The following is a 57671-nucleotide window of genomic DNA, read 5'->3' as shown; positions in this document are numbered from 1 at the left end:
TTCGAATGTTTATATTTCACAGGCCAATGATCGTCCCTGTGTAACTGTAAGTCTGCCCATTTTAGATGCATATGGTAGTGTAAAAGGTGTCCTGGGAGCTGATTTATTCTTAGGATAAATTTAGATAAACTTTTTCAAACAAGTTTATATCCGATAAAAAGCAGATACTGTAATATAACTTGTGATCACTATTAATCAGAAAGGGGATAATTATGACATATTTAACGCCGAAAAAAGTGCTAACTGAAACAGGTCAAATTCTTGGAATCGCCAGTGATCATGGTGGCCTGGAATTAAAACAAGAGATTATAAATCACTTACAAGATTCAGGTATAAAAATCGAAGACTTAGGTTGCTACCAGGATGAGTCGGTGGATTATCCTGATTATGCAGAAAAACTTACACAAAAACTTGTGAATAATGAAATTTCATACGGGATATTAGTATGTGGGACGGGGATAGGTATTTCGATAAGTGCCAATAAAGTTCCCGGGATTAGAGCAGCCCTTTGTCATGACTGTTTCTCGGCCCGTATGGCAAGAGAGCATAACGATGCAAATATTATTGCCCTTGGTGAAAGAATAATAGGAAAGGGTCTTGCTTTAGAAGTTGTTGACACCTTCTTAAACAGTCCCTTTGGAGGCGGTCGCCATGAAAGGCGAGTAAATAAAATTACAAAGTTAGAACAAAAATACTCTTAAAAGGAGGATCATTAATGGAAAACGTTAAAAAGACAGATCCAACTATTTTTTCTTGGATTGAAGAAGAATGGAAAAGACAGGAGGAAGGTATTGAATTAATAGCTTCTGAAAACTTTGCCTCTCGGGCAGTGATGGAAGCTCAAGGTAGTGTCCTAACGAATAAATATGCAGAAGGATATCCCGGAAGGAGATATTATGGCGGATGTCAATTTGTTGATAAAGTAGAAGAACTGGCTATCAGTAGAGTTAAAGAGCTATTTAATGCCGATCATGCCAATGTCCAGCCCCATTCAGGAGCCTCAGCAAATATGGGGGTTTATCTGGCAGCATTGAAGCCCGGTGATACTGTCTTGGGTATGAGCTTAGATCATGGTGGACATTTAACCCACGGAAGTCCGGTCAATATATCTGGTAAATATTTCAATTTTCATCATTATGGTATTTTAGAGGATACAGGTAAAATTGATTTTGACAAAGTCCGGGAGTTGGCAAAAGAACATAAACCTAAAATGATAGTAGCTGGCGCTAGTGCTTATCCACGCATTATTGATTTTGCTACTTTTCGCGAAATCGCTGATGAGGTAGGGGCTTATCTAATGGTAGATATGGCTCACATTGCAGGGCTTGTGGCAGCGGGGCTACACCCAAACCCAGTCCCTTATGCTGACTTTGTGACCACAACTACTCACAAAACTTTAAGGGGTCCACGTGGTGGAGTGGTTCTATGTAAAGAAGAGTACAAAAAAGAAATTGACAAAGCCATGTTTCCAGGTCTACAGGGAGGACCTCTAATGCATGTTATTGCTTCCAAGGCCGTCAGCTTTCAGGAAGCTTTAAGTTCTGAATTTAAAAATTATCAAAAACAAGTAATAAAAAATGCTAGCGTTTTGGCTGATGAACTTAATAATTTAGGATACGATTTGGTAGCAGGAGGCTCTGATAATCATCTAATGCTAGTTGATCTTCAGAAAAAAGGTGTAACTGGTAAAAAAGCTGAACGAGTTCTGGATGATGTTCATATCACTGTCAATAAAAATGCCGTACCTAATGATCCAGAAGGTCCTTTTGTAACAAGTGGATTGAGACTGGGGACACCTGCTGTTACTACCAGAGGTTTTGCAGAAGATGAAATCAAAGAAGTTGCTCAGTTGCTCGATAAAGTAATTACCGGATTAGAAGATCAGGAAAATCTAGAAAAATGTAAAAAACAGGTAACCGACTTATGTCATAGATTCCCCTTGTATCGTCAATAATCTAGTTTTATCCCCTTTAAATTTGTGTTATTATAGATGTGATTTAAGATTGGATAAAATTAATTGGACTAAATAGGGGGTTATAGTATGAGCAAATTACATGTAGTGGATCATCCATTGATTCAGCACAAGTTAGCTTTTATTAGAGACAAGGAGACGGGTTCTAAGACTTTTCGGGAACTTGTTAATGAGGTTTCAATGTTGATGGCCTATGAAGTGACAAGGGAATTACAAACAGAAGAGTATGAAGTGGAAACACCAATTAGTACGGCAAAGACACGCATTTTGTCCGGAAAAAAGCTGGGATTAGTACCTATTTTGCGAGCAGGTCTTGGAATGGTAGAGAGTGTTCGAAATTTAATTCCTGCGGCTCGGGTTGGTCATATAGGGGTGTATAGGGATCCAGAAACCCTTCAACCAGTAGAGTATTACTGTAAACTACCCCAGGATATTCACGAGCGCGAATTGATAGTTTTAGATCCCATGCTTGCTACAGGAGGATCGGCTAAAGCTAGCATTCAATTCATTAAGGATCGGGGCGGTACTAATATTAGATTTATGTGCATTAATGCAGCCCCCGAAGGGGTTGAGGAACTTCAAAAAGCTCATCCAGATGTGGATATCTGGACTTGTGCAGTAGACGAAAAACTCAATGAGAAGGCTTATATAGTACCTGGTCTTGGAGATGCTGGAGACCGACTATTTGGAACTAAGTAACGGAAGTGATAACTATGAGACAAAGACCCGATTGGGATAGCTATTTTATGGAAATTGCCGGAACTGTCAAAAAAAGATCTACATGCCTGAGACGTCAGGTTGGAGCTGTCATGGTTAGTGAAAGAAGAATATTGGCTACGGGCTATAATGGTGCCCCTCAAGATCTACCTCATTGCAGTGAAACAGGTTGCCTTAGAGAGGAATTAAACGTTCCCTCGGGGGAACGCCATGAAATCTGTAGAGGCCTTCATGCAGAGCAAAATGCCATTATTCAATCGGCACTTCATGGTGTAACCACTCGGGGGAGCACCCTTTATACTACTGACTTTCCTTGCTCTTTATGTGCCAAAATGCTGGTAAATGCCGGCGTGAGTGAAATAGTAGCTGAACGGAGCTATCCAGATGAACTTTCAAAAGAAGTACTTGCCGAAGCAGGTATTAAAGTCAGGAGGTATGGTAATGAAACACCGGGTTGTTAGCGTCTTTGGAACAAGGCCAGAAGCTATCAAAATGGCCCCCCTGGTTTCCGCCATTGAATCTTCTCCTAATCTGACATCTTCAGTGGTGGTAACAGCCCAGCACAGAGAAATGCTGGACCAGGTGCTAGATCTTTTTAAAATTGAGCCCGATTACGATTTGGACATAATGAAAACTAGACAAAGCCTCTCAGAAATCACTTCTAATGTAATTTTAAAATTAGAACAAATTCTCCAAGATATGAACCCTCATCTGCTACTAGTACACGGAGATACTACTACTACTTTTGCCTCGGCCTTATCTGCATATTACCAAAAGATTTCTATAGGACATGTGGAAGCGGGATTGAGAACATGGGACAAATATGCTCCATTTCCAGAAGAAATGAACAGAAATTTGGTAGGTCCCTTGGCTGATCTTCATTTTGCACCCACAAGTAAGGCGAAGAACAATTTATTAACTGAAGGGATTTCCGAAAATAAGATTTTTGTGACTGGAAATACTGTCGTAGATGCTTTGAAGACATCAGTTCAACCCCAATACCAATTTCAAGATCCTAAACTTGCCAGCTTAGATTTACCTTCTCTCTCTAATCGCACAACAGCTAATAAAAAACTTATAACTTTAGAAGTTCATCGCCGAGAAAACTGGGGTGCACCTATGAAAAATATATTTAAAGGAATTAAGAAATTAGTAGATGAATTTCAAGATGTTATGGTAGTATTTCCCGTTCATCGAAATCCTGCGGTGAGAGAAACAGCATACGAAATTCTTGGAAATCATGATCGGATAATATTAACTGATCCTTTACCAACAAGAGACTTCCATAATCTAATCGCTAGAAGTTATCTGGTGTTAACTGATTCAGGTGGAATTCAAGAAGAAGCACCTTCCTTTGGAGTTCCTGTCTTAGTAGTGAGAGAAAAAACAGAACGAGAAGAGGGATTGAAACAGGGGACTGTTATGCTCATAGGACGTGAACAAGAGCGAATATATCAAGAATCCAAGAAATTGCTAACAGATAAAGAACTTTATGAAACCATGCGCAAACAAGACAATCCTTATGGAGACGGTTTTGCCTCTTCAAGAATTGTTTCTGCTATTGAACATTATTATGGCCATAAAGATGCCCCAGAACCAGATTACAAAGTCAGCCCGGTATAATTGTTATCCGGGCTGACTTTTTTAATCTAGTTTTTCTTTAATTTTTTGTCCTGTAGGTGTAATAGCCAGGCCACCTTCAGCTGTTTCTCGTAAAGTTGGAGGCAGACTTTTACCAATATCATACATAGCTTCAATTACTTCATCAGCTGGTATTACGCTCTTTATATCAGCTAAAGCCATATCAGCAGAAGCTAAAGCTTGAGATACAGCCATGGTATTTCTCTTTTGGCAGGGCACCTCCACTAATCCCCCCACAGGGTCGCAAACTAGACCTAAAACACCTTTTAAGCTAATAGCTACAGCATTTAAAACCATTTCTGGGCTACCTCCCATTAGTTCAACTGCTGCACCAGCTGCCATGGCACCACCAACACCACATTCGGCTTGACATCCTCCTTCGGCTCCAGCTACTGTTGCTTTCTCAGCAACAACCATTCCAATGCCAGAGGCCGTAAAGAAGCCGTCAATTAATTGTTTCCGGCTAAGATTTTTGTGTTCAGATACTGTCAATAAAACTCCTGGTAAAATTCCGCAGGCACCTGCAGTAGGAGAGGCCACAATTTTTCCCATAGATGCATTAACCTCTGAAACTGCTAGGGCCCTAGATAAAGCGAGGCCGCCTAAGCTACCCATTAGAGGAGTGTTCTGCTCTATATATTGAGTCATTTTATTACCTTCTCCACCTATTAATCCTCCTAAGGAGCGCTTCGGATCTTCAATCCCCTTTGTTACAGAATCTTCCATAATCCTAATACGGTCATCCATTAATTTCTCAAGTTTTTTAACATCCTGTTGTGCAGTTTGGGCTTCATAATGTTTAACTATCCAAGATATATTTTTATTATGCTGATTGGCCAAGTCTTTCAAGGTTCTTAAAGAATTAAATTCGAAGTCCTTTCCGTTTTTGTAACTTTCTCTGATATTGTTATGGCTCATATTTATCCCTCCTAATCATTGAGTTCTAGTTAAATCTATAGCGGCTGAATAATTCTTGCTTGTTCTATATCATCGTCCTGGGTTAAGTTATCTTTAATAGACTCGGAAATAGGATCATCAGTTTCAAGTATTAAAGATGCTGTATCTCCCTTTCTAGTCCGTGAAACTTGCATATAGGCAATATTAATTTCTTGATCGGAAAGATATCTTGTAATTCGGAAAACTAATCCTGGACGATCCAAATGTTTGGTTATTAAGGCATGGTATTGTCCTGACAACTTAACATTAAAGTCATCAACTTGTGAAATCTGTATCAGACCCCCACCTAGTGAAGAACCAACAATTGTAACCTGGTTACCATCTGGAGCTGTTAAGTTAATTTGACATGAATTAGGATGTTCTCCTTTTAAATCTTTCTCCTGAAATAAAAAAGAGACTTGTTTTGATTTAGCAATTTCCTTGGCTTCATTTAATTGTTCGTTATCCGGGGCAATTCCCAATATTCCACCAAGAATGGCCACTTCAGTACCATGACCGTATCTAGTTTTTTGAAAGGATTCATGAAGGAATACTGTTGCTTGTACTGGCTCATCTTGCAGTATTTTTCTTGCCATTAAACCCAAACGACATGCTCCCGCTGTATGTGAACTAGATGGACCTATCATAACAGGCCCCAACACATCAAAAACGCTCGTATTCATATATAATCACCTCTTATAGATTTAATTTGCTAATGCTTGATAAAATTACCGCATATGTGGTATCTTAACTTAAAGGTAGGTTTTTGTAAAAGCTTTTATTAAAACTAGTACATATATACATTTTATAAATGGATTCCCACGTAATAAAAAGAAGGTATTTTTAATATAATATAGAATGTGTGTTAAAGTATACGGATTTTAAAACAATACAGAAAATTTCATATCTTAGAAAATTATCTTCGGAATTTATCTTCTTTTGCTTTTTCTCTTCTGAATAACTAATTGAATTAACACAGAGAATATGATACAATATTCACAAGCGCCGTTGATGTACTGTGTGCCAGGAAATTAATGGTGTTTTGTGAATAGTCTGGCAGGTGATTTTCATTTGGAATAATATTAAATACTTGGCTGTTTTAGGCCAAGTTGGTTTAGTGATTATCACTCCTGTTCTTGGTGCTTTTTTTATTGGTTCGATTTTACAAGACAGGTTTGATATATCAGGTGGATATATAATTGCACTGGCCTTGTTTGGTCTTTTGGGTGGTCTATACAGTGCTTATAAATTACTTTCGAAATGGTGGCAAATATGAATCAAGTTATTGAGCTTAAATTAAAAGTTATCAAACAAACTGCTTTAATCTCCTTCGTTATCATAGCATTCACCTTTGGTTTTGGATATTCAGAATTCGCTTTTGGATTATTTTATGGTACTATTATAGCTATTATAAACTGGTTACTTTTGGCTAAAACTGTGCAAAATTCTGTTGGTTTTTCACCCCAAAAGGCCAAATTTTATGCTGTTGCACACTATATGCTGAGGTTTTTTATAATTTTTTTAGCAATGTACATTGCAGCTATGAGGGAAGATATACACATACTCGGTGCGATACTGGCATTATTTATTCCAAAACTAGCTATTCTTTGGGAATACCTAGTACTAGGTTTTCTAAAAAATAAAAGTAAAGAAAATAAGAACTAATTAAGCGCATATGCGCAGGAAGGGGGATTGCTAGTGGATACCGATTTTGCTCCACGCGAAATTGTGGAATTTGAGTTTGGAGCTCTGACAGAAACCATTATAGTCAGCTGGGTAATTATGGCCTTTTTAGTTATAATATCCATTATAACTACTAGAAACTTGGAAAAAATACCATCAGGCCTACAAAATTTCATGGAATTAGTTTATGAAGGGATTGAGTGGCTGGTAGATAGTACCATGGGCGAAAAAAACAGAGCTTTCTTGCCGTACATGGGAACTTTAACCCTTTACCTGATTATTGCTAACTTAACTGGGCTATTAAACATTCGTCCTCCCACATCCGATGTTAATACCACATTTGGCTTGGCAGCGATCACATTTGTTTTAGTCCATTACAGTGGAGTCAGGAGTAAGGGAGCTGCCGGTTATATGAAAAGCTTTGCGGAACCATTGCCTTTCTTATTGCCATTAAATTTAGTCAGTGAAATAGCTCAACCATTTTCCCTGGCATTCCGTTTATTCGGGAATATGGTAGGAGCCTTTATCATAATGGCACTTATTTATTCTTTTGCTCCTATCCTGATACCAGTTTTACCACACATGTATTTCGATATCTTTGCCGGAATTATTCAAACCTTCATTTTTGTTATGCTAACAATGACTTATATATCTTTAGCAGAAGATTAAACAGGCAACTGGTTCTTAAAAATATCCACTGTCTTAACCCCTAAGAAGGGAGGTAATGAAATGTGGAAGGCACTTTAGATTTCATCAATGTTTTTTTAGAATGGTTGTTAGAATTTGATACTCATGTCCTGGTGCTAGCAGCTAGTGCTATAGGCGCTGGTTTTGCAATGATAGCCGGGATTGGCCCCGGGATAGGCCAAGGTTTTGCTGCTGGAAAGGGGGCAGAATCTGTAGGTACTAATCCTAAAAGGGGTCGACAAGTAACAGTGGTAATGCTTTTAGGAGCAGCTGTTGCTGAAACTTCTGGTATTTTCGCATTAGTTGTGGCCCTTATTCTGTTATTTGCCAATCCTTTATTAGGAGCAGGAGGTATAGCCCTTGTCTTAATAGCTTCTTGTCTTGGAGCTGGACTTTCAATGATAGCAGGAATAGGTCCAGGTATTGGTCAAGGTTATGCTGCAGGAAAAGGGGCTGAAACAGTTGGAGTTAGACCAGAACATCACGGCAATATTGTTAAGGTGATGCTTTTAGGTCAGGCTGTTGGACAAACTACGGGTATTTACGCCCTAGTAATTTCATTGTTATTACTTTTTGCAAATCCCTTACTTGCCATAGTGTAAGTCAGGTCTGATTTTCAGGTTTTATTTTGTTTGTCTGATCAAAAGAAATTATTTGATAAGGAGGAATTTAACATGATTGATGGTCAATCTTTAGTACTAGCAGCTAGTGCAATCGGTGCTGGCCTGGCAATGATTGCTGGTATCGGTGCAGGAATAGGACAGGGTTTTGCCGCTGGTAAAGGTGCTGAATCAGTTGGAAGACAACCTGATGCCCAGGGTGATATTATCAGGACCATGTTACTAGGTGCTGCTGTTGCAGAGACAACTGGTATTTATGCCTTGGTTATTGCATTGTTACTTCTATTTGCTAATCCATTGATCGGTATGCTGTAGAAAGGGGGTCGAAAGACCTTGGTAGATCCGAATTTAGTTACATTTGTGTTAACCATAGTAAATATTCTGGTCCTGTTTTATCTCTTGAAACGGTTTCTCTTTAAGCCAATTGGGGAGTTTATGGAAAACAGGAAAAATGAAATTAAGCAGAATTTAGAAGATGCGGAAAAAGAAAGGCAAGAGGCAGAAAAGCTAAAGGAACAGTATTATGAAAAACTTCGTGGTGCCAAATCCGAAGCTCAAGAAATTATTCAACAAGCTCGCCAGCGGGAAGAGGAAATTATTAAAGAAGCGAAACAAGAAGCGAAACAAGAAGCAGATGATATGATTGCCCGCGCTCGAGAAGAAATCAATCAAGAGCAAAAGAAAGCAATTGAATCACTTAGAAGCGAAGTATCCGACCTAACCATTCAAATAACTGAAAGAGTTCTTAATGACACCATTGACAAGGATCAACAGAAAAAACTTGTGCAAAAATATCTAAAAGAGGTAGGTAGGGTATCATGATAATACCAAAAAGATATGCCGAGGCTTTATTTCAATTAGCAAAAGAACGGGAAAAAATTAATGAGATAACTCAATCTTTTAATCAATTGATTGAAAGGCTTCGGTCTAATGAGGAAGTTTTTAAACTTCTATCTTATCCTGTCGTTGATATTGCAGAAAAAAAACAAGTTGCCGATGAGCTAACTGCAGATTTAGAGCAAGAAATACGAGATTATCTAAAAGTTTTAATTGACAATAAACGAACTGATGAATTAGCGGAAATTCACGATACTTTCTTAGACCTTGTTAGAACTGAAGAAAATAGAACTTTATGTGAAGTGAAAACCCCAATACCTTTAGATGAAGATGAACTTAAAAAAATTCAAGATTTACTTGCCCAAATGTCTGAAGGAGAAGTAGAAATTGAAACTACTACTGATGAATCTATCATTGGTGGCATAGTTGTGAGAATCGGGGACCGAGTCTTTGATTATAGCTTAAAGGGTCAGTTAAATAGTCTCCGAGAACAACTTAAAAAGACAACTATCACAAGTTGAGGTGAAGGTTATGAGTATTCGTCCTGATGAAATTAGTACGGTGTTAAAAGATAAAATTGCAAATTATGAGTCTCAAGTAGACGTTTATGAAGTGGGCACCGTGCTTTACATCGGGGATGGTATCGCCAGGGTCCACGGACTAGAAAATGTTATGGCTAACGAGTTGGTCGAGTTTCCAGGCGAAATTTACGGGATGGCTCTGAACTTGGAAGAGGACAATGTAGGTTGTGTTTTATTAGGTGAATACAGCCACATTAAAGAAGGTGACCAAGTTAAACGAACTGGCCGTATTATTGAGGTACCTGTTGGTGACGACCTGGTAGGCAGAGTTGTTAACCCCGTTGGTGAACCGAGAGATGGAAAGGGGCCAATTGAAGCAACAGACTTCAGGCCTGTAGAAACTCGTGCTCCGGGAGTTATTGACAGGAAGCCCGTTGAAGAACCCCTACAAACAGGGTTGAAAGCTATTGACTCTATGATTCCTATTGGTCGTGGTCAGAGAGAGCTGATCATAGGTGATAGGGGAACGGGTAAGAGTGCTATTGGAATTGATACCATCCTAAATCAGAAAGATTCCGATGTATATTGCATTTATGTGGCCATAGGACAGAAAAAGTCTACTGTTGCCCAGGTTGTTGATGTCCTCGAACGACATGGAGCTATGGATTATACCACGGTGGTAGCTGCTACAGCTGATGAACCAGCACCACTACTATATCTTGCACCCTATGCTGGTTGCAGTATGGGTGAAAAGTTTATGCACGAAGGGAAGCATGTATTAGTTGTGTATGATGATCTTTCTAAACATGCTGCCAGTTATAGGGAACTGTCCTTGCTACTAAGACGACCACCAGGCAGGGAAGCTTATCCTGGGGATATATTTTACCTCCACTCTCGTCTGTTAGAGCGTGCTGCTAAACTGAATGATGAGAATGGTGGCGGCTCCTTGACAGCACTTCCAATTATAGAAACCCAAGCTGGTGACGTGTCAGCTTACATCCCAACAAACGTTATTTCAATTACAGACGGTCAGATTTATCTGATCAGTGATCTATTCCACGCAGGGCAGCGACCTGCAGTTGATGTCGGTATCTCTGTTTCAAGAGTTGGTGGTTCAGCACAGCTGAAAGGAATGAAACAAGTTTCAGGGACATTACGTTTGGACTTAGCTCAGTACAGGGAGCTAGAAGCTTTTGCCCAGTTTGGAACTGATTTGGATAAATCCACACAACAAAAACTTGCGCGCGGAAAGAGAACCTTTGAAATACTAAAACAAGATCAGTATCAGCCGATGCCCGTAGCGGATCAGATAGTTATCATATTCTGTGCTACCCACGGTTTATTAGACGATCTAGAAGTTGAGCAAATCAAAGAGTTTGAGAAGTTCTTATTGAGCTATGTAAAAGATAATGAACCAGGAATTTACCAGCAGGTGGAAACTGGTGAGAAAATATCCGATGAACTTGAAGACCAGTTAAAAGAAGTTATAAATAAAGCTAAAGAACAATTTAAAGAAGAAAAAGAACTAACCGGTTAACAGACTACGCTTAACTTGTTTACTGGTTTGAGACTGTTTTTTACAGATATTAATTTTCTTCGGAGAATTAGGTGGTGATGGAATGGCACAGAGTACCCGTGAAATTAAAAGGCGCATTTCAAGTGTAAATAGCACCAAACAAATAACAAGGGCTATGGAAATGGTGGCTGCTGCCAAACTCAGAAGAGCACAGCAAAGGGTGGAAGATAATAGGCCTTATGAGGAAAAAATGCGCCAAGCCATTTTTAGAATTCTTAACCAAGCTAAAACCATCAGTCATCCCCTTATGGAGTCAAAAGGGCAAGATTTGCCTGCTGGTCATATTATAATGGCAGCTGATAGGGGACTATGTGGTGGTTATAATGTGAATGTTGCTAAAGCGGCTGCTGAGCATATTGGTGAAAATAAAGAGTCTACTAAAATAATAGCTGTGGGTAAATATGTAAGGGATTATTTTAAAAAACGAGATTACAATGTAATCTCGGAATATTTGGATATAGAAGATTATCCTTCCTTTGACAGACCTCAAATGATTGCAGAAGCTGTGGAACAAATGTTTTCTGATGGTGTCATTGGAGAGGTCTATTTGACATTTGCTGAGTTTCAGAACGCTATGATTCAGCGTCCTGTAACAAGAAAAATATTACCCATGTCAAAGGAAGCCTTTTTACCGCCTGAAGAAGAATCCGAGAATGCAGATGACACTGAACAGAATAATCAAGACCCAGCTGAGACTGCTGGGTTGGAAGATCAAATTTATAAGTTTGAACCATCTGCGGGAGCGGTTCTTGGCGGTTTGTTGTCCAGCTATATGAAAAGTACTCTTTTTAGAGCTTTATTAGAATCTAAAGCTTCAGAACAGGGAGCTCGTATGACAGCTATGAAAAATGCCACGGACAATGCCGAAGATATGATTGAGGAACTAACCTTGTCATATAATAAAGCCCGACAAGGCGCCATAACCCAAGAAATCTTAGAAGTTGTCAGTGGAGCTGAAGCAGCCAAGTAGAATGGGAAAAGGGAGGTAATAGCAGAATGAATGTCGGGAAGGTACAGCAGATTATCGGTCCTGCAGTTGACATTAGATTTGAAAAGGGAAAACTTCCCGAACTGTATAATGCCATTGATATAAAAGCCGGTCTAAATGATCGGGGAGAACCTGTTTCTCATGAAGAAGGTTCAAGAAAAATAGAGGTTACTCTTGAAGTGGCTCAACACCTTGGTGACGAAGTAGTCCGGTGTATTGCCATGGGGTCAACCGATGGTATTGTACGGGGGATGGAAGCTTATGACACCGGGCAGCCTATTACTGTACCAGTTGGACGCTCAACACTGGGAAGAGTGTTCAATATTACCGGTGATACCATTGACGGGCAAGGAGAAGTAGAAGGTGAAGATTACTATCCTATTCATCGAGATTCACCTAAATTTGAAGATCAAGAAACATCGACAGAAATTTTGGAAACAGGAATTAAAGTTTTAGACCTTCTTGTACCCTATGCCCGAGGTGGAAAAATTGGCCTGTTCGGAGGAGCAGGAGTTGGAAAAACAGTTCTTATTCAAGAGTTAATTCGTAATATTGCTTACGAACACGGTGGTTTTTCAGTATTTTCAGGTGTTGGTGAACGCACCAGAGAAGGTAATGACTTAGTGCTAGAAATGAGTGAATCTGGGGTAATTGACAAAACAGCTTTAGTATTTGGTCAGATGAATGAACCACCAGGTGCTAGAATGCGAGTTGGACTAACAGGTCTAACCATGGCTGAATATTTCCGTGATAACGAAGGTCAAGACGTTCTGTTGTTTATCGACAATATTTTCAGATTTACTCAGGCAGGTCAGGAAGTGTCTGCTCTAATGGGCCGTATGCCATCCGCTGTTGGTTATCAGCCCACATTACAGACTGAGATGGGAGAACTACAAGAACGGATCACTTCCACTAAGAAAGGTTCTGTAACTTCAATTCAAGCTATCTATGTGCCTGCGGATGACCCAACAGATCCAGCACCAGCAACTACATTTGCTCACTTGGACGCCAGCACTTATTTGGAGCGTTCTATAGCTGAGATGGGAATTTATCCGGCAGTGGATCCCCTAGTTTCAAGTTCTAGGATTTTGGATCCGCAAATAGTTGGGCAAGAACACTATGATGTAGCCAGAGGCGTTCAGCAAGTACTGCAGCGTTATAAAGAACTTCAAGATATTATTGCAATTCTTGGTATGGATGAATTATCCGATGAAGACAAACTTACTGTATCTAGGGCGAGAAAGATTCAGAGGTTCTTAAGTCAGCCTTTCTTCGTTGCGGAACAGTTTACGAATATGCCGGGTAAATATGTACCAGTTAAAGAAACGGTTCGTGGATTTAGAGAAATTCTAGACGGAAAACATGACGATTTACCAGAGACTGCTTTTTACATGGTGGGAACCATTGACGAAGCCGTGGAAAAAGCAGAAGAATAACTGTCTCCCGGGAAAGGGTGTTGTTAGATGGCTAGAAAGGAATTTCAATTGGAGATAGTCACCCCAGAACGAATTGTGTATTCTGATAAAGTGGTGTCTATCACTGCCCAGGCGGAAGATGGTCGTTTAGGCATTTTACACGATCATCGCCCCCTAGTTACGAAATTGCAAATTGCCCCTTTTAGCTTTATCACGCAAGAAGGTCAAGAGGAAAATGTTGCTATCAGTGGTTCTGGCTATTTGGAAGTAACTCCGCAAAAAGTGACTGTATTATGCCAGACAGCTGAATTATCCCATGAAATCGAATTGGAGAGAGCCCAAGAAGCTAAAGAACGTGCTGAAGAGAGATTACAAGCAAGTGATGAAGCTATTGACTACAGTCGAGCTGAAGCTAGCCTGAAACGTGCCATTGCCCGAATAGATGCTGCTAGAGCACAAAGAAATGATGACTAGATGACCAATTATTGATAAAGTTAATAGGGTGGCTATTAAGTATAACTAGAGCAAAAAAGGGTATATTAACTATTGAGTATAGATCAAAAGGCTCCCGATGCTACTCGGGGGCCTTTTGTTGTTTCTTGATAACAAAATATTATTTTACTAGAATTACATAGAATAGTGATTAGTTCACAATTTTATCTCGAACATTTTCTAAGTTGAAACCCTGATAAACTCAGCTTAATGGAAAGCGAGGTGTCAAGATGGTTAATGAAAACAACAATAATAATGGTGAGGGCTTATCATCTAAATCTAAACTAGAACAAAAGTTGTTTACGGGAATACATGGTACTCCTGAACTAAAGAAAACAGAAAAGAAGAAACATCTAGGTGAGTTTAGGGAACGAGTGATTAAAGCATTAACTTTTGATCAGGTACACGAAGAAGGGACCTATCCAGAAATAAAAGAAGCTATACGTCACCCAAAAGCACGGCATTTAATAATCAGTCGCAAGGTTGATTTAAATTATGCACGAGATTATATTAACCTAGCTCGCCATGAGGGGTTATCTTTTACCACTGTTGACGACCCTGATTTTGAAGGTCCAGTAGCTTTGATTGTAGTCAGTGATGAAGCTGTAAATGAAGATGATATTTATGTACAATCTCGTAGTGATAAGCTGAAAGAACTAGGTGTATCCGAAAAAATTATTAACACTTCTAGGGGTAGCTTATTATGTCTCGATTGTTATCAAGAGCTAGCTGAAAAAGCTCCAGACGAAGTAGAATATTATAATAAACTATCATTTTTGGATAAACTGTTAGGGAAAAAATGTAAATCATGTGAAAATAACTAGATAAATAAAAATTTAATAAAAAATTTTTTCCTCCTGAATAAAGTTACTTAATAATGTCAACACTCTTTAATTAGGAGAACACCCAGCTACTTTTTTATTCAGGAGGAGGGTCCTAAATGTACTTAATGGCAAAATGCCGAGAACTTTACCATGGCTTAATAACACAAAGAAAAGTTTTATTGACTTCAGTTATTATATTGTCACTTATACTAATCCTAACTATTGTAATAATTGAAAGCCCTCAGGCCAGGTCAATAACTTTTGCACAAAATGAAGTTTTTGGGAAAGAATTAAAAGATCAAAAATTAAATCACACAAAACACGCAGAAGATTTGAAATATTTACTTGAAATCGTTAACGATTTGGATGGAAAAATCCAAGTTGGAACAGTTGAAGCTGTGGTGGATCAGCCTAATACTAGAACTTCTTTATCTGAGATGGAACAGATCGTGAACCAACTTGCGGACAAGCTTAAATTGGAAAAAATAGACGAAAATTATTCTATTAAAAGTAGTGATATAAATGGCACACATGGTAACAAGTCCCAAAAGATGGTCATGGCTAAAGCTGGGACAGAAAAGTTAGATATTCAAATAGTAATGCAAACAGTATTAAAAAAGGGGACACAGGATAAAAGTTTTATATTGCTGCGAGTTGATGAAAAAATTCAAAACAATGAAGAACCTAAGTATCTACAAAAGTATTATGAAAAATTTGATAGGGCTTTATTATCCCTTGAAGAGAACGGAGAATTTACCACTTGCCTTTCTGGGTTTTTAAATGATAAACTATCCGAAGATAAACAGAAAAAAATAATGAGTAAACTTTTTGAAAAAGAAGGCATATCTATAAAAGAACAGCATGAAACTTACAATGAAATGATTTTTACAGGCTATAGTAGTAAGATGGACAATTTAATTATGGCAGGAGATGAAAGACTAAACCTCAGTATTGCATTAGCTAATGAACGTGGAATGGACATGACTTCTTTTAGAATAGCAACGCCTTTAGTTTATTCTGACTATTAATATATATTGCTTAAACTAAAACTGAAACCAGAAATATCTAGAAATTACGCAATAAAGAAGGAATTTGGAGTTTCAGGATAGAAAGGAAACTACAGTAATTAATCCCTGTAAGGTCCTATAAATGATTTATGATATTATCAATAAGAAAGATGCACTCTAAGATAATGAAGTTGATTTTTAGTTTTTATTATTTGCGGAAAAGTGTAAACTTATAAAGTCATTGATAGTTTTCAGAATGGGAGGAATCATATCTTGGATAAAATAAATGTGGTAGGTGGTAATAAGCTGACAGGGAAAGTTAGGATTAATGGAGCAAAAAATGCTTCTCTTCCAATAATGGCTGCATCTTTGCTGGCTACCGAGCCAGTCAAAATTAATGAAGTCCCTCCATTAAAAGATGTTGGTACTATGTGTGAGGTATTATCACACTTGGGATGTGAGGTTCGTGATTCCCTACCGGGTGAAGTCACTGTTAATCCAACAAATGTTAAAAACATAGAAGCTCCCTATCATCTAATGCGCAAGATGAGGGCTTCATTTTTAGTCATGGGTCCACTGTTAGCAAAACAAGGTCGAGCTAGAATATCTTTGCCGGGTGGCTGTGCCATTGGCAGTCGCCCAATCGATTTACATCTGAAAGGTTTCTCATCTTTAGGTGCCGATATAAATTTTGGTCACGGCTACGTAGAAGCAGAAGCCAAAGGACTTCAGGGGAATAGAATCTATTTGGATTTTCCCAGTGTAGGTGCTACAGAAAATATCATGATGGCGGCAACTATGGCTAAAGGTACCACTGTCATAGAAAGTGCTGCTGAAGAGCCAGAGATTGTAGACTTGGCTAATTTTCTAAATCAGATGGGTGCAAAGATCATCGGTGCGGGAACTGATACCATTAAAATAGAGGGTGTTGATGAACTTAAAGGGACAGATCACACTGTAATTCCAGACCGTATTGAAGCAGGCACCTTTATGGCTGCTGCTGCCATTACTGGAGGAGAAGTTCTGGTTGAAAATGTTATATCTGATCATATCAGACCAGTAATTCGAAAAATGGAAGAAATGGGAGTAGAAATCACTGAAGAAGCTTCTGGTTTATTTGTCAAAAGTTATGATGAGTTAGCTCCTATTAAATTAAAAACTATGCCTTTCCCAGGTTTTCCAACAGATATGCAGCCACAGATGATGGCACTAATGACTAAAATTATCGGCGAAAGTTCAGTTACGGAAACTGTTTTTGAAAATAGATTCAAACATGTTGATGAATTGCTTAGGATGAATGCTGATATTTCTATAGATGGAAGAACTGCTCAAGTTAAAGGCGGTAAAATGCTTACAGGAGCTCCTGTTAAGGCTTCAGACTTAAGAGCTGGAGCGAGTCTAATTTTGGCAGGATTAATATCAGATGGAAAAACAGAGATATCGGATATCCATCATATTGAAAGAGGTTATTACAATATGGTTGAAAGGTTGCAAGATTTAGGTGCTAATATCTGGAGGAACGAAGAATTTTTAAAAGAGGCAGTTAACAACAGTTAGATTAACTTTTATTCAAATTCATTATAAGAACACCTGGACATTAAGTTGTCCAGGTGTTCTTTTTTTTTGCATATAGCCATATCTATAAATAGAGTCGTATTATAGATCAACTTATTAGGAGTGCTGGTATGGTCAAAAAAAAGAAAAATGAATTACAAAAAATTCTAATTGTTGGAGCTGCTATAGGAGCTATACTTTTAATGATAATTATGGCAATAAGTTCTACCTATTATTATTTAGCAGATGATCCAGAACCCGAAGAGCCACCAGAACTTGAACCTCTGACTCTAGATCGGGATGACATTGTAGTAAGAGTATATTTTCATGAAGAACAAGAAGTTAAAGAATTAAAATTAGAAGAATATCTGGTAGGAGTAGTGATTTCTGAAATGCCACCTGAATTTGATCAAGAAGCACTAAAATCTCAAGCGGTTGTAGCAAGAAGTTACACATTATCCAGATTGAATAAAACAGGTGGCCCTGGTTGTGATAATCATCAGGAAGCTGATGTTTGTACGGATCCTGATTTCTGTCAAGCTCATTATACTAAAGAAACAGTAGAAAATATTTTTGGAGAGAATGCTAATAAATATTATGACAGAGTAAAAGATGCGGTTTTGGCAACAAAAGGTGAAATTATGACTTATAATGGTGATCCCGTTCCGGAAGCACCTTATCACTCAACTTGTGGAGGGCAGACAGAAACAGCTGGAGCTGTTTGGTCAGCTGATTTTCCTTTCTTGCAATCTGTTGAATGTGATTATTGCGATCACTCTTCATACTATCGAGCTGAAAGAAACCTCAATAAAAAAGATTTAGAAGCAGGCTTCAGTCAAGCAGGCTTTGAAATTCCTGTTTTAGCTGCTGGAGAGATGCCCGAGTTGCAAGTTACTAAGCAATCGGAAACTGGCAGAATTCAAAAAGCAAATCTATTAGGTAATCAGCTTTCAGGTCATGATATCAGGTCAATGTTTGATATACCTTCAACAAACATAGAATGGATACCTGAACACGATTCTGTAAGAGTCGTTACAAAGGGGTTTGGCCACGGTGTCGGCCTTTGTCAATACGGAGCTGATGGTATGGCCAGAGATGGCCAAAACTATCAGGATATAATTAAATACTATTTTGAAGGAGTTAAAATAAAAGATAATTTATATAAATAACTTATATTGAACTGCTGAAAAGTCCCGAAAAGGGACTTTTTTTATTTGTTTGCCCGGCATGCCTGCCGCGCCGATGGGTTGAAAGAAACCCTGTCACCTAACCAGCAGGAAGACAACCATAAGGCAAGGGCGTCACCGGTGACGGTGGAGTCTGAAGGAAGCTGAAGGGGGAATTTGGAACATAGTGAGAACAAACCGAGGATGGCCTTTTAGGTGGGTAACCTTGCAAATTATGGGAAAGCCCGAAAGCTGGATAACCTAAAAGGTTAGGACGGATGCGTTCAAATTCAGGCAAGCAGACTTAACCGGGGAGATACCTGTATTGTCTTGTGACGACAAGTAAAGTTAAGACAAGTGGAAACATGAGTTTTAACTAAAGCAGTGCAGGAGGCAGATGAACCCGTAGTATTGAAGAACTTTCGGCCAAAGAAAGCTGGTAACAGTCTGGAGGATAAAACCGAAAGGACACTACACCTGGTTGTAGTGGTACATAATGACCGAAAGGGAATTATGTAGTGTGAAGGGGTGAAAGTAGACCAAAGAGTGTAGCAAGAACTCGAGTAGACACTTTAGGTAGGAAGAAAACTGAAGCTGAAATGCTAAAGGGAACGGAAAGTCAGGTGGTGACGAGCTTACTTGCTTTACCGTCCGCCTAGTGGAAGTAGAGCGTACCCTGATAGGTAAGATTGCCAAAGAGCTAGAGACACCGTTAAGCACGTTCAAAGAAACCACAACTAAAAGTGTAGAAAGAGGGAAGGCACACAGCGAAAGAAGGTGCAATTGATGAAGAAATGGTACAGTTTAATAGACAAGATTTATTCCAAAAAGAATCTAGAAGACGCCTACCGCAGGGTCAGAGCTAACAAAGGTAAACCCGGCATAGACCAGGTAACCGTGGAGGCTTATGGCTCCAACCTAGAAGAAAATCTGGAAACCCTTCATCATGACCTTAAAATTGGCGCATACAAACCACAACCTGTGAGGCGAGTTAAGATACCCAAACCAGATGGAAGTACTCGCCCATTAGGGATTCCAACCGTAAAAGACAGGGTAGTCCAACAAGCAACGTTAAATATACTTCAACCGATTTTTGATCCAGACTTCCACCCGTCAAGCTACGGATACAGGCCTAATCGCTCATGTCACAAAGCAATAGCTAAATCAGAACAGTTCATTAATAAATACAATCTAAGACATGTAGTAGATATGGACCTATCTAAATGCTTTGATAAATTAAACCATGAGTTGATTATCGAAGAAGTAGCCAAGAAAGTTAGTGATGGAAGTGTTCTCAAATTAATAAAGAAGTTTTTGAAGTCCGGAGTAATGGAAGATGGAGCCCTAGAAGACACAGAAATAGGGAGCCCTCAAGGTGGAGTGATATCACCACTACTAACCAACATTTACCTAGACAGATTTGATAAAGAAATGAAGAGTCGCAATATCCGAATAGTAAGATATGCCGATGATATTTTAATATTCGCCTACACACCAAGACAAGCGAAAAGATATAAAGATATAGCTACTGAAATATTAGAAGACGAATTAAAACTAACAGTTAATAAAGAGAAAACTCACATAACAAATGACCGCAAAGGTGTTCCCTACCTAGGAGTTATCATAAGGAGTCAAAACATATCCATCCAGCCTGAAAAGATACAGAAATTCAAAGAAAAAGTCAGAACTCTTACACCAAGAAATCATGGTAGAAATCTATCCGAAATCATAAAAGAGCTAAATCCAGTATTAAGAGGATGGGCAAATTACTTCCGAATAGCCAATTGTAAGAAACAATTTGAGAACTTAATGAAATGGATTAGAAGAAGACTTAGGATGAAGAAAATGCGAGAATGGAAAAGTTGGAAACAACTACACAAAACTCTTCGCAGAAAAGGCTACAAAGGGGAATTTGAGAAAATCTCCATGAATAAATGGAGAAACTCATCAAGTCCTCTCATAAGTTTAGCACTACCCAATAAGTGGTTTGACGAGATAGGTCTAATTAATATTAGTACCTATCAAGTTGGTATTTTGCATCACTTTAGAAAGTGATCGAGGTCTACTAGGAGCCGTGTACGTGGCCCGTAAGCACGGTTCTGTGAGAGGAACGAAGCCACAGCTAATTACTGTGGCTTCTACCTACTCGATTTACATATTTTGGACTAGCCAAGGGAACAATGAGTTATAGGAGGTGAGTTACTAATGCATAAAGTCAGACAGTTTATAAGAAATCTTGTGGCATATCTAAAAAGAATTCCTAAAAAAACTGCATTGATCGGGGTATATGGAGTTATTGTTGTTATTTTAATTGCGTTTTTACTCTTTAGAGTATTTGCATCACCTGACCCAAGTATACCCGAAGCAGATTTGGAGGAAGAAGAAAAACCAGGTTCTATTGATGTTGAAGAAATATTTGATTCAGCGGCCGAAGAAGACAGCTCGTCTGTCAAAGAAGATTATGAACAAGATAATTCAGTCACCATGGATATAGGTGGAGAGGAAGAATTTGATTCAAAGGTAGGAGAAGCTAGTGAAGAAGACAAGTTTGAGAGCTATCAAGAACGAGACAAAGATAATCATGAGAAAGAGGAACAAGAAAAATCAGCAGCAGAATCCGAGGAAAAAGAACAAGCGGTTGAAGTGACTTCTGCCCAAGATGTACCCGAGGCTCTTTGGCCAGTCACAGGAGATATTCTGACAACTCATGGTGAATTATACCAAGTTAACAACCAATATCGCTTTCATAATGGAATTGATATTAAAGCACCAGAAGGTGAAGAAGTCAAAGCTGCATGGGATGGAGTGGTGGAAACAGTTAGTGAAGACACATCCTTAGGCTTAAAGATGGTAATTGCAAGTGATGGTTTTTCGGCAACTTATGCTAATTTAGAAAGTTTAGAAGTGGAAGAAGGTCAACAGGTATATCAAGGTGAGGAGATTGGAATAGTAGGTACTACAGCAGAGTTGGATGCCAGTGAAGGCAGTTATTTACACTTTTCTGTATTAATTGACGATCGATCTATAGATCCAAAGCAGGTTCTCCCAGATGATAGTCATTAGTCGAAATCTGAACACATATAAATTTAACCAGAATGACATAAGGGGGCGAGGAGATGCAAGATTACATTCAAGAGCGTGTACTTGAAATTAGCCAATATATTTTAGACACGAAAGCAACAGTACGTCAAGTGGCTAAAAATTTTGGCGTTAGTAAAAGCACCGTCCATAAAGATATAACTGAGCGACTCCCCTTAATTAAACCTGACAGAGCAAAAGATATAAAAAAAATATTGAACCAAAACAAAGCAGAGAGACATATACGAGGTGGAGAAGCTACTAGGAAGAAATATTCACAACCCCATGAAATTGATGAATCTGAAATTGATCAAGAAAAAGAGCTAATTAAAGAAAATTCTTCAATTTCCAACTAAAAATTTGTCTCTTAAACAGGAATTAGTTACGCACACGTCGAAGATATTTTATTGCCAAAGTGTATCATTATGTATTATTAACATTAATTTAGACTTCAGTGAAACCAGTATTTCTCACTGACAATATGAAATTTTGGGAGGATCTGCTATGCTCGGTTTAAATACGGATATAGGAGTGGATTTAGGTACAGCGACGGTGCTGATTTATCGTAGAAAGAAAGGTGTTGTTCTCCAGGAACCTTCTGTAGTTGCGGTCAATAATGATTTAGGCAAAGTACTTGCCGTAGGTGAAGAAGCTTATAATATGATTGGACGGACCCCTGGAAATATAGTTGCCATACGACCAATGAAAGACGGTGTTATTGCCGATTTTTCCGTAACAGAAATTATGCTTAAAAATTTTATTGAAAGAGCATGTAAAAGGAAAATGTTTTTGAAACCCAGAATAATGGTTTGTGTTCCAGCGGGAATCACTTCTGTGGAACAGAGGGCTGTCCTTGAGGCGGCAACCAGGGCCGGTGCCAAACAGACTTTTCTAATTGAAGAGCCCAGGGCGGCGGCCCTAGGTGCTAATCTAGACATTTTCGAACCCAGTGGTAGCATGGTGGTTGATATCGGAGGCGGGACTACAGATGTGGCAGTTCTTAGTTTAGGAGACTTGGTCACTAGTACCTCACTAAGAATTGGTGGAGATAAATTTGATGAAGCAATTGTCCAATATATGAAAAATAATCATAATCTAGTTATTGGTGAGAGAACTGCTGAAGATATTAAAAAACAAGTTGGGACTGCCTATCCTGAATTAAAACAGGATACCATGGAAGTTAGGGGTAGAGATCAAGTGTCTGGATTGCCCCGCAATGTAACAATTTCCTCAGAAGAAGTTTATCAAGCTCTCAAGGAGCCTGTTAGTAGTATTTTGGAATGCATAAAGCAAGTTTTAGAGCAAACCCCACCAGAACTTTCAGCTGATATTATGGACAAGGGGATTGTAATTACAGGGGGAGGTTCTCTCCTCCATGGATTGGACAAGCTGTTACAAGATGAAGTAGATACACCAGTCTATATACCAGATAACCCTATAGGATCAGTAGCTGAAGGTACGGGAAAAGCCCTTGAATACCTGGACAAGCTTGAGAGTTCCTTAATAAGTAGTAAAAGTATTTCAAAAAAAAATAGGCACTAGGGATCTAGGTAATGATCAGGACTGAATTATATGAGATGAAATGTGGGGAGGAGGTGAATATAGGTGCTACGTGGTTTATATACATCCTCATCAGGAATGCTTACCCAGCAAAGAGTTCAGGAAGTGAAATCAAATAATATGGCAAATTTAAATACTACAGGTCATAAAAGGGATATGTCGGTTAAAAGTGAATTTTCAAACATGTTGATCAGCCGGATAAATGACCCAGAAAATATAGGTCCACCACAAAGTCCACAAGTAGATAATCGACCTTATATAGGTGAGTTGGGAACAGGAGTACTATTAGATGAGACGGTGAAAGACTTTTCTCAGGGACCTCTGAAGGAGACGGGTAACACCCTGGACCTTGGCCTGGAGGGCGACGGATTCTTTACAGTTAACGGCCCTGATGGTGAAGAATATTTTACTAGAAGCGGGGCATTAACATTATCCTATGATGAAACTTCTGAAGAAGCTACCCTTGTAACCCTCCAAGGTGATCCCGTATTGGGAGAGGAGGGGATTATCCAACTCTCTGGAGAAAAGGACATCACCGTAACTGAAAATGGGGCGATATATCAAGGGCAAGACGATGAGGCTGAACTAATAGACAACCTTGCTTTAGTGAACTTTGAAAACCCTCAAGGCCTAGCTCGCTACGGTGATAATTTATTAGAACAAACTGAAGAATCTGGTGCCCCACAAGAATTAGATTTAGACGGAGAAGATTTTGGTATACTATCCGTACATCAAGGGAAGATCGAAAGTTCCAATGTAAATTCGGTTGATGAGATGACGGGTATGATAAATGCATTAAGGGCATATGAATCGAATCAGCGGGCAATTCAGGGCCACGATGATACCCTGGAGCGAGCTGTTAACGATATAGGTAGACCCGTTACATAACTGTAATTTTGACTGATAAATGTAGATAATAAAATCGGAGGTGACATTACCATGTTTCGTTCTTTATGGACGGGTGCATCAGGGATGAATGCCCAGCAAAAAAATATGGATGTGGTTTCAAATAATCTGGCTAATGCCAATACTACTGGTTATAAAAATAGTAGAGCGGAGTTTCAAGACTTAATATATGCCACATTAGAGCGTCCCGATGGACCAGACGATCTGGGTGACGATGGTAGGTCAACACCAGCAGGTATTCAAATTGGTCATGGTGCTAAAAATTCTGCAACGTTAAGAGACTTTAGTACAGGTAGTATGCAAGAAACTGAACAAGATTTTGACTTGGCAATTGAAGGTGACGGTTTTTTTATAATTGAAGGTACTGAAGGAGAAGAATATTATACTCGTGACGGTTCCTTTAAAATTGATGGTGAAGGTAATTTAGTGACTTCAGATGGGTTACATGTACAGAGTTTTGATGGAGAAATCCCCCAAGAAGCTACAAATGTCTCAATCACAGAAGAGGGTAGAGTTATCGCTACCTTGGAAGACGGGGAGACTGACGAAATTGGCGAAATAGAAATAGCCAGTTTTATAAATCCAGCTGGTTTGGAAGCTCAAGGTAGCAATTTGTACTCTGCAACAGCAGCTTCTGGCGATGCTTCCGTAGGGCTTCCGGGGGAAAACGGTAGAGGTCAGCTACAACAAGGTTTTTTAGAAGGATCTAATGTAAATATAGCTGAAGAAATGGTCAACATGATCACTGCACAGCGCGCTTATGAGACCAACTCCAAGTCTATTCAAAGCACCGATGAAATGATGAGTATTGCCAACAACCTTAAAATGTAATTGATATTATCCGGGCATTTGAAGATTAACGGGCTATAGGAGGCATATACAATGATAACTGAAGGAATCAAATTCCCCAGTAGTCAACCGGAGTTATTGGATCCTGGGAAGAAAATCGAACAGAATCCAGAAAAATTTCAACAGCAATTAGAAGATGCGCAAGAACGAATTGACTCACAAAACTCAGTTGAAGGAGAACAATCTCAAGACGCAAATGCACAAGAAAAAGAATCGCAAGAACTCTATCAAGCTGCACAAAAATTTGAAGGCATGTTTATTCAGGAAATGATGAAGTCAATGAGAGAGACCATACCAGAATCAGACCTTATCGACGGTGGTTTTGCTGAAGATGTCTTTGAAAGTAAATTAGACCAACATTACTCCGAGAAAATGGCTGAATCCGGAGGCTTTGGTTTGGCGGACAAAATATATGAACAATTCACTTCATATCAAAGGTGATTGGCAGAAAAAGTTAAGTAATAAAAAAAGAGCTACTATTACCAGCTAAGGCTGGTAGTAGTAGCTCTTTTACTATTTTAGTGTTCATATTAGATTAAATGTCCCAAGAAAATAGCTGCTACATAAAAGTAAATTAATAGTCCAGAAATGTCTTTTATGGTAGTAATAACAGGCATTGAACCGGCTGCCTGATCAAAATCAAGCTTTAGCAAGATAAAGGGTATTAAAAATCCTAAAGCTGTTGCTATAGTAACGGTAGCCCAGAGAGAGATCCCGATAACCAGGCCAATTCCTTCAATTTGTTGCCATACACTTGCAATTATTCCAGCTGCTATTCCTATCATTGCACCCATACTGCTTCCAACGGCTATCTCTTTTAACCAATGTCTTATAAATCTATTAAGACTGATGTGACCAAGAACAACAGCACGAGCAAAAATTGTAGAAGACTGAGTACCAACATTTCCACCCATATCCATTATAACAGGGATAAAGAAAGCAAGAGCATGAATAGCCTGTAATGATTCTTCGTAACTTTCAATAACAAATCCAGCCAGCATACCGCCAATAAGAGTGATTACTAGGAAAGGAAGCCTAACCCTCCAGATTTCTAGAAAGCTACCTTCAACCATTCTAAGACTTCTACCACTTTCTACCTGTTGAGTAGTTCCGGTTACTCCAGTCAAGCCAACTTGTTCAAATAAATCTTCTGTTTGTTCTTCTTCTAAAACGTCCATAGCGTCATCTATTGTGATGATTCCTACTAATCTATCTTCCTTGTCAAGTACAGGTAAACTTAGTAAGTCCCTATCCTTTAACAATCTGGCAGCTTCTTCTTGATCTGTATCAGTATTTACTTCGGCAGTGTCTGTTCTCAATAACTCTTTAACTTTTGTATCCGGTGAAGCTAGTACTAGACTGCTTAGAGAGACGTCACCTTCTAGTTTCCTTTCATTATCTGTAACATATAAAGTATATATAGTTTCTTCGTTATAGCCCTTTTGTCTAATTCGTTCAAGAGCTTCGCTTACTGTTTGGTCTTTTTTAACATTAATATATTCTGGAGTCATTAATCTTCCGGCAGTACCCTTTTCGTAACCTAGTAGTACCATGACATCTTCTCGTTCTTCTTTGCTAATTGAATTCAATAATCTTTTTGTTACTTTTGCAGGAAGTTCATCTAAAAGTCTGGCCTGGTCATCCGGATCAAGCTCTGAGAATACTTCAATAGCCTTTCTTTCTGTAAAAGATTTAACTAGGTCGTGCTGTAGAGATGGATCAAGTAATTCAAAAATCTCAATAGCACGGTCTTTATCAAGTAATCGAAATACCATTATTCGTTCTTCAGATGAAAGCTCTTTTAAAATTTGGATAATATCATGTATTTCCGTTTCGATAAGTAATCTTTTTAGATCATCCATCTGTTTGTTGTGAAGATAATTTTGTGCTTTCTCGAAAATCTCCATATTAATCCCTCCTGTAATTTTGGTGATGTTCTGAAAGAATCAAAGACTTGTTTGGGTTTGGGAACTTCTGTAGAGTCCTGTTTCATCTAATCACCTCCTTGCTAAAAATATTAAGTGATTATTAGTATTATTGTAACCAATTATACAATAAAAAAAGCGGCTCAGAGGAGCCGCAGCCGCTAAACTACTACCTATATAGTAATAATAAACATAGGTTAACTAAACTAGTTTATTAAAACAATAAACAGCTTACGCACTCCTCGTCTTAGCTTTGGCACTGGGTGACGTAGATCCGAAATTTAATATCTAATAAGGTAGAAGAGGACCAGCTGCATTAGACAGGCCTTAAGCCGACACTGTCTGTTATACCCATTGGCGTCTCTCGACGTTTTTGGGCAGCAGCTTATATCCACCCAGGAGCCTCACCTAACGAGTTTATAAATTTATAATTTTATTTAGTTAATTTAGTTTAAATATTCTCTGTAACTACGGGTAAATATTATCATTGCGACTTAACATTGTCAAATGTCAATGTTCTTTGAAAATGTCACCTAAAAACGCATAAATTTGTTCAGAGAAAATGTCACCCCCCAGGAAGGTAGACCGAGTTTTAAACTCGGTCCCTGGTATTTAGTATAGTATCTAAAAGTTCTTGATCAGTCAGGTCGTAGTTAAGATTTGTTCTTTCACTTTGTTTTCTCCAAGGGTGATTTTCATCTGGGACTATTCTATTTTTAGGTGATTGCGTTGTTTTAACTTTTTTGGTCATTTTAGTAGTTGAAGGCTTGTCCACAATTTGAGTTTCAAACACCATATCTTTATATTTTACTTTAACTCCAAATTTAGGATTAGATAGGACAGTAACTTTAGATTTAGGAACCAGTTGACTATTTTTATCTAAAATTTGATAGTAACTTCCTTCAAAAGAGAAAGTGGCACTGTTGTCCACAGTTCTTTTGAATTTAGAACAAAGTATATGATCAAGATTAATATCTTGATTTAAACAGGTAAAAGCCGATAGCTCATTTTCGGGCTTTAGGGCAAATCTTTTATTAAAATCAGGCAAGAAATCTTTTTGTAAAAATTCATTAGCTTTCTCCATGGTAGTTATATTGTGTAGCTTAAAAAGTGTGGGCAGTCTGCTTTGTAAAGTATCAAAAAGCCTTTCAACTCGTCCTTTTGCTTGTGGAGAGTTAGCAGGTATAATAGTGACTCCTAACTCTTCCATAGCTGCACCAAATTGAGTAGGCTTAACTTGTTTACCTGCGAGCTGTTCATCAATCGAAAGCTTGTCCGATTTAGGTGATCTAAAAATAGTGTGCTTATCGCTATAAAGACTTGCAGGAATACCATAGTTTGAAATTAACTGATGCATAATCTGAAAGTATCCCTCAAGACATTCATTTTCAACAAAAAATAATCCTAGCAAAGCTCCTGTGGCATCATCGATAGCAGCGTGTAAATCACAATCAAAGCCAGTGTCAAACCAGTCATAAGGTGAGGCGTCTATTTGTACTAAAAGTCCCATTCTGTCCTTGCGTTTGCGTCTGTGGTGACTCTTACTCTTTTTATGTTTTTTAGGACTAGAAATTCCAGCTTTACTAAGAATTCTATGAACAACTGGCCTACTGATAGAGATTTTTTCTCGCTCGTTTAAAAGTTCTGTAAAATGAGTGAAATTTGCATTTGGGTATTTTTCTAACTTTAGAGAAATGATATGTTTTTCAGTACTTTCAGGAACAGAATGATCAGGCTTTTTACCTCGGCTTTTATGTATGACAAAACTGGGTCCTTCTAGTTGCACTCCTTTCTTCAGTCGTTTAATTTGTCGATCACTGAGGTTCAAAGCTCGTGCTGCATCTCTAATGGTTAAGTAGCCATCAATTGTTTGATTGATAATATTTAGTTTTTTAATTTCTTCTTGGGTCATTTGATATGTCACCTTTTTAGTCATAGTGACATTTTCAAAGAACATTGACACATAAATTAGATACTTTTTTAACAATATTGAATATCCTTACTAAACAGTTAGACAATACCAACATAAAAAAACTTAATAAAGGTGACCTTAGTTAAAGGAGGTGGACTTAGGTCAAAATTTTGGACACCAAAAAGTTAAGTATTAAGCAGATTGCTTTGCTAGATCCTCAACATGTTGAGGAGTTAAAAACTCCAAACTTCCATGGATTCTTGTTCTGTTGTACCAGCTCTCAATGAACCTAAATAGAGCAATTTCAGCCGATTTGAAGTCTAAGTACTTAACATGGTTAACTTCTTCCTTTTTCAAAGTAGCATGAAATGATTCGATATGTGCATTGTCATAAGGGCAGCCTTTTCTGCTAAATGATTGCTTGATCCCTTTGTACCTTAAAAAACGCTTAAAGTCATCGCTAGTGTACTGGGTACCTAGATCACTATGTAGAATAAGTCCATTGCCAGGTTTCTGTGTATCATAAGCATTTTTAACAGCTTTAATAACTAAATCTGTTGTCATGGTCTTGCTAAAAGAGTATCCAACAATTTTATGGGTGTGTAAATCCATTACAGAGGCTAAGTAGCACCAGCCGTCTTTAACAGTATCAATGTATGTAATATCAGTAACCCACTTTTGATTGACAAATGTAGTTGAAAAGTCTTGTTTTAGGAGATTCTCTCGTTCGACTACTTTTTCTCTACTAGGATAAGGCCGATATTTTTTCCTGACAATTGATTTGATACCCTCTTTTCTCATTAATCGTTGGACTCTTTTTAAGCTGACTTTGTATCCTTTATTGATTAGCACAGCGTGGATCTTTGGTGCACCATATCGCTTTTTACTGTTTTTATGAATTTGAGTTATTTGATCTAATAGTTCTCTGTTTTCTTTGTCACGATTAGATTCAACTCGATTTATTGTTTCGTAATAAGTACTTCTCGGAAAGTCTAGAGCATCACAAATAGCTTTGATAGTATGCTCGTCCTTTTGTTCTTTTATAAATTCAGTAAGCTCTGTATTGTCTACTTTTTGGCGAATATGGTCATAGCCTTTTTTAAGATTTCATTCTCCTCTTTCAAGCGAGCCATTTCTTTTTGCATTTCTTCCACATCTTTTGAAGTGGCTCCCTCACTGCCAGATTGTTGGTTTGGAGAGAAATCTTTGATCCATTTATAAATAGTAACCTCTGTCACACCATATTCGCTAGACAAATCCTTCACAGAACTACCTGAATTATATAAATCTACAATTGTTCTTTTGAAGTCTTCATTATATCTCTTATTACTCATTACTGGACACATCCTTTCGTTATTAATATTGTAAGTGACTTAACCATGATGTGTCCAAGAATTTATACTAACACCAAGGATAAAAACCAATGAGTTAAGCAATTTGAGAAAATTTATATCTTATAGTTATCCACACACAACTTTAATACAGTCTAATTTGTAAAAAGCAATTCGTTATTTAGCAAAATAAACGGGGTGAGTTTGGGTGAGTTTATCGCGTCTTGCAGTAAAACGACCAATAGCTACTATTATGGTATTATTAGCCGTATTAATATTAGGATTTTTAATATACCCTCGATTACCATTAAACCTACTTCCTCAAATGAATTATCCTATGGCGGTTGTAGTGACTCAATATCCAGAAGCAGGTCCTCAGGAAATTGAAAATATGATTACGAGACCCATGGAGGAGATGGTTGGTACAACGGCTGGAATAGAAAATATTTCATCTCGATCCTATGAAGAATTGTCCATGGTTATGGTAGAATTTTCCTGGGGGACTGATATGGATTTTGCATCACTGGAAATGAGAGAAAGAATAGACACTGTTAGGGAGAATTTACCAGAAGGAGCTGAATCCCCTCAAGTCGTTAAAGTAGATCCATCCTTGATGCCAGTTATGTTTGTAAGTGTGGGACTGGAAGAAGCAGAAGGAGAACACCGAGATTTAATAGATTTAGAACACCTGGTTTCAAATCAAGTGGTTAATCGTTTAAAAAGAATTGATGGTGTGTCATCTGTAGAACTTTCTGGTGTAGGTGAAAGGGAAATAAGAGTTGATTTAAATGAAGATCAGATGGAAAAATATGATTTAAATTCTCAAGAAGTTTACGGGATACTATCAGGACAAAATATCAATGTGCCAGGTGGAAGAATTGTGGAAGAAGAACAGGAGCTTTTGGTGAGATCTGTGTCAGAATTCAGTAGTCTTGATGAACTTGAAGAAACCACTGTTGGGATAAACACACCTGATTTTCCAGGAGAAACTAGCAATGGCTTAAATGATTCATTTTCCTCTGGCGATGAGTTACCTGCTGATCAGAATCCAGAGGTTTCTACCGAATTTTCGACTGATAGAAGGCAGGGAGAAGAGTTTTCTGGTGATTATGGAGAACCAGTATATTTAGATGATATAGCAGATATTAGAGATGAGTATCAAAGGGAAAGTTTAGTTCGTCTCAATGGAGATAAAGCTTTGGGATTGATTATCCAAAAACAATCTGACGCAAATACAGTTCAAGTTACCAGAAATATTAATGAAGAATTGGCCAAAATTCAGGGTGAATACCAAGAACTTAATTTAGTACCCACCTGGAATCAAGGCAATTTTATTGAAGAAGTGCTTTCAATGGTACAACAAAATGCCGTTTTAGGAGGATTTTTGGCTGCCCTGGTACTATTTGTGTTTCTAAGAAATTATAAAAGTACCCTCATAGTAGCCATTAGCATTCCAGCATCTATTCTAGCCACTTTTCCTCTAGCTTACTTTACGGGGCTATCTCTCAATATAATGACACTATCGGGATTAGCTCTAGGGATAGGAATGTTAGTAGATAATTCAGTTGTGGTTCTAGAAAATATTTTTAGACACGTAGAACAGGGAAAACAAATTAAAGAAGCAGCTATCACGGGGACAGAAGAAGTTAGTTCTCCCATAATCGCATCAACTTTAACTACTATTGCGGTTTTTCTACCTGTATTTTTATTAGAAGACCTAGCAGGTATTATTTTTGCAGATTTGTCCTATATGGTAGTTTTTTCGCTTGCCATGTCGTTATTTACAGCTTTAACGGTTATTCCTGTACTCTCAGTGTTATTAATTGGGCATAATCAAGCCATTTCAAAGTTCATACCCATTGAAAATTTGAAAAAACGATATAAAAAAAGCCTGCACTATCTATCGAAAAAAGGAAAATATGTTTTAGGTGGAGCTATTATATTAATGGTAATATCCTTTACTTTGCTCCCAAATTTGGGTGGAGAATTTTTACCACCCATAACTAGATCCGAATTTACAGTAGACGTACGATTACCACCCGGAACTCATTTGGAAACCACAGAAGAAGTTGTTACAGAAGTAGAACAATATCTTTTAGATGAGGAAGAAGTTGACTCTGTATACGCAACCATAGGTGAGCGAGCTAGTCAAAGAGAAGGAGCAGGGTACACTCAAAGAACTCCCCATCGCGGTGAATTGATGGTGATATTGGAAACAGATGAGCAAGAAAAACTTGCCCAACAAGTTGAGAGTGAATTTTACGATCATGACCAGGCCTCAATTAGCGCTTCCGAGATGGAGGGAGATTTAGAGATGGGTGGTGATGCTATTGAAATTGACTTAATCGGTCCAGAACTTGACACACTGAGGGAACTGTCTCAAGATATAGCTAATGAAGTTTCTGAATTAGAAGTTGTTTCAAATGTTTCGAGAAACTTACCTACACCCAGACCAGAACTACAGGTTTCTCCCAAAGACGAACAAAGCATGTTAAAAGGAATTACTCCCATTCAAATGTCTCAAGACTTAGAAACTGATTTAACAGGAAGAAGAGCAACAATTTTTAGAGAAGATGGTAGAGAGATCCCCATAGTATTAGGTTACTTTAGCGAAGGACCTGAGTCTACTGAAGAAATAAAAGAAAAATACCAGGATATTGCCACAGTTGAAAAAGAGCCAGGCCCTACGGTTATCAATCGACAGGACGGTCAGCGCTATGTAACAATTTCAGCCGATTCGGAAACAAGAGATGTTCGGGGAGCGGTAAATAGTATCCAAGATAGATTAGATAATGTGGATATCCCGCAAGGTTATCGCCTAAATTATGGGGGCGCTTACGAGGATATGTGGTCCTCATATTTAGAGCTAGGTGGAGCTTTGGCTTTATCTTTGTTGCTAGTATTTATGGTCATGGCAGGTCAATTCGAATCTTTACGTTATCCTCTTGTTATTATGGTCAGCATACCTTTTTCTTTTGTAGGTGTAATTCTAGCACTATATATTTTGAATGATACTTTAAATGTGGCATCAATAATGGGGGTTATTATACTTTCAGGATTAGTTGTTAATAATGCTATTGTTTTAGTGGATTGCATTAAACGGGAAGATAGTGTCCTTGAAGGTGCTTCCCTTAGATTGAGACCCATTTTGATGACTACTATTACTACCTTGTTGGCATTAATTCCCATGGCTATTGCCGTTGGTCCTGGGTCTGAAATTCAAAACTCTTTGGCTTTTTCTCTTATAGGTGGATTGTTTAGTGCTACTCTACTAACATTAGTGATACTGCCTTTAGTAATCATCTGGATTAAATCTAGATTTAATCTAGATTAGATATATTGAATTGAGTGGAAATTTTTATGAAATTCAATTGACAATTTATGTAATTGAGTGATACTATAATTTTAAATTAAGTCAGCAAATTAGGGGAGCCGTATTGGCTGAGAGTGGACCTGAAGAGGTCCTGACCCTTTAACCTGATCTGGGTAATGCCAGCGCAGGGAATTACTCATAGATCCTGTAATGTATTAGTTAATAGGACCTTTCCCTAGATCGGGTAAAGGTCCTAATTTTTGTTAGTTGATAGTGGTTCCCAATATATAAGGAGAGTGATTAAGTGAGTGATGAACATACTAATAGATTAAGGAAGCCGCGCTTGTTTGTCACGGATTTTGATGGAACCGTTACATTTCAAGACAGTTGTAATTTAATGATTCAAACTTGTGCCCGAAATGGATGGCAAGAGCTTAATCAACAGTGGGAAAAAGGTGAGCTTACGACAAAAGATGTTGCTCGAGAGACCTTTAAGTTATTTGATTGTTCCTGGGAGGATGTTAGCAGAGCTATAAGTAATATTCAAATTGACCCTGATTTTAAAAAATTTGTTGACATAATAAATAGAGAAGGTGATCAGCTATACATTGTAAGTGATGGTTATGATTTATTAATTAAAGAAATTTTAGGTAGAGAAGGATTATCACATATTCCTTTTTACGCTAATAAATTATTGGTTAACAATAGAAATTTCAGTATGACAACACCATATTCTAATGATAACTGTCATCAGTGTGGTAGCTGCAAAACTGCAATAATTCGAAGCTTAATTAGCAATTTTAAAACTGTCCCTAAAACAATCTATGTAGGAGATGGCTATTCAGACCGATGTCCCATAGAAATTGCAGACCTTGTTTTTGCCAAAGAAAAACTATATCAAATAGCAAAATCGAAAGGAATTGAAGCTAATAAAATTAAGAGTTTTCAGGATGTAATAAATAAACTAGATATTAAAACGGAATAATCTATGGAATAAATACGAAACTATAAAACTGAATGGATACCAGCTTGGAGAAGTTGAAAAAATACAGACTAGATCAATATAATCCTTAATTAGGAGAGATAAACTTGATTGATTCAATGTATATCCAAAAAAATGTAGGTTTTTACGATCGTATAATCAGAATTGTCATTGGTATAGGTCTGATAGTTGTACCTGTACTATTTGGATTCCCTGGCTGGTTAATTGCTTTACTTGCAGCTTTAGGCGGGTCAAATATTTTAGAGGGAGTTTTGGGTTTTTGAATAATTTATCACTTAGTGGGGTGGTCTACCCTGACAAATCAATTTTTCTGATTTTAATCTTTAAGGAATAACGGCCTCATTTCAGGCATCCAATAATATTGAGGTGGGGTCGATGTTTTTCCAGTCTGGTTATTTTAAAATTCTTATTTCAGCTTGTATTTGGGGAACTGTGGGTATTTTTGCCAGATGGAGTGCAATGCCAGCTACTGACCTGGCTTTCTATAAGACATTATTTGCCTGTTTATTTTTATTGTCGATTTTGCCCAGGGAAGATCTTTTGATCACAAATAAATTTAAGGCATACATGGTTATCTTTTTAACAGGAATTTTATATGCTTTGAATGCAATTTTATTTTTATCTTCTATCTATCTAACCACTTTAAGTAATTCTCTATTTGCTTATTACACTAAACCAGTAATTGTAGCATTTTTAGCCCCTTTTTTCTTTCGAGAAACTCCGGAGTTCAGAAATATCCTGGCCATAGTCATTTCTCTGGTAGGTTTAGCCTTAATTTTAACCCCTTCTGTAGTCAGTATATCAACTCAAGACTTGGCAGGGATCGCCTTAGGTTTGTGTGCTGCTATAAGTGCTAGTCTAGTGGTGATCTTAGTAAAGCTAGTGCAATTACCGGCGCCTATAGTAGTTTATTATAAAATGGTTGTGGCCATCTTGATAATGTTGCCCTTGGTGAATTTTCAAGCTAATTTCCACCATGGGCAAATTTTTATAGCGGCAATTATAGGTGTTATTCATACTGTTTTGCCATATATTCTTTATTACTCGGGCATGCAGGTAGTAAAAGCTTCATATGGAATTACTTTAACTTACTTTGATCCTGTTGTGGCTTCTTTTTTAGGGGTGTTAATTTTTGGAGAAGAATTAACCTATCTGTCTCTAATTGGAGGGATATTAATAATAAGCAGTGGTGCAATCATAATGCGTCATTAATCAAGATTATGGGTCACACTTTAAACAAGATGTAGACTTCAACAAAATTAGCCATGAAAACCGAGGAAATTTTTGTTATAATGAGTAGAAAAAGTTTTTACGGTTTGGCGGTGACACAGGATGTATGTCTATAAAGGCAATATTCACATTCACACTAAATACTCTGATGGTACCTCTACAATTGAAGAAATAGCAGAGAAAGCAAAAAAAAGAAATTTGGATTTTATTATTATTAATGATCATAGACATTTATTAGGTAAACAGCGCAGATTAGAAGGTTATTATCATGATGTACTTGTTATTATTGGTTCTGAAATCAACCTGGAAAAAAACCATTATCTTGCTATCGGAATAGACGAGGAAATCCCTAGAAACGAAGATAATCCCCAGGAAGTTATTGATGAAGTTAATCGGCAAGGTGGGATAGGTTTTATAGCCCATCCTTACGAAAAAGGTTCTCCATTAGTCCGCAATAACAGAACATATCCTTGGACAGACTGGGATGCCCAAGGATTCACCGGGATGGAAATAATCAACTATTCCAGTCAATGGCGTGATGGAATTGATTCCAAATTACAAGGCTTATATGCAAACTTTATAAATGATCAAGCTTACTTTAAATTTCCCAATAAAGAAGCCTTTGAAAAATGGATGGAACTGACTAAAGAGCGAAGAATTGTTGGTATTGTAGGATCTGATGCCCATGCACCAATACTTTCCAAATTTTATTTTTCAATTACAGTCTTAAGCTATGACTATCTATTTAGATGTAGTAATAATTATATTTACCTTGAAGAACCTTTATCCGAAGAATATGTGACTGCAAAACAACAAGTACTAAACGCTCTATCCCGAGGAAATTTATATATATGTCATGATAGGAAAGATTCAGGAGATGGATTGGTAGCTTACTTAAAATCTTCAGATAACCACAGGTTTTTCCCTGGAAGTAAATTAAATTCAGGAACATACACTTTGGTGTGTCAATTTAAAGAGTTTGTACCTTCTAAGACTAAACTGAAATTACACATGTATCGGGACGGACATTTGATATCGGAGTATCCTTTCCCTTTTAGGGAAAAAATTCGGTTTAAGCAAGGTACATATCATCTGGTGATCTCACATCCTCGAGATGAGAATTGGATTATCTTAAATCCTTTTTATATGTGGGGTCAATAAATTAAGACTAATAGTTATCTATTGAGCTTGTTTTTAAGGAGGAATTGATTTGGCTGGTTTTAATAAAAAAACTTTTTTAAACTACTCTTTGTTTATTTTTGCAGTGCTTATCGCTTTAATGATTTTTATTCCAGAGGCGTATAGTGCTAGCCCTGGCCCTGAAAAATTAGAAGAAAATATTGACGCTAACCCTCTTATTCCCGACTTAACAAAAGAGGAGGAGTTGCGCGAAAAACTGGTTGAAGAAGCCGTTGAAATTTTAGAGACTTATTATGTGGAGGAACCTCCCCATGATATTCAAGATGCAGAAAGTTTAGAAGAGCTTTTTGAAATATTAGATGACCCTTATACCATGTACTTGTCTGAAAAAGAAAAAGAAGAATTTGCCGAATACTCTGGCGACCCTGTAAATGGTAAGGTTATTGCAGACTCTTTAGGTTATATTCAGATTAAAGAATTTAGCGAAAACTCTAGTGAAGATTTCAAACAAGTAATTATAGAACTTTTAGAAGAGGATATACAGGGTTGGGTAGTAAACCTGCGTGGTAATCCTGGAGGAACAGTTGAAGATGCAGGTAAAATTTTAGGTCATTTTGTTGGTGAACAAGATATCGTGGTGGCAGAAAATTATAGGGAACAAATTATTTGCGGATCTAAAGCAACTGAACCTCAGCTAGAAAAACCAGCAGTTTTTTTAGTTGATCGAAGGTCGGCTAGTGCAGCTGAAATGTTTGCTTATGCTATTAAAAATCAGAATAGAGGTTTAGTTATCGGGGAGAAAACTTTTGGCAAAGGTACTGTGCAAAATTTATTCCCCCTATCAGAAGGGGGAGGGTTGTTAACAACAATATATGAAGTGAAAACATTAGATGGAAAAACAATTGAAGGCAAGGGGATTGAACCGCATTTTGATTTAACGGATATTGCCATTAAGACTGAAATTTTGAAGACGACTAAGAGATCTTTGATTAAAGATGTATTGTCAGATAATTAACTTATCCATTCTTGTAAATGTGGTGATATTTTTGCAAGGAAGTAGTTCTGGTTTCTTTTCTCACAAAAATTGAAGATTTTTTTGGATACCTCTAATAGCTCTTCCTGGTCATTGTTTGAGATAGCAACTTGAATAGCTGCTAAATAATAATCTTTAGCCTGATCTAAGTCTTCTATGCTTTCCCACCCCTGGGACAATTCTAGATAATATTTAAATAATGTCTTGGTCTGGGCTTGTTTTTTAAGAATAGACTCATTTGTTACGCTGTAATTGAGTAATTTGAAAAGATTGGTTTTGTTATTACATCGGACTTCGATATTGATTAAGTTTATAATTATGTCAAGCATTTTATTAGTGTTGTTTTCTATGCTAAGTTTTTCCCAAAGCTCATAATAGATATTTTTTGCTTTTTTTAAAGCATCTGTTGCGCTATAACATTTTGCCAATAGCAGCAAGCAATCTGTCGTAATAAAATCATTCTCAATATTAGCCTTGAGCTCATTATCATCAGCTGTACAGCTATCATTACATAGTATTGAATTTATAAGTGCAATACTTGACGAATAATCGGCCTGATGGTATAAAGCCCAGGCTTTTTTATATTGCAAGAGATTTCTTTCCCTTTGATTCAAACCGTTGATGGATTCAAATGTATCGTACATAATTTCGATTAATTTTAAAGCACTATCCTCTATATCTCTATTAATAAGATTATCAATAATTCGCTGTTTGATTGCAAACAATTTATCTTTGTGATGGGGATAAAAACTATAATTTTCTTTGGACCTGATCAAATACATATACTCATTATTTAATTGTTTAGAGGAATTGTAGAAATCGGATAGCAGCTCGTAAAGTACTGCTTTTTTATCTGTTAAGCGATATTTTCGCAAAGTATTTTCCACTGATTTTAATTCTTGCTCATCAAGTGTTAAATTTCCCTCAAGCAACTCCTGTTCTTTTCTGTTAATAAAATCCTTCACTTCTTCCTTTACTTTATATCTCTCGGGCCTGTAAAAATCTTCAGTATCAACCCAGTGGATAAGTGAATAATTTAAGCTTTTATTAATATTTTCAGCAACTAGAGAAGCTACATCACTATTAAGCGGAGTTCTATTATTTTCTATTAAACTGATCAAATTTCTCGTAATGTAGTCTCCAGTGATTTCTTCCTGTCTAAGCCCGCAATTTTTTCTAATTGTTTTTAACATTTTCCCAGGGGAGGAAGTTTGAAAATTCACTCGATACCACCATCCTTTTTACCTAATATAGTTTTAATTTATAAGAATCCTTTCGTATACAATTCTTTATTAACAATAAAAATCCTTTTAGAAATTTTGATAATTTAATACACTAAGTTTTTTAAGCCGTTAATATATTAATTGATTAACACAATGCATAATCTTTTATTATAACATTTTTTTATAAATTTTGAAGGGAAATGGAAAAATAATATCGAAATTCACAATACCCTAAAAAAAGGGTGAACAAATTATAGGAAACTAACTGCAAGTTTATAGATAAGTTACGATAATTAATAAAAGGGAGGGTACTTTTTGATACACCTGACTGGTGAAAATCTAAAATTTAAAGAGATTGAAAAAGTTATCAATCACGGAGAACAAGTAGAACTGTCCACGCAAGCTAAGGAAAACATAATTGCCAGCAGGCGACTCATTGATGATTTAACTGAAAAAGAATCAATAGTATATGGAGTTACAACAGGTTTTGGTAAATTTAGTGACACTTTCATCTCTAGTGAAAATTTACAACAGCTTCAGGAAAACTTGATTTTAAGTCATTCAGCTGGAGTTGGTGAACCTTTTTCCGAGCAAGTGGTACGGGGAATGATGCTTTTTAGAGCTAATAGCCTGGCCAAGGGTCATTCTGGAATACGTTTAGAGACGGTGCAATTATTGATAGATATGTTAAATAAAGGAGTACACCCTATTATCCCTTCTAAAGGGTCTTTGGGAGCTAGTGGTGATCTAGCGCCTTTAGCTCACATGGTTTTAGTGATGATTGGAAAGGGAGAAGCATATTATCATGGCGATAGAATGGCAGGTGACAAAGCATTATCGGAGGCTGGTTTATCTCCCGTCAAACTAGGAGCAAAAGAGGGCTTGGCCTTAATAAATGGCACCCAGGCCATCGTTTCAGTGGGCACTTTAACATGGTTAAGAATGAAAAACCTTTTAAAGACTGCCGATATATGTGCAGCTATGACCATTGATTCTTTGGAAGGAATCTTGGATGCATTTCAAGACAAGATTTTTCGTCTGCGACCTCATCCGGGGCATGGCAAAACAGCTGAAAATATCCGCCGACTGCTACAGGACAGTGAAATCATAGAAAATAGGGAACACAAGCGAGTACAGGATGCTTATACACTGCGATGTATTCCTCAAATCCATGGTGCTTCTAAGGATGCCCATGAGCATATAGGGGGAATTCTTAATAGGGAAATTAATTCAACTACCGACAACCCATTGATTTTCCCTCAAGAAAATGAGGTCATATCCGGCGGAAACTTTCACGGGCAACCTTTAGCTCTACCTATGGATTATATGAGTATGGCTATAGCCGAGTTGGCCAATGTCGCCGAACGGAGGATAGAAAGACTGGTAAATCCTAATTTAAATTTTGGATTGCCTCCTTTTTTAATTAAAGATGGTGGTGTCAGTTCTGGATTTATGATTGCCCAGTACACTGCTGCATCTTTGGTAAGTGAGAATAAAAGTCTAGCTCATCCAGCTAGTGTAGACTCAATACCGAGTTCGGCTAATCAAGAAGACCATGTTAGCATGGGTACAATTGGAGCCCGAAAAGCATTATCCATACTGGAGAACACTGAAAAAGTATTGGCTATTGAGCTGTTGTGTGCCTCTCAAGCATTGGATTATAGGCAGCCACGTCAAAGTGGAAGTGGTACAAGAAAGGCTTATGAACTGGTAAGAGAACAAGTCCCCCACTTAGCCGAGGATAGAGAATTAGCTTCGGATATAGAAACTGTTGAACAGCTGATTGTTGAAGGTCGCCTAGTTTCGGAACTAGAGAAAACCATAGGAGAACTGAAGTAGCAATCATACTGATAGATTAGAAAGTTTTATCACCATGTTAATAAAAATTCGGCCTTATGTTACAAAGAGATGTTTTACTATTGTAAAGGCCGAATTTACTATAAAATTTCAGAAATCTTAAAATAGTTTAAAATTAAAGTAAATTATGATGCTTGAGAAAGGAGTGGCGATTATGTCAAGGAAGGTTAGAGCACCCAGAGGAACTGATTTGCATTGTAAAGGTTGGCAGCAGGAAGGGCCTATGAGAATGTTAATGAACAACCTTGACCCAGAAGTTGCTGAAAAGCCTGAAGAACTTATTGTTTATGGTGGTAGTGGCAAGGCAGCAAGAAACTGGGAAGCCTTTGATGCCATTGTAAAAAGTTTACAAGAACTTGAGGATGATGAAACTCTACTAGTACAATCGGGAAAACCTGTGGGAGTATTTAAAACCCATTCTCAAGCACCTCGGGTGCTAATTGCAAATTCACTGTTGGTTCCATCCTGGGCAGATTGGGATCAATTCAGGGAACTAGAGAAACAGGGTTTGACCATGTATGGACAAATGACTGCGGGTAGTTGGATTTATATTGGCACCCAGGGAATATTACAGGGTACCTATGAAACATTTGGAGCGGCTGCTGATAAACATTACAATGGAGATTTGTCCGGAAAGTTTGTACTAACTGCTGGCCTTGGAGGAATGGGGGGTGCCCAACCTTTAGCTGTGACCATGAATAATGGTGTGGTATTATGCGTAGAAGTTGACAGGGAACGTATAGAAAGAAGAATTGATTATCAATATTTAGATAAAATGGCAGAAAATTTGGACGAAGCGTTAGAGTTAGTGGATGAAGCCGTCTCCGAGAAAAAACCCCTTTCTATTGGGCTTTTAGGGAACGCAGCTTCTATTTATCCGGAATTAGTTAAAAGGGGTAGAATTCCGGATATGGTAACTGACCAAACATCGGCTCACGACATCCTAAATGGGTATGTACCAGCAGATTTAGACTTTCCTTATGCTTTAGAGCTCAGACATCAAGATCCAGAAAAATACATGAAGCTTTCAAAATCAAGTATAGCGAAACATGTGGAAGCCATGCTTGAATTTCAAAAACAAGGAGCTATAGTTTTTGACTATGGGAACAATATCCGACAGCAAGCTTACATTGAAGGTATTACTAAAGCTTTTGATTTTCCCGGTTTTGTTCCGGCTTATATACGTCCGCAATTTTGTGAAGGCAAAGGGCCCTTCCGCTGGGTAGCTCTATCAGGGGATCCGGAAGATATATATCGTACAGATCGATTAATATTAGAAGAGTTTTCAGACAATGAACATTTATGTCGCTGGATTAAAATGGCTGGTGAACAAGTGAGCTTTCAGGGACTTCCCTCCAGAATTTGTTGGTTAGGTTACGGTGAGAGAGCTCGATTTGGGAAGTTGATCAATGATCTAGTAGCTAAAGGTGAAATTAAAGCACCAATTGTTATTGGCCGAGACCACTTAGATTGTGGTTCAGTAGCTTCACCAAATAGAGAAACTGAAGGCATGAAAGATGGCAGTGATGCCATTGCTGATTGGCCTATTTTGAATGCTTTAATTAATACGGCTGCTGGGGCTCACTGGGTATCGGTACATCATGGCGGAGGTGTGGGAATAGGTTATTCCCTTCACGCTGGAATTGTAGTCATGGCAGATGGCAGTAAGGACGCCGAAGAACGACTTGAACGAGTTTTAACTTCAGATCCTGGAACAGGTATTATTAGGCATGTAGATGCCGGTTATGAACTAGCTAAAAAAACTGCCAGTGAGCAGGGAGTTAATATACCCATGTGGAGCTAACTAGTTTTATTAATAAAAAATTAACTCATAAATATAGGAGGTGGTTTTACAAACTCAAGTATTTGGCTCATAGTGATTCCATTGTTTATTGGTTATTGGTAATTTACTAATAATAGGAGGGATGAAATATGGCTTTAATTGAATGTGTACCTAATTACAGTGAGGGGAGAGACAAGGCAATAATCGAAAAAATTGAGTCACATTTTAAAGACAAGGAAGGTATCAAACTTTTAGACACAGCGCCCGATGAAGATCATAACCGAACTGTTATAACTGTAGTTGGAGAACCAGAACCTCTTGTAGAAGCTGTGATAGCTTCGGCAAAAACTGCCCATGAAGAAATTGATATGACAAAACATCAGGGTGAACACCCTCGAATGGGAGCTACAGATGTAATACCATTAACACCAGTGAAGGATATATCCATGGAAGAATGTGTAGAACTTTCCAAGGATATTGCCAAACGGCTAGGAGAAGACTTGGATATTCCCGTATTTATGTATGAAGAATCAGCTACAAGAAAGGACAGGAAAAACTTAGCTAAAGTAAGGAAAGGGGAGTATGAAGGGGTTAAAAAACGAATAAATGAAGAAGGGGAAGAACCAGATTATGGACCTGCAAAAATGCACGAAACTGCTGGAGCTACTGCAGTAGGAGCTAGAAAACCCCTTGTTGCTTATAATGTGAATTTAAGCACTTCTGATGTGGATATAGCAAAGAAAATTGCCAAAAATATTCGCCAAAGAAGTGGTGGCTTAAAAAATGTTAAAGCTCTGGGAATATATTTAGATGATAGGCAAGTTGCTCAGGTGACTATGAACTTGGTTGATGTAAATCAAACCCCTATTTATAGGGTGCAAGAATTAATTAAAATCGAAGCTGCTAGATATGGAGTATACATCACTGATTGTGAAATAGTGGGGCTAACCCCTGTAGAGGCTCTAATTGATGTTGCTCGCTATTATCTACAGCTAGATGGATTTGATTCGGAACAAGTCTTAGAAAACCGATTGATTGATTAATGTAAAAATATCAACTATTATAAAAAATTATTTCAAAAAGATTCCATGGATTGATCAGAATAGTCCCGGACTATAGCGTCCGGGGCTGTCATTCTTTTATGAGGGGGGTATATATGGTTAAAGATCTAAAAGCTGTTGATAAAATAGTTATTAACGCAGGAGAGCTAGTAACAGCAGCTGGTAATAGTGACCGCCCCAAAGTTGGGACAGAACTTAACAACCTCGGTTTAATTCAAAATGGGGCTGTAGCTATTAAAGGTGACAGAATTGAAGCTGTGGGGACTACCGAGTCAGTAATTGAACAAGTGGAAGTCACAGCTAAAACTAAAGTGATAGACGCCCGTGGGAAAACAGTAATGCCTGGTTTTGTTGACCCACACACTCACATTATATTTGGCTCTACCAGGGAAAAAGAACTGGGATTGCGTATCGAAGGAGCGGAATATTTAGAAATATTAAAAGCCGGAGGAGGCATTTTAGGTACTGTCGAATCTACGCGCCAAACATCGGAAGATGAATTATATTATGCTGGAAAACAGCGATTAGACACTTTTTTAAAAGAGGGAGTAACAACCGTAGAATCCAAAAGTGGCTATGGCCTTGATACAGCAACAGAACTTAAACAGCTAAGAGTTGCTAACAAACTTGGGAAAACTCATCCCGCAGATGTAGTTCATACATTTTTGGGAGCCCATGCCATTCCCAAAGAGCATAAAGATAACCCGGACAAGTATATAGAAATAGTTGTAGAAGAGATGTTGCCCCGGGTTATAGAAGAAAATCTGGCGGAATTTTGTGATGTGTTTTGTGAAGAAGGTGTATTCAACATAGATCAGTCCAGGAAAGTCTTACAAACTGCCAGGACAAAAGGTATATTGCCCAAAATCCATGCCGATGAGATTAATCCCCTGGGAGGGGCAGAACTGGCCGCAGAATTAGGTGCCGTCTCTGCAGATCATCTTGGTAAAGCTACAGATCGAGGTATAAAAGAAATGGCAGAAAAAGGAGTAGTGGCTGTTCTACTTCCCGGGACACTGTTTTTCTTAATGAAGGATGAGTATGCTAGAGGCAGAAGAATGGTTGAAGAAGGAGTTCCTGTAGCCTTATCCACGGATAGAAATCCTGGTTCATCACCAACTGAATCTATGAGTTTAATTGTTTCTCTTGCCTGTTTAAAAATGAAATTACTCCCCAGTGAGGCGATCAATGCAGCTACTATAAATGCTGCACATGCCATTAACAGGGGACATCTCATTGGAAGTATCGAAAAAGGTAAACAAGCTGATATTGTGATTTTTGATATGCCGAACCATGAGTACTTGCCTTATCATTATGGGATTAATCACGTGGAACGTGTGATTAAGAAAGGTACTATTGTGGTTTGACATCAGAAAATAACTTAATACTGTTAAACATCATTAATATTACATTGATCGTTTTTTGTTAACTAGGGGCTGTCCCAAAAAGTGATAATTTTTGGGATAGCCCCTTTCTTAGATTAGCCCATTTATCTACATTCAAATTTAACGCAGTCTTTATTTAACTGTAAAAGTAATAAATTCTAAAACTGAGGAAAATATAAAAATACCAGTTTAGTTAACAGGAGGGTGACAGAGATTGATTCAAAATCAAGCTGATAGTCAGGAAAAACCCCAATTTTACGTAGCTGTTGGGTTGATGTCTGGTTTATTTTCGGGAATTATTGCATCGGCTGTTCTCTGGGGTGGATGGTTGTTGCCAGCCTTAGGGCTTTTAATTACTAGGGTGAGTTTATTTTATGGATTATTAGTTATAATGGCTGTTACCATAATAGCAGGAGGTATTTATGGATTTATTGCCAGGAACAAAATTAATAGTCTTGTACAAAGTTTATACATTGGGATTGGAGTAGGATTTGGGCTTTGGTTGCTTGGTCCTGTGACTTTAATTCCCTTGACTTTTGGTATGCCCCCTATGTTTGCTGAGTTAGAGGAATTTGGGCTATCATTTGTCACTTTCTTGGGGTATGGAATCTCATTATCTTTAATTTATCAGGTTTGGATTGGCAATGTGGCAGGTATGTTGCGCTGGGTGATTCCTTGGGCTATGATAGTAATTGGCTTAGTGGCAGTTCCCGTTCTTTTAAGGGGAGCTATGACGACTAGTCCAAGGAATCTGGAGTTTCCTGGCCGTTACGATATGGAAGTAGTTGTCAAAAATTTAACTTATCCTACTAGCATCACTTTTTGTGATGAAGACTATCTATATGTAGCAGAAGCGGGTTACAGTTATGGAGAAAAGGAAACCACACCAAGAATTATAAAATTAGATCCTGAAGGGACTTTTGTTTCCGATTTGAATAATGATTTTGAAGGCCCTATTAATGGTTTGACTTATCATGAAGGACATCTTTATGTTTCTCATAGAGGTACGATAACTCGCATGACCACAAGTGGTGAAGAAATGGAGGATGTCGTCACTGGTCTGCCCTCAAAAGGTGATCATCATAATAACGAGGTGGTATTCTGTCAAGAAGGATACATGTATTTTGGGCAGGGAAGTGCCACCAATTCCGGAGTAGTAGGGGAAGATAACTTTATGTATGGATGGCTGCAAGATCATCCTGAATTTCATGATGTCCCTCCTGTGGATATTACTTTAAGAGGAGAGAATTTTTCTTCCAGAGATTTAGCAGATCCAGATCCTACTGCGGAAGTTCAGACAGGTGGTTTCTCCCCCTTTGGGACGACTACAGAAGACGGTCAAATAAAAGAAGGAAAAACGCCAGGAAATGCTGCTATTTACAGAGTAGATCCTGATAATGATTACGAACTTGAACTGTGGGCTTGGGGACTTAGAAATCCTTATGGTTTAGCCTTTGATCAAGACTACGAAGAACTATATGCCACAGTTCTAGGTTATGATGACCGCGGTAGTCGGGCTGTTAGCGATTCTCCCGATTGGATATACGAAATAGAAAAAGATGGGTTTTATGGCTGGCCTGATTTTGCTGGCGAAGATCCTATAAGTGAATCAGAATTTGAAAGTGACCGGGGGGAAAACAGGGACTTGTTGTTAGAAGATCCACCTGATCCAGAGCCACCTTTAACAGAATTCCCTCCTCACTATTCGCCTATGAAATTGGCTTATTCCGAGGAATTTTCCGATGAAGGAGATTTATTTGTGGCGGTTTTTGGCGATGGCGAACCTTTAACAGGTGAGGTTGAGGAAGCTGTACCGGCCCAGGTAATGACTGTAGACACTGAAACTGGGGAATTTGCTACTTTTATTGAGAACAAAGATGAACCAAGGTCCGGAAGATTTGGTGAAGGTTTGAATAGGCCAATAGCGGTTAAATTTGACCCTCAAGGGGAGCATCTTTACCTTTTAGACTTTGGAGTATTCGAATTTCCAGATATGACCCCTAATGCAATCCCAAAGAGTGGAGTACTATGGAGAATTTCCAAATCAGATTAAACAACTATTGACATACTCTAACAGCTAAAGCAGTGGGCTTTCTGCTGGTGTTTATTGTAAACTTTTACTTTTTATATTGATGTCTGTGTGTAGTAAAATAACATAGGTTACTGAAGTTTTAAGTTAACACCGGTATCAGGGTTTTGGGAAAACTCCCTATACCGGTTTCTTAATTATGATTTGAAGGGATGTGAGTTTTTTAATCGAATAATAATGATAAGTCCACTAATGGCTGTTAAGACTTGGACTTGCCCCTTCTTTAACCCTCAATGACCCCCATAGGAAGAAAAAATGTAGATCAATTTATATTATAGCCCAAGCTTTATCTTGGAGGTGAAAAAGTTGAGTTCTCAAGAATTTGAATTTTGTCAGGCATGTGGCAGGGAAGATAAAGAAAGTTTGGAAAATTATATGGTAAGGAAAAATTTTGCTTTTGGAAAAAACTTTCCCATTGAATATGAAGAGATGAGTCTGTGTATTCAGTGTAGGGAGAACTATGAACGTAAAAATAGTCGTATGAAAGTCTTGGCAGTTATAGTTTTAGCTGTGATTTTAATTTTTATGGGGATTAATTTCACTATTTTAATAAGCCCAGCCATTTTTTGATTTTTTTGAAAATATTTTAAAATTTTAAAGGAAAAAAGTAGTTGCGTGTCGAATATACTTTATTACTATATTCCTTTTGGATTATCTTTGAGAATTAGAGATTATTCAGGGAATATAAATAAACTCTTCCTAAGAAGAGTATCCAGGAGGATGGAAAATGTGATCAAAAATTTAGGTTTAATACCAAGACTTGTTATTGCTATTATTTTAGGTACTGTTATTGGTATGTTTTTTCCTGAATGGACGGGAGACTTACTCTATACCCTGTCGAGTATTTTTGGTCAGCTGTTGTTTTATGTAGTTCCTTTAATTATTTTGGCCTTTATTATTCCAGGTATTGCTGAGCTGGGAGAGAAGCCGGGGAAAATGTTGGGTTTGACTGCAGGAGTGGCTTATCTATCAACAATTATTGCGGGAACCATAGCTTTTTTCGCTGCCATGTTTATCATTCCTAGTATTACTCCAGAACTGGTGGAAGTGGAAGAAAGTACAGGTTTATCAACTTTTATTGAGATTGAAATTGAACCTTTAATGGGTATTATGACTGCATTAGTAACAGCTTTTATATTTGGTATTGGTATCAACTATCTAAAAAATGTCAAAGAAGAAAAAACATTGTATAGATTCATGTTGGAATTTAGGGAAGTTACAAGAATGGTAATTCAAAAGGTTATTATCCCATTACTCCCACTGTATATTGCAGGTATTTTTGCCAACATGGCTGCTGAAGGGACTGTTTTTACAACACTAGGTTTATTTGCACCTTTATTTGGTCTGGTAATTGGTGTTCAGCTACTCTATTTGCTAATGCAATATACAGTAGCCAACCGACTTTCGCCTAAAAACCCGATTTTCGGGAGTATTCGAAAAATGGTCCCAGCTTATACCACTGCTTTGGGCACGGTATCAAGTGCGGCTACTTTACCGGTTACTTTAAAAAGTGCAAAAACCCTAAGTGTACCTGAAAAAATTACTGATTTAGTTGTACCTTTAGGCGCTACCATCCACTTAGCTGGTAGTACCATTGCCCTAACCATTAGTGCAGTAACTGTTTACCTACTTCATATTGGTACACCAGATTTTCTATCTTTTCTCCCTTTCATCATGATGTTAGGAGTTGTTATGATCGGTGCACCTGGAGTTCCTGGTGGAGCGGTCATGGCGGCTTTGGGACTTTTGGGTTCGATGCTGGGCTTTGGTGAAACAGAGATAGCGTTGATGATAGCCCTTTATATGGGTCAAGACCCCTTTGGTACTGCGTGTAACGTAACTGGAGATGGTGCTAACAGTATTATTGTCAGTGCTTTTGCTAAAGAACCTGGTTCCCAGCCTACAGAACCGGATTCAGGTGTTCAGGAACCAATAATTGATGAGCAAATGACTCCAAAGGTAGAGGGTTAGGAGATGCTAAAGCTAATATGGCGGGACTTTAGAAGTCCCGCTTTTTTTATGTTTATTCGATTATGTTATAATTTGATAAGATGTTAAATAATTTGAGAAGAACCGAGGTGACAACCATGATTGGAGACTTTTCCGGGTCAGGTAATCAAAACAAAGGCAATGGTAAAGATCCCCTTGATAAATTAATTGATTTTTCAAAATACAAGCGCAGGAAACAAGGCCAAGATAAACATGAAGCCAGTAATACTGAGGAATCATTGAAAAACAAGGAAACAAACCATGCCAGTATTTTTCCTTCCCAATACCCTGAACCACCTGTTGACGATGAAATCAGAGCTAGATTCCAACATTTACAGTCACTGATTGACAAAATAAATAATCAATTGGAACAAGAGGCTAGGCCTGGAGATTTTCCTAACAATATCAGTCAAAGTGCCAGTGACTTCAAAATAAATTATCCTGAAGAGCTTAACCCACAACAGCTGGAGGCAGTTACTTACTGCAATGGGCCTTTATTAATCATAGCAGGCGCAGGGACTGGTAAAACTAGAACTTTGGTATACCGGGTTTCTTATTTACTAGAATCGGGGATTCCCCCCCAAGAAATTTTACTTTTAACATTTACACGAAAGGCTGCCCGAGAAATGCTGGAAAGAGTCAAAAAACTCTTAGGCACTGAAAGTACTGATAGAATTAAAGGAGGGACTTTCCATTCTTTTGCAAATAATGTCTTGAGAAGATACTCGGGCCTAGTTGGTTTATCCCCTGATTTTTCTGTTTTGGATCAGATTGATTCACAAGATGTGGTGGATTTACTTAGAACTGAATATGATTTTCACAGACAAGAAAAAGCTTTTCCCAAGAAAGAGCGGATTTTCGAGATTATTTCCAAAAGCAGGAATACTCAAAAATCAATAGGTCAAGTGATAAGTGAAGAGTTTTCCGGATTAGATGATTATATAGATGAAATTGATACTATCGCCCAAGCTTACCATAAATACAAAAGACACTATAATCTGATGGATTTTGATGACCTGTTATTGGTTTTACGAGATAATCTGAGAGACAATTCTACTTTCCGTAAACAGTTGTCTTCGGAATTATCCTACATACTTGTAGACGAATTCCAAGATACTAATGTTGTTCAAAACGAGATAGTTAATTTGCTTGGTTCACAATCTAGGAATATCACCGTAGTAGGAGATGATTTCCAAAGCATCTATGCTTTTAGAGGAGCTAATTGGGAAAATATCCTCTTGTTTCCTCAAAATTATCCCGATGCAAAGTTAATAAAGCTTGAGAAAAACTACAGATCGCACAATAAAATTCTCAAATTTGCCAATGAAATAGTGGATTCGGCTCAAATAGGCTATCAAAAACATCTCTCCTCTGAGTTCCATGAGGGTACGCTACCTCAATTTATTAAATATTATTCCCAGGAGGAGGAAGCAGAAGCTATAGTTTCTGAGATACTTGCTTTACGGGAACAAGGCTTTTCATATAAGGATATGGCTGTATTGTACAGAGCTGGTTTCCACGGCAATTATATTCAGGCAGAACTTTTGAGGAGGAAAATTCCATACGTTGTTTACGGTGGTATTAAGTTTATGGAGAGAAAGCATGTTAAAGATCTGGTCTCTTATTTAAGGTTAACAGTCAATCCCATAGATGCTGTTTCTTGGAATCGATTTTTAAAAATGATTCCAGGGATCGGAAGGGTAAGAGCTAGCCAAATTGTTGAAGAAATCACTGAACAGGATGGGCGTTTGAACTTTAATAATTTTAAGGGGACGAGCTATTATAAGTCTTTATTATCTTTACAAGAAGTTTTATTAGAAGCTGGAAAAAAGGGGATTTCACCTTCTAACAGTGTTGCTCGGATAATTGAATATTATTACCCAATACTGGAAAAACAAGAAGTGGATGCTTCGGAACGAAAAAATGACTTAGAAGTTCTCTATCATTTATCCCAGAATTACTCGGAATTAGAACAATTTTTGGCTGATTTATCCTTAGAACCTCCTGCCAATAAATTTCAACAAGAAACAACCCCTGCATTAAATGAAGCTGAAGACGACGATAGCTTGGTGATATCTACCATTCACTCTGCTAAGGGTCTAGAATGGAATACGGTTTTTATTCCTCACTTACTAGATGGCTTGTTCCCTAGTTCTAAGTCCCTGAGAGATCCATTTATACTAGAAGAAGAACGTCGATTGTTTTATGTGGCTATAACACGGGCTAAAGAAAAACTATATCTATCAATGCCCCATCAGGTAGTATCGTATAATGGTTACTTTATCCAACCCTCTAGATTTTTAAAAGATCTGGACCCTGCTTGCTATCATTTTCAGGCCTTTTTCCAGGATAACAAAGAATAAGTAAAGTTATAAAAATAAATCTATTTTTCAGGGTTTTCACTTTATGAGAAAATTTGATAGAATATTAGTGACGCGAAATATTATATATTAATTCAAAAATATTTTGGAAGGAGTATTATTATGTCTGCCGGTACACCCAATCAAAATAAGAGTAAAAAGCTAAATTGGGCAACCTTAATGGTTATGTCTACTGCCTATATGGCAGTTGTTTTAAATATGCAGGGTATCAAAGCTTTATTACCCCGCATACAACAAGAATTTATGATCACCGGTTTTGAAGCGGGTTTGTATTCTACTTTCTATTTTGCTAGTGCTACCTTGATTGCTATTTATAGTGGCCGGATAGTTGACTCTATAGGGCCTAAAAGAGGTTTAATTTTTGGTGTAGGTTCTGTTGGTATATTAATTATATTACAGGCAATTAGCCCTACTTATTTACTTATCTTGTTCTTGGCTTTCTTTGCCGGGTTTGGATTTAGTATTGTCACCCCTTCTGCAAGTAAAGGGGTGTTAAATATTGTACCTAAAGAGAAACGTGCCTTTTCTTTAGGGGTTACTCAGTCAGGGGCGAGTATAGGTGGAATTTTAGGTGCCTTAATTTTACCTCCCTTAGCCGAGGTGCTAGGTTGGCGAACGGCGCTGTTATTTTCCGCTGGTTTTGCAATTCTAATGAGTTTGTTTATAGTTAAATTTTATAAAACAGATGCGTCAAATCAAGGGAACGGGAATGATTCCCAAGACAGTAATCAACAAAATTCATCGCTAAAAGACGATGTTTTTTACTTATTAAAATTTAAGTATTTAGTTTGGATATGTGTAATGGGAGCAGTTTTTGGCATGGGTATTAGCTCTGTGGCTACACATTTACCTTTATACTTACAGCAAGATATAGGTTTTGGTAGTACTTTGGCTGGTATAGGTCTGGCTGTTTTCCAGGCAGGTGGGATTTTGGCCCATCTCGGTTGGGGCTGGTTTAGCGACTCCGTGTTAAATGGAGACCGGCGTACGGCCCTTGTTATTGTTGGTATACTTGTGGCTGTATTGTCCCTGTTGGTGGGCGGTGTAGTGACACCGGCAGCAGCAAATATTTCACCAGTATTAGTCATGCTATCTGCTTTTTTACTTGGTTTGACGATTCTGGGTCTTCCTGCCCTTTATCTTTCAGCAATTGGGGAAGCAGTTGAGGATAGATATGTTGGAACAGCTACTGGAATTGCTTTGACTTTTGTTCGGGTTGCAAATGTGATTTTCCCACCTATTTTTGGTTTGTTTGCCGATTTGAGTGGTGATTATGGTATTAGCTGGATATTCTTAGGTTTAATTATCATGGCTATCTCAATCAGTTTTTACTGGTTTACAAAAGAAAGTAGTAGTTATCAGACCAGTAGCAGCAGGACCGTTTAAGGTCCTGTTTTGTTTAGGTCAGCAATCAGAAAGGGGATAAAGCTTCATGATAGTAGATATTTTTGCTGTAATTCCAATTCTAATATTATTAATATTTCTTTTATTGTTTAAATTACCAGCCAGAAAAGCAGGTGCTATATCATTCTTGACAGCTACTGGGATTTCTTTGTGGGTATTTCAATTACCCCTAGAAGGTATGGTAGTAGCATTGGGAAAAGGGTTTTCCCTATCACTATTTGTGTTATTGATAATTTGGGCAGCTGTTTTTCTATACAATTTAGTCAATGAAGCAGGTGCCATTGAAGTGATCAGTCGTAATTTAACTTTAGTAATCGAAGATAAGTTTGTACAATTTTTATTGTTAAGTTGGGTCTTCTCCTCTTTTTTACAGGGGATTGCTGGATTTGGAGTGCCTGTGGCTATTGTGACTCCTATACTAGTAAAATTAGGTTTTAATCCTTTCGCTTCAGTAGCTGCAGTATTACTTGGGCATAGTTGGTCTATAAGTTTTGGCTCTATGGGATCTTCTTTTTACACTATTGGACTAGTTACAGGCTTACCTTCTAGTGATCTCGCTTTTTGGATGTCACTATATACATCAGTAGCTATGTTATTTACAGGTTTTGGAGTTTGCTATATTTATGGAGGATTTCAAGCTATTACTAAGGGAGTCCCTTATATTCTTTCTACAACTGTTGTCATGGTTGGTTCTATGTTTATCATTACTTATCTACAGATGATGTCCGTTGTTTCCTTATTAACTGCATTAGTTGGATTAGTGTTTTTGTTTTTTGTTTATCGAAAGTTGGTTGTCCCTACCAAAGAGAACTATGATAGTGGAATAAATTTTTATCGAGGTAAACTCAATCTACTTGAGTCTATTTTACCCTATGGACTAATCATAATTTTATCAGTGTTATTTCAACTCTCCCCGATTCAAGGACCAGAATTAAATTTTGATTTTCCTGGCTTTGAAACTGGATTGGGCTATATCGTCACAGAAGAATTGCAATATGTAACCATCGATCTATTGACTCATCCAGCACCAATTATATTAATTTCCTCCTTGGCAGGTATATTTGTTTATAATAGTAAACAAATACTGTCCCGGACAGAAATTTCTCAAGTCGTTAATAAAACAGTCGAAAAATGTACTGGGACCACACTGACCTTGACATGGTTAATTTGTATGGCTTTGTTAATGATGGATTCAGGCATGATAGAAAATATGGCTCATAATGTAGCCAATTTAACTGGTCAATTTTACCCGATTTTTGCACCGTTCTTTGGTGTTTTAGGTAGCTTTATCACAGGTAGTAATACTAATTCAAATGTGATATTTGGAAGTTTTCAGGCTACAGTAGCAACTACTTTGGGGGTTAGCCCGGCTATTATGGCGGCTGTCCAATCTATCGGAGGATCTGTAGGATGTAGTATTGGCCCTACCCAGGTATTACTGGGGACGTCTTCAGTAAATTTAAATGGTAAGGAAGCTTATATTTATGGCCGTATAATACATATAACTTTATTGATTGCTGTGATTTTAGGAATGGTTAATTGGGTGTTGTTAAATACATTATAAACTTGGGTTTATAGGCTTTTAAACATAGACTGGATTAGAGTTGAATGTTGATAACTGTAAATTTAATTTTACAGTATCAACAACTAAATATTACAGTGCCTAAACATAAACCCAATCATCTTATATTACTCATAATTAATTGTTGGCAGGAGAGATTAATATGAATAAAAAAAGCTACTCTATTGTAATTCTAATATTTGTATTTCTGATGATCTATGGTGCTATCCACATTGAGACGGGGAGTGTATTGGCGTTACCCGCTGTAGTAATTTTGGGTGTCAATGCCCTGTGGAATTTGTTCTTTTAATTTACATTTGATAAGATATTCATAAATTTAGAAAGTTAGCATAAATTTAGAAGGTTAGATAGCTTTGTAGATTTTAAAGGATACTAAACTGGAGGGGTTGTTATGCTGAAGTTTGACTCTTTGAATCATCCGTATTCGTCTCGAAGAAGTGTTACAATGGCTCGGAACGGAATGGTAGCCACTTCACAACCATTGGCTGCCAATGCTGGCTTAGAAATTTTAAAACAAGGTGGAAATGCCATTGATGCCGCTGTTGCAACTGCTGCCTGCTTGACTGTCGTTGAACCCACTTCAAATGGTATAGGTGGTGATGCATTTGCCCTGGTATGGCATCAAGGGAAACTCCACGGTTTAAATTCTAGTGGGCCTTCTCCAGAACAAATTTCTAGAGAGGCATTAATCAAAAAAGGATATGATAAAGTTCCCAATTTTGGGGTTTTACCTGTTACAGTACCTGGAGCACCAGCTTCTTGGGTAGAACTTAATGAACAAATGGGGAGGTTACCTCTGGAAAAGGTTTTAGAACCCGCCATTGAATATGCCCGGAAAGGATTCCCCATAACTCCAGTACTCGGCAAGAACTGGGATAGAGCTTTCAATAAATATAAGCAAGAATGGCAAGGTGAAGAGTATTCCGAATGGTTTCGTGTGTTTGCTCCCCATGGTCGTGCGCCGATGATTGGTGAAATGTGGAGTTCCCAGGACCATGGTGACACTCTAGAAAAAATTGCAGAAACCCGGGGGGATTACTTTTATAAAGGTGAGTTAGCAGATAATGTAGATTATTTCTTTAAAAAATACGGTGGTTATCTTAGGGGAAGTGATTTAGAGTCATTTACCCCAGAGTGGGTGGACCCTATTAGTTTAAATTATCGTGGTTATGATATTTGGGAAATACCACCTAATGGGCAGGGGATAGTTGCACTAATGGCTTTAAATATACTTCAGCATGACGACTTTGAATCCAAGGAACTTTTATCTACTTATCATCGCCAGATTGAAGCTTTAAAGCTTGCTTTTATAGACGGAAAAAAATATATTACGGATCCTCATCACATGAAAGTTGATATTGATGATTTATTATCTGAAGACTATGCCCGGGAGCGAAGAGCTTTAATTAAGGATGAAGCTATAACTCCAGAACCTGGTTCTCCTCCTCGAGGTGGTACAGTGTATTTAGCTACAGCAGATGGAGAGGGCAATATGGTATCCTTTATTCAGAGTAATTATATGGGTTTCGGATCTGGAATTGTATTGCCAGGAACTGGGGTAGCCTTTCAAAATAGAGGCTGTAGTTTTTCACTTGACTCTTCCCATGATAATGTCCTGGAATCAGGCAAGAAAACGTACCATACCATTATTCCTGGTTTCATGTCTAAAGGTAAAGATCCAATTGGTCCCTTTGGAGTCATGGGTGGTTTTATGCAGCCTCAAGGTCATTTACAAGTTGTGATGAATACTGTGGACTTTGATTTAAATCCACAAGCAGCTCTGGATGCACCTAGATGGCAGTGGATAAAAGATAAACAAGTTTCCGTAGAAAGAAAACTTCCTGCTCACATTGCGGAAGGATTATATCGCAGAGGACATGATATTAACGTTAGTCTGGATTCTGGAAGCTTCGGGCGAGGGCAAATCATCTGGCGTGATCCTCAAAGTGGAGTACTTTTTGGTGGTACAGAACCACGGACAGATGGTTCTATAGCAGTTTATTAAATTTAAAAAAGCCGATTGTTTTAATCAATATGTTGAAAATAATATATTGCCTCGAAAGGAAGTGAATTTTGGATAATCAGGCAACAGGCACAGCCTATTTGCTTATAGCGATAGCTGCTGCCTTTTGGGGAGTTATCGGTTTATTTATTGTCCCTTTGTATCAGTTCGGATTTTCTCCCTTACAAGTAGTGGCTTTGAGAGCTATTTCAGCTTCAATTTTAATGCTAATATATGTGGGGATCTTCAATCCTTCTGCGTTAAAAATTTCTTTAAAAGATATTTGGTACTTTATTGGAACGGGAATAGTTAGTATAGTATTCTTTAACTGGTGTTACTTTACTGCTATTCAGGAGATGTCACTTTCGATTGCTGTGGTGTTGCTATATACTGGCCCTGCTTTTGTTGCACTGCTTTCTTATATTTTTTTTAAAGAACCTCTGACCGGTAGAAAGCTGGCGGCCTTGGCTTTTACATTAATTGGTTGTATGCTGGTTACAGGACTCCTACCTGCTAATGAAATATCAGTTTCACCCTTGGGACTATTATTGGGGATAGGATCAGGATTTTTCTATGGTTTATACAGTATTTTTGGTAAGGCTGCTAGTTATAGATATTCATCTTTGACTATTACCATTTACACCTTTGTCTTTGCCGGACTTGCCTTGCTGCCTATGAGTGGAGTAATTGCAAACATGGGCGCCTTTGTGAACCCTTGGGTTTTGCTAAGTATTTTAGGACTGGGATTGATATCTACTGTTCTGGCCTATATTTTATATACCCTGGGGCTTTCTCGTATAGAATCTAGCAAAGCTTCTATCATTGCCACTATTGAGCCTGTTGTGGCGGCTATATTAGGGAGAATTGTTTTTGGTGAGCAGATGACTTTATGGCAAGGCGTAGGTATGTTAATAGTTATTTCGGCTGTGATACTGGTATCAGAAAGGACTGGGGAAACTGAAAAAAAGCCATTTGTCCCTGAAGCCGATGAAATGCAGA

The 57671-nt window shown here is 37.9% G+C and carries 53 protein-coding genes and 2 riboswitches (2 of these 55 cut by a window edge); of the genes, 47 read left to right on the top strand and 6 right to left on the bottom strand.

The annotated features are described in order from the left end of the window. The 6 genes from NTHER_RS14430 to wecB form a co-directional block, all read left to right on the top strand. On the top strand, positions 1-118 hold the 3' portion of the coding sequence (locus NTHER_RS14430; RefSeq protein ID WP_012449239.1) for a methyl-accepting chemotaxis protein. 1550 nt of this gene lie to the left of the window's left edge; 118 of the gene's 1668 nt are visible here — the last part of the coding sequence; its start codon lies beyond the left edge, outside the window; its stop codon occupies positions 116-118. A gap of 94 nt (positions 119-212) precedes the next feature. Next, positions 213-701 carry a ribose 5-phosphate isomerase B gene (gene rpiB, locus NTHER_RS14425; protein ID WP_012449238.1) on the top strand — a complete coding sequence of 163 codons (489 nt, stop codon included), beginning with the start codon at positions 213-215 and terminating at the stop codon, positions 699-701. Positions 702-715: 14 nt separating this feature from the next. After that, complete coding sequence (locus NTHER_RS14420) at positions 716-1954, top strand: serine hydroxymethyltransferase (RefSeq protein WP_012449237.1); 1239 nt, start codon at positions 716-718, stop codon at positions 1952-1954. Positions 1955-2041: 87 nt separating this feature from the next. Next, the gene (gene upp / locus NTHER_RS14415) at positions 2042-2671 is read left to right on the top strand and encodes a uracil phosphoribosyltransferase (protein ID WP_012449236.1); all 630 of its coding nucleotides are present in this window, start codon (positions 2042-2044) and stop codon (positions 2669-2671) included. Positions 2672-2685: 14 nt separating this feature from the next. Further along, positions 2686-3150: a deoxycytidylate deaminase gene (locus tag NTHER_RS14410; protein WP_012449235.1), complete on the top strand. Its 465-nt coding sequence runs from the start codon at positions 2686-2688 to the stop codon at positions 3148-3150. After that, positions 3131-4312, top strand: a complete 1182-nt coding sequence (wecB, locus tag NTHER_RS14405) for a non-hydrolyzing UDP-N-acetylglucosamine 2-epimerase (protein ID WP_012449234.1) — start codon at positions 3131-3133, stop codon at positions 4310-4312. Before NTHER_RS14410 ends, wecB begins: the two co-directional genes overlap by 20 nt. A gap of 21 nt (positions 4313-4333) precedes the next feature. Here wecB and sdaAA read toward each other — a convergent pair whose 3' ends face one another. Next, positions 4334-5248, bottom strand: coding sequence for an L-serine ammonia-lyase, iron-sulfur-dependent, subunit alpha (sdaAA, locus tag NTHER_RS14400; protein ID WP_012449233.1), 915 nt, complete (start codon positions 5246-5248; stop codon positions 4334-4336). A 35-nt stretch (positions 5249-5283) separates the two neighbouring features. Then, positions 5284-5949 carry an L-serine ammonia-lyase, iron-sulfur-dependent subunit beta gene (gene sdaAB, locus NTHER_RS14395; RefSeq protein ID WP_012449232.1) on the bottom strand — a complete coding sequence of 222 codons (666 nt, stop codon included), beginning with the start codon at positions 5947-5949 and terminating at the stop codon, positions 5284-5286. Positions 5950-6326: 377 nt separating this feature from the next. Here sdaAB and NTHER_RS14390 point away from each other — a divergent pair, with 377 nt between their 5' ends. The 22 genes from NTHER_RS14390 (at position 6327) to NTHER_RS15480 (ending at position 25470) form a co-directional block, all read left to right on the top strand. Beyond that, positions 6327-6542 carry an AtpZ/AtpI family protein gene (locus NTHER_RS14390; RefSeq protein WP_158438306.1) on the top strand — a complete coding sequence of 72 codons (216 nt, stop codon included), beginning with the start codon at positions 6327-6329 and terminating at the stop codon, positions 6540-6542. Beyond that, positions 6539-6931, top strand: coding sequence for an ATP synthase subunit I (locus tag NTHER_RS14385; RefSeq protein WP_012449231.1), 393 nt, complete (start codon positions 6539-6541; stop codon positions 6929-6931). Before NTHER_RS14390 ends, NTHER_RS14385 begins: the two co-directional genes overlap by 4 nt. 33 nt (positions 6932-6964) lie before the next feature. Further along, entirely contained in the window at positions 6965-7618 is a 654-nt protein-coding gene (gene atpB, locus NTHER_RS14380; RefSeq protein ID WP_012449230.1) for a F0F1 ATP synthase subunit A, read from the top strand. 62 nt (positions 7619-7680) lie between these two features. Then, positions 7681-8238 (top strand): ATP synthase F0 subunit C, encoded by a 558-nt coding sequence (gene atpE, locus NTHER_RS16555; protein WP_012449229.1) that lies wholly within the window; start codon positions 7681-7683, stop codon positions 8236-8238. Between the two features lie 72 nt (positions 8239-8310). Further along, a complete protein-coding gene (gene atpE, locus NTHER_RS14370) occupies positions 8311-8571 on the top strand; it encodes an ATP synthase F0 subunit C (protein ID WP_012449228.1) in 261 nt (86 codons plus the stop codon). Positions 8572-8589: 18 nt separating this feature from the next. Beyond that, on the top strand, positions 8590-9078 hold the full coding sequence (gene atpF, locus NTHER_RS14365) for a F0F1 ATP synthase subunit B (protein WP_012449227.1): 489 nt from the start codon (positions 8590-8592) through the stop codon (positions 9076-9078). After that, complete coding sequence (atpH, locus tag NTHER_RS14360; RefSeq protein ID WP_012449226.1) at positions 9075-9614, top strand: ATP synthase F1 subunit delta; 540 nt, start codon at positions 9075-9077, stop codon at positions 9612-9614. Before atpF ends, atpH begins: the two co-directional genes overlap by 4 nt. 10 nt (positions 9615-9624) lie before the next feature. Then, complete coding sequence (gene atpA, locus NTHER_RS14355; protein WP_012449225.1) at positions 9625-11151, top strand: F0F1 ATP synthase subunit alpha; 1527 nt, start codon at positions 9625-9627, stop codon at positions 11149-11151. Between the two features lie 82 nt (positions 11152-11233). Continuing rightward, entirely contained in the window at positions 11234-12160 is a 927-nt protein-coding gene (gene atpG / locus NTHER_RS14350; RefSeq protein ID WP_012449224.1) for an ATP synthase F1 subunit gamma, read from the top strand. Between the two features lie 26 nt (positions 12161-12186). After that, positions 12187-13614 (top strand): F0F1 ATP synthase subunit beta, encoded by a 1428-nt coding sequence (atpD, locus tag NTHER_RS14345; RefSeq protein ID WP_012449223.1) that lies wholly within the window; start codon positions 12187-12189, stop codon positions 13612-13614. A 27-nt stretch (positions 13615-13641) separates the two neighbouring features. Continuing rightward, positions 13642-14067, top strand: a complete 426-nt coding sequence (locus tag NTHER_RS14340; protein ID WP_012449222.1) for a F0F1 ATP synthase subunit epsilon — start codon at positions 13642-13644, stop codon at positions 14065-14067. Between the two features lie 248 nt (positions 14068-14315). Beyond that, positions 14316-14909: a YueI family protein gene (locus NTHER_RS14335; RefSeq protein WP_012449221.1), complete on the top strand. Its 594-nt coding sequence runs from the start codon at positions 14316-14318 to the stop codon at positions 14907-14909. Positions 14910-15025: 116 nt separating this feature from the next. Continuing rightward, positions 15026-15937, top strand: coding sequence for a YwmB family TATA-box binding protein (locus NTHER_RS14330; RefSeq protein ID WP_012449220.1), 912 nt, complete (start codon positions 15026-15028; stop codon positions 15935-15937). Positions 15938-16189: 252 nt separating this feature from the next. Next, on the top strand, positions 16190-17473 hold the full coding sequence (murA, locus tag NTHER_RS14325) for a UDP-N-acetylglucosamine 1-carboxyvinyltransferase (RefSeq protein WP_012449219.1): 1284 nt from the start codon (positions 16190-16192) through the stop codon (positions 17471-17473). A 128-nt stretch (positions 17474-17601) separates the two neighbouring features. Continuing rightward, positions 17602-18639: a stage II sporulation protein D gene (gene spoIID / locus NTHER_RS14320; RefSeq protein ID WP_012449218.1), complete on the top strand. Its 1038-nt coding sequence runs from the start codon at positions 17602-17604 to the stop codon at positions 18637-18639. A gap of 783 nt (positions 18640-19422) precedes the next feature. Beyond that, positions 19423-20691, top strand: coding sequence for a group II intron reverse transcriptase/maturase (gene ltrA / locus NTHER_RS14315; protein WP_012449217.1), 1269 nt, complete (start codon positions 19423-19425; stop codon positions 20689-20691). 150 nt (positions 20692-20841) lie between these two features. Then, positions 20842-21699: a M23 family metallopeptidase gene (locus NTHER_RS14310; protein ID WP_012449216.1), complete on the top strand. Its 858-nt coding sequence runs from the start codon at positions 20842-20844 to the stop codon at positions 21697-21699. A 53-nt stretch (positions 21700-21752) separates the two neighbouring features. After that, positions 21753-22070, top strand: a complete 318-nt coding sequence (spoIIID, locus tag NTHER_RS14305) for a sporulation transcriptional regulator SpoIIID (protein ID WP_012449215.1) — start codon at positions 21753-21755, stop codon at positions 22068-22070. Positions 22071-22218: 148 nt separating this feature from the next. Continuing rightward, complete coding sequence (mreB, locus tag NTHER_RS14300) at positions 22219-23256, top strand: rod shape-determining protein (RefSeq protein ID WP_012449214.1); 1038 nt, start codon at positions 22219-22221, stop codon at positions 23254-23256. Between the two features lie 63 nt (positions 23257-23319). Then, positions 23320-24162, top strand: coding sequence for a flagellar hook-basal body protein (locus NTHER_RS14295; protein WP_012449213.1), 843 nt, complete (start codon positions 23320-23322; stop codon positions 24160-24162). 51 nt (positions 24163-24213) lie between these two features. Beyond that, positions 24214-25011: a flagellar basal-body rod protein FlgG gene (flgG, locus tag NTHER_RS14290; RefSeq protein ID WP_012449212.1), complete on the top strand. Its 798-nt coding sequence runs from the start codon at positions 24214-24216 to the stop codon at positions 25009-25011. A gap of 51 nt (positions 25012-25062) precedes the next feature. Next, on the top strand, positions 25063-25470 hold the full coding sequence (locus tag NTHER_RS15480) for a rod-binding protein (protein ID WP_012449211.1): 408 nt from the start codon (positions 25063-25065) through the stop codon (positions 25468-25470). 89 nt (positions 25471-25559) lie between these two features. Here NTHER_RS15480 and mgtE read toward each other — a convergent pair whose 3' ends face one another. The 3 genes from mgtE to NTHER_RS15735 all read right to left on the bottom strand — a co-directional run bounded on the left by mgtE (position 25560) and on the right by NTHER_RS15735 (position 30200). Then, positions 25560-26936 (bottom strand): magnesium transporter, encoded by a 1377-nt coding sequence (gene mgtE, locus NTHER_RS14280; protein WP_012449210.1) that lies wholly within the window; start codon positions 26934-26936, stop codon positions 25560-25562. Positions 26937-27185: 249 nt separating this feature from the next. Then, positions 27186-27377: riboswitch (M-box (ykoK) riboswitch) on the bottom strand. Positions 27378-27546: 169 nt separating this feature from the next. After that, on the bottom strand, positions 27547-28911 hold the full coding sequence (locus tag NTHER_RS14275) for an ISNCY family transposase (RefSeq protein WP_052292019.1): 1365 nt from the start codon (positions 28909-28911) through the stop codon (positions 27547-27549). Positions 28912-29058: 147 nt separating this feature from the next. Continuing rightward, positions 29059-30200, bottom strand: a protein-coding gene (locus NTHER_RS15735) for an IS3 family transposase (RefSeq protein ID WP_414628103.1) whose coding sequence is annotated in 2 segments (ribosomal slippage) — positions 29059-29960 and positions 29960-30200 — 1143 coding nt in all. Because the reading frame shifts where the segments join, the coding sequence is not laid out codon by codon here. Between the two features lie 205 nt (positions 30201-30405). On the opposite strand from NTHER_RS15735, the gene NTHER_RS14260 reads away from it, so the two are divergent. The 6 genes from NTHER_RS14260 to NTHER_RS15470 all read left to right on the top strand — a co-directional run bounded on the left by NTHER_RS14260 (position 30406) and on the right by NTHER_RS15470 (position 37898). Beyond that, positions 30406-33531: an efflux RND transporter permease subunit gene (locus tag NTHER_RS14260; RefSeq protein WP_012449208.1), complete on the top strand. Its 3126-nt coding sequence runs from the start codon at positions 30406-30408 to the stop codon at positions 33529-33531. Positions 33532-33612: 81 nt separating this feature from the next. Next, positions 33613-33718: riboswitch (TPP riboswitch) on the top strand. A gap of 96 nt (positions 33719-33814) precedes the next feature. Beyond that, positions 33815-34495, top strand: coding sequence for an MtnX-like HAD-IB family phosphatase (locus NTHER_RS14255; RefSeq protein ID WP_012449207.1), 681 nt, complete (start codon positions 33815-33817; stop codon positions 34493-34495). A 104-nt stretch (positions 34496-34599) separates the two neighbouring features. Further along, the gene (locus NTHER_RS15730; protein ID WP_012449206.1) at positions 34600-34776 is read left to right on the top strand and encodes a YgaP-like transmembrane domain; all 177 of its coding nucleotides are present in this window, start codon (positions 34600-34602) and stop codon (positions 34774-34776) included. Between the two features lie 112 nt (positions 34777-34888). Next, positions 34889-35725, top strand: a complete 837-nt coding sequence (locus NTHER_RS14250; RefSeq protein ID WP_012449205.1) for a DMT family transporter — start codon at positions 34889-34891, stop codon at positions 35723-35725. Positions 35726-35845: 120 nt separating this feature from the next. Then, positions 35846-36904 carry a PHP domain-containing protein gene (locus NTHER_RS15475; protein WP_012449204.1) on the top strand — a complete coding sequence of 353 codons (1059 nt, stop codon included), beginning with the start codon at positions 35846-35848 and terminating at the stop codon, positions 36902-36904. Between the two features lie 49 nt (positions 36905-36953). After that, positions 36954-37898 carry a S41 family peptidase gene (locus tag NTHER_RS15470; RefSeq protein WP_012449203.1) on the top strand — a complete coding sequence of 315 codons (945 nt, stop codon included), beginning with the start codon at positions 36954-36956 and terminating at the stop codon, positions 37896-37898. On the opposite strand, the gene NTHER_RS14235 is transcribed toward NTHER_RS15470, so the two are convergent. Further along, on the bottom strand, positions 37895-39139 hold the full coding sequence (locus NTHER_RS14235; RefSeq protein WP_012449202.1) for a helix-turn-helix domain-containing protein: 1245 nt from the start codon (positions 39137-39139) through the stop codon (positions 37895-37897). The genes NTHER_RS15470 and NTHER_RS14235 overlap by 4 nt on opposite strands. A 315-nt stretch (positions 39140-39454) precedes the next feature. Between NTHER_RS14235 and hutH the strand changes: the two genes are divergently transcribed. From hutH to NTHER_RS14175, 13 genes are all read left to right on the top strand, one after another. Next, a complete protein-coding gene (gene hutH / locus NTHER_RS14230) occupies positions 39455-40978 on the top strand; it encodes a histidine ammonia-lyase (RefSeq protein WP_012449201.1) in 1524 nt (507 codons plus the stop codon). A gap of 172 nt (positions 40979-41150) precedes the next feature. Next, positions 41151-42800 carry a urocanate hydratase gene (gene hutU, locus NTHER_RS14225; RefSeq protein ID WP_012449200.1) on the top strand — a complete coding sequence of 550 codons (1650 nt, stop codon included), beginning with the start codon at positions 41151-41153 and terminating at the stop codon, positions 42798-42800. 128 nt (positions 42801-42928) lie between these two features. Beyond that, a complete protein-coding gene (gene ftcD, locus NTHER_RS14220) occupies positions 42929-43822 on the top strand; it encodes a glutamate formimidoyltransferase (RefSeq protein ID WP_012449199.1) in 894 nt (297 codons plus the stop codon). A 113-nt stretch (positions 43823-43935) separates the two neighbouring features. Continuing rightward, positions 43936-45207 (top strand): imidazolonepropionase, encoded by a 1272-nt coding sequence (hutI, locus tag NTHER_RS14215; protein WP_012449198.1) that lies wholly within the window; start codon positions 43936-43938, stop codon positions 45205-45207. 232 nt (positions 45208-45439) lie between these two features. Further along, positions 45440-47278 carry a PQQ-dependent sugar dehydrogenase gene (locus tag NTHER_RS14210; RefSeq protein WP_012449197.1) on the top strand — a complete coding sequence of 613 codons (1839 nt, stop codon included), beginning with the start codon at positions 45440-45442 and terminating at the stop codon, positions 47276-47278. 342 nt (positions 47279-47620) lie between these two features. Next, a complete protein-coding gene (locus tag NTHER_RS14205; protein WP_012449196.1) occupies positions 47621-47884 on the top strand; it encodes a hypothetical protein in 264 nt (87 codons plus the stop codon). 162 nt (positions 47885-48046) lie between these two features. Beyond that, on the top strand, positions 48047-49285 hold the full coding sequence (locus NTHER_RS14200) for a dicarboxylate/amino acid:cation symporter (RefSeq protein ID WP_193336913.1): 1239 nt from the start codon (positions 48047-48049) through the stop codon (positions 49283-49285). 92 nt (positions 49286-49377) lie between these two features. Further along, positions 49378-51666, top strand: a complete 2289-nt coding sequence (locus NTHER_RS14195) for an ATP-dependent helicase (RefSeq protein ID WP_158438304.1) — start codon at positions 49378-49380, stop codon at positions 51664-51666. A 120-nt stretch (positions 51667-51786) separates the two neighbouring features. Continuing rightward, entirely contained in the window at positions 51787-53070 is a 1284-nt protein-coding gene (locus NTHER_RS14190; protein WP_012449193.1) for an MFS transporter, read from the top strand. A 46-nt stretch (positions 53071-53116) separates the two neighbouring features. After that, positions 53117-54652 (top strand): L-lactate permease, encoded by a 1536-nt coding sequence (locus NTHER_RS14185; RefSeq protein WP_012449192.1) that lies wholly within the window; start codon positions 53117-53119, stop codon positions 54650-54652. 160 nt (positions 54653-54812) lie between these two features. Next, the gene (locus NTHER_RS16010; protein ID WP_012449191.1) at positions 54813-54959 is read left to right on the top strand and encodes a hypothetical protein; all 147 of its coding nucleotides are present in this window, start codon (positions 54813-54815) and stop codon (positions 54957-54959) included. A 102-nt stretch (positions 54960-55061) separates the two neighbouring features. Further along, on the top strand, positions 55062-56675 hold the full coding sequence (locus NTHER_RS14180; RefSeq protein WP_012449190.1) for a gamma-glutamyltransferase family protein: 1614 nt from the start codon (positions 55062-55064) through the stop codon (positions 56673-56675). 68 nt (positions 56676-56743) lie between these two features. Next, on the top strand, positions 56744-57671 hold the 5' portion of the coding sequence (locus tag NTHER_RS14175; protein WP_012449189.1) for an EamA family transporter. 26 nt of this gene lie beyond the right edge of the window; 928 of the gene's 954 nt are visible here — the first part of the coding sequence; its start codon is at positions 56744-56746; the stop codon falls past the right edge of the window.

The organism is Natranaerobius thermophilus JW/NM-WN-LF, assembly GCF_000020005.1.
Classification (GTDB): domain Bacteria; phylum Bacillota; class Natranaerobiia; order Natranaerobiales; family Natranaerobiaceae; genus Natranaerobius; species Natranaerobius thermophilus.
Note: the sequence above shows the minus strand (reverse complement) of the source record. Positions and strands in the feature narration are given on the sequence as shown.

Excerpts from the sequence above, each read along its gene's own strand:
- rpiB (WP_012449238.1), top strand. The coding sequence starts at position 213 with ATGACATATTTAACGCCGAAAAAAGTGCTAACTGAAACAGGTCAAATT.
- NTHER_RS14420 (WP_012449237.1), top strand. The coding sequence starts at position 716 with ATGGAAAACGTTAAAAAGACAGATCCAACTATTTTTTCTTGGATTGAA.
- upp (WP_012449236.1), top strand. The coding sequence starts at position 2,042 with ATGAGCAAATTACATGTAGTGGATCATCCATTGATTCAGCACAAGTTA.
- NTHER_RS14410 (WP_012449235.1), top strand. The coding sequence starts at position 2,686 with ATGAGACAAAGACCCGATTGGGATAGCTATTTTATGGAAATTGCCGGA.
- wecB (WP_012449234.1), top strand. The coding sequence starts at position 3,131 with ATGAAACACCGGGTTGTTAGCGTCTTTGGAACAAGGCCAGAAGCTATC.
- sdaAA (WP_012449233.1), bottom strand. The coding sequence starts at position 5,248 with ATGAGCCATAACAATATCAGAGAAAGTTACAAAAACGGAAAGGACTTC.
- sdaAB (WP_012449232.1), bottom strand. The coding sequence starts at position 5,949 with ATGAATACGAGCGTTTTTGATGTGTTGGGGCCTGTTATGATAGGTCCA.
- NTHER_RS14385 (WP_012449231.1), top strand. The coding sequence starts at position 6,539 with ATGAATCAAGTTATTGAGCTTAAATTAAAAGTTATCAAACAAACTGCT.
- atpE (WP_012449228.1), top strand. The coding sequence starts at position 8,311 with ATGATTGATGGTCAATCTTTAGTACTAGCAGCTAGTGCAATCGGTGCT.
- atpH (WP_012449226.1), top strand. The coding sequence starts at position 9,075 with ATGATAATACCAAAAAGATATGCCGAGGCTTTATTTCAATTAGCAAAA.
- atpA (WP_012449225.1), top strand. The coding sequence starts at position 9,625 with ATGAGTATTCGTCCTGATGAAATTAGTACGGTGTTAAAAGATAAAATT.
- atpG (WP_012449224.1), top strand. The coding sequence starts at position 11,234 with ATGGCACAGAGTACCCGTGAAATTAAAAGGCGCATTTCAAGTGTAAAT.
- atpD (WP_012449223.1), top strand. The coding sequence starts at position 12,187 with ATGAATGTCGGGAAGGTACAGCAGATTATCGGTCCTGCAGTTGACATT.
- NTHER_RS14340 (WP_012449222.1), top strand. The coding sequence starts at position 13,642 with ATGGCTAGAAAGGAATTTCAATTGGAGATAGTCACCCCAGAACGAATT.
- NTHER_RS14335 (WP_012449221.1), top strand. The coding sequence starts at position 14,316 with ATGGTTAATGAAAACAACAATAATAATGGTGAGGGCTTATCATCTAAA.
- NTHER_RS14330 (WP_012449220.1), top strand. The coding sequence starts at position 15,026 with ATGTACTTAATGGCAAAATGCCGAGAACTTTACCATGGCTTAATAACA.
- spoIID (WP_012449218.1), top strand. The coding sequence starts at position 17,602 with ATGGTCAAAAAAAAGAAAAATGAATTACAAAAAATTCTAATTGTTGGA.
- ltrA (WP_012449217.1), top strand. The coding sequence starts at position 19,423 with ATGAAGAAATGGTACAGTTTAATAGACAAGATTTATTCCAAAAAGAAT.
- NTHER_RS14310 (WP_012449216.1), top strand. The coding sequence starts at position 20,842 with ATGCATAAAGTCAGACAGTTTATAAGAAATCTTGTGGCATATCTAAAA.
- spoIIID (WP_012449215.1), top strand. The coding sequence starts at position 21,753 with ATGCAAGATTACATTCAAGAGCGTGTACTTGAAATTAGCCAATATATT.
- mreB (WP_012449214.1), top strand. The coding sequence starts at position 22,219 with ATGCTCGGTTTAAATACGGATATAGGAGTGGATTTAGGTACAGCGACG.
- flgG (WP_012449212.1), top strand. The coding sequence starts at position 24,214 with ATGTTTCGTTCTTTATGGACGGGTGCATCAGGGATGAATGCCCAGCAA.
- NTHER_RS15480 (WP_012449211.1), top strand. The coding sequence starts at position 25,063 with ATGATAACTGAAGGAATCAAATTCCCCAGTAGTCAACCGGAGTTATTG.
- mgtE (WP_012449210.1), bottom strand. The coding sequence starts at position 26,936 with ATGGAGATTTTCGAGAAAGCACAAAATTATCTTCACAACAAACAGATG.
- NTHER_RS14275 (WP_052292019.1), bottom strand. The coding sequence starts at position 28,911 with ATGTTCTTTGAAAATGTCACTATGACTAAAAAGGTGACATATCAAATG.
- NTHER_RS14250 (WP_012449205.1), top strand. The coding sequence starts at position 34,889 with ATGTTTTTCCAGTCTGGTTATTTTAAAATTCTTATTTCAGCTTGTATT.
- NTHER_RS15475 (WP_012449204.1), top strand. The coding sequence starts at position 35,846 with ATGTATGTCTATAAAGGCAATATTCACATTCACACTAAATACTCTGAT.
- hutU (WP_012449200.1), top strand. The coding sequence starts at position 41,151 with ATGTCAAGGAAGGTTAGAGCACCCAGAGGAACTGATTTGCATTGTAAA.
- ftcD (WP_012449199.1), top strand. The coding sequence starts at position 42,929 with ATGGCTTTAATTGAATGTGTACCTAATTACAGTGAGGGGAGAGACAAG.
- hutI (WP_012449198.1), top strand. The coding sequence starts at position 43,936 with ATGGTTAAAGATCTAAAAGCTGTTGATAAAATAGTTATTAACGCAGGA.
- NTHER_RS14190 (WP_012449193.1), top strand. The coding sequence starts at position 51,787 with ATGTCTGCCGGTACACCCAATCAAAATAAGAGTAAAAAGCTAAATTGG.
- NTHER_RS14185 (WP_012449192.1), top strand. The coding sequence starts at position 53,117 with ATGATAGTAGATATTTTTGCTGTAATTCCAATTCTAATATTATTAATA.
- NTHER_RS16010 (WP_012449191.1), top strand. The coding sequence starts at position 54,813 with ATGAATAAAAAAAGCTACTCTATTGTAATTCTAATATTTGTATTTCTG.
- NTHER_RS14180 (WP_012449190.1), top strand. The coding sequence starts at position 55,062 with ATGCTGAAGTTTGACTCTTTGAATCATCCGTATTCGTCTCGAAGAAGT.